Source organism: Mucilaginibacter sp. SG538B (genome assembly GCF_013376065.1).
Classification (GTDB): domain Bacteria; phylum Bacteroidota; class Bacteroidia; order Sphingobacteriales; family Sphingobacteriaceae; genus Mucilaginibacter; species Mucilaginibacter rubeus.
The window spans coordinates 1-57,671 of sequence record NZ_JABMJI010000009.1 but is presented as its reverse complement, the minus strand read 5'-3'; the positions used below and the strand labels follow the sequence as shown (position 1 = coordinate 57,671).

Below are 57,671 nucleotides of genomic sequence, written 5' to 3'. Positions count from 1 at the left end.
ACCGTTTGATGCACGCACCAGGCCGAATGTACGCTGGTTGCGCTGATGATAAATCTCGTTTGTATAACGCTGCATCATTAACCCATAGGTTTGGCGCATTTGCTCTGCAGCATGACCGGACGGGAAAACAGCTACATCGGGCCATAAGTAATTGTCGCCCCCGTCAACCTCATCCATTTTATACCCGCTGACGCCTATATCTATTTTTCCTTTTTCCAGTTCGCCGAAGAAGATTTTACGCGCTTCGGGCATACTGATGTCTGGTACGATGCCGTTCCAAACGGTATGTGAACCGCTATAGGGTAAAATACTTTTATAAAGGGGTGCTTGTGGCGACACATAGGGATTAGTCCACAAATTAAGCCTGATATTCTTTTTCAGCATATTCTGAACCAAAGCTTTTGGGTCAGGGAACCGGCTTTGATCCCATTCAAAAGTGCAAGGGTACGATTTACTTTGCCAACCAGGTTCAAGCCCTATAAAATCAAGCGGGTACCCCTTTTCTTCAAATGCCTTTGCTTCTTCTTCAACTCCGTGCGCGTCGGTTAAACGCTGCATGCGTTGAGTAAAGCCCAGCCCCCAACGCGGTAGCAAGCAGCCTCCGCCATTTAGTAAATTATAGCGCCTCACGGCATCCAGCATGGTTGGCCCGGCAAATACATAAATCTCGGTACCGGCAGCAGGTACCAGTATTTCAACCCCATCTGAATACGGGTGCGAGCTCCATGATTTATCCAGGTTACGGTCTTTCACTTCAGGCGGAGTTTTGCTGTCGCGATTCACAGCTGTGCCCGCGTATACGTTGAGATACCTTGCTGAATTAATAAACACGCCATAACCTTTTGATGATACGTAAAATGGCGTCGGCGCATGTGTACGACCATTATCCTTACCTGCATAATTATCAACATGAAGGGTAAGCACCTTTCCCCGTTGAAATACGGTTTGAAAATTTAAACCGAACCCGAACAGCTGTTCCTTCTTTTCGAGAGGAAACCTAAGGTAAGTTTTACCATCCTTTACCTGGCCGGTAATTTCCTCCTGCGGTAAGGGAAAACCGGCCGCAGGCATTTGCTGTAAGCCGGCATGATAAGGTGCTGCGCCTGAAGCTTTCAACAGGTCAAACTCCTCGGGCTTGCCGATTATACCTTCCCAAATGCCTGGTTCTATCTCCGTCCAACTTATTGATTGCGCATGGAGTGATGCAGCAAAACTTAAAAACAAAACAAACAGCAAACAGTATTTTAAATTTTTCATGGTATTACCGGGGAATAACAGTGTAGGTTTTGCCTTTTTCAGTGGCAAAATCAATTAAGTAGCCTTTATTAAATGTAATGTCAGGAAGTTGAGTATCATTCACTTTTTGATAAACCGGCATCGCTGGCGGAGTATTTAGTATATTACTATTTATACCAACAGCAGTCTTACTGCCTGTCTCCACAATTTTCACGGGAATAGGTGTACGCAGCCTGCAAATGCCTTCCATGTTTGATTTAATGGTTGCTTTGCTCAGTTTTCCCTTTTTCCAGTCGATAGTCACCTCAAAATTTCCGCGGGCTTTGATGCCTTTGATGCTGCCATCGGCCCAGGCATCGGGCAGGGCTGGTAACAATTCAATTTCACCATCCTGACTTTGCAGCAGCATTTCGGTCATGCCGGCTGTTCCGCCAAAATTTCCGTCAATCTGAAAAGGCGGGTGCGCGTCAAACAAATTGGGATAGGTACCCCCACCGCTCATTTGGGCTTTTTGCTGTAAAGGGTCCATATAATTAAATGCGGCGGCCAGTATTTTATAAGCATGATTACCATCGTGCATCCGGGCCCACCAGTTCACCTTCCAGGCCATCGACCAGCCTGTACTTACATCGCCTCGGTAAATCATGGATTGCTTTGCCGCCGCCGCTAACTCCGGCGTATTAAATACTGAGATCTGCCGTCCCGGAAACAAGCTGAACAAGTGTGAAATATGCCGGTGGGTATCCGCTGTATCATCCCAATCTTTAAACCATTCCTGTAATTGCCCGTGCCGGCCAATATGAAACGGATAAAGTTTATTATACGCCTCCTTTACCTCGGAGACAAACGCTTTATCAGTACTCAGGATTTGAGCACTGCCGATACAATCCTGAAATAATTCGCGGATGATTGACATATCCATGGTAGAGGCCACGCTTACAAGGTATTCTTTACCATTGATCTTAACTGTGTTTTCGGGTGATGTTGAAGGGTTTGTTACCAGATAGCCTGTGTTGGGATCAGTAACCAGCCAGTGCAGCATAAACTGCGCAGCACCTTTCATAACAGGATAAGCGGTTTTGCTTAAAAAAGCCTTATCACCGGTAAAAAGATAATGATCATACAAATGAAGGCTCATCCAGGCGCCCCCCATTGGCCATGCCGACCACCTTACCGAGCTTTTAGGATCCTGATCATAATTACCAACAGTTGATGTTTTAGCCCAAATATCGGTATTATGATGCTCAACCCAGCCTTCATTGATATTATAATTTACTTTAGCAGTGACTTTACCATTTACCCCAAGCTCTTTCAAAAAATCGAACAATGGCTGATGGCACTCAGAGAGATTGGTATTCTCGGCCAGCCAGTAATTCATTTCGGTATTAATATTGGTGGTATAATTGCTGCCCCAGGGTGGTATTACCTGGTCATTCCAGATCCCCTGTAAATTGGCAGGAGCACTTCCCGGCCTCGAACTGGCAATGAGCAAATAGCGCCCAAATTGATAATACAGCGTTTGCAACTGCTTATCGGGTTTCGCTATATTGAAGTTTTTAAGCCGTTCATCTATCGGCTGTTTTATCATTTCAGCATCAGCGCCTAAATTAAAATCTACACGTTTAAATAAATGCTGATAATCGGCAATATGCCTTTGCTTAAGCAGGTCATATGTTTTTTGTTCGGCAGCCGAAAGGCTCCTATCAGCCTCGATAGCAGGGGCTTTACCCTGTAATCCGGGCGATTTATCAAAGCCATTAAAGCTGGTAGCTTCAGTCAGATATAGGATAACCTCATTTGCACCGCTAACCTGCAGCGCATTGTTAACAGCACTTACTTTCCCCCCAATATTCTTTATTTTAAGGTTGATGCGGAAATTCATACCCTCGCCTTTGGGCTCGTCATAAATCACCTGCCTGGGTTCGTAATCACGGTTAGCAACATAAGTTGGCGCTTTGCCATTCAAAACCAATTTATTGCTACCGGCTGCCGAAACAGTAAAGCGTAGTTTACTTTGCAGGTTGGCCTTGAAATTTACTGCCCCCTTTTTATCGGCAGTAATACGCACTACCATCACCTTGTCGGGGTAACTTATGAAGGTTTCTCGCGAAAAATTAGCTCCATTAACCTTATACCTCACCGTAGATACGGCATTATTTAAATCCAGCTCGCGGCGATAATCACTACAGGTGCTATCAGTCAGGTTAAAATCAAGCAACAAATCGCCTAAAGGAAGATATCGGGCAGTGTAAGGTCCCTGCAGATATTTTTTCCATATTGCTGCTGCTTTGTCAAAATCCCCGGCAAAAACAGCGGCGCGCACTTCGGGCAGATGGGCAGGCCCCTGCGGATTGTTTCCCGGTTCAGGATAACCGGACCAAAGATTATGATCATTCAACTGAAAACGTTCATGATTAACACCGCCAAACACCATAGCTCCGGTAGTAGCATTACCCAGGGGCAGCGCCTCTTCCCAGGCAACCGCGGGTTTTGTATACCAAAGCTTTAAAGCCGCATTATTACTTTTGGTTTGCGCAACAGCAAGTTTGGCACTTATCAAACCCACAAAAACTAAATACTTTTTAAGCTGATGCATATTAAAGATTTATAAATACAGTTTGTAATCCCGGCGATTGCACGCCTACTACACTTTTATCGTTTTGGGTTTGTACTTTTATAGTAGCGCGACCATTATAAGCCTGCACTTTTCTTGATCCGCCTGATGTACCTAAATCATCCTGCAATATGCCATCCCCGCTTAGCGAAAAACTGAGCCAGTTTATAGCATCGAGGCACTGGATACCGTTTTTATCTAAAACTTTAACCTGTACTGTGGCAAAACCATTTTCTTCTGCTATTTTCTCAACTATCAGTTTAGCCGGCCTATCCCATTTATCTGTTTGATAAATCTGGTTAATCTCATCGGTTACGGTAGCTTTTCCCTTTTGAGCCACTACGCGGATATTGTTGCTGCCTTTCTTAAACGTTACCACCCAGCGCAAACCGGCAGCAGGAAAATCCTGGCTGTTCCGTTTTTTTATACCGCAGCTCTTTCCATTCAGAAATAACTCGGCGGTTTCACAGTTCGAATAAACTTTAATCACCTTCTGTTCTCCCTCGCTTCCCCATCTTACAGGCCAGGTATGCCCGTAAATATGTGCCATTGGTTTGGTTGTCCAATACGATTGAAAAACGTAATATGATTCCTTTTTGGTCATGTCCCGTTCCACCACACCCTTTTGGTTCATATAAGGGATCGGATTGTCCGGCCGTAACGGTGTCGAAAAATCTTTGAATACCCAAAAGGCCGATCCTGTTAACCAGGGCATTGTCTCCTGCTCTTTTAAATGCCAGTCGAAAAGATTGCAGATATAGCTTTCGCTCCAGTCGCCATCCTTTGAAACCCTTGCATCTCCGCCGGAGAGCGACGCGTCGCCGGCGCGTTCATCGGCGCCGCCTCCCTTCTTAATATTAACAAAGGCCTTATCAGGATCTTCAGAATGACGCAACGCATGGCTGTCCCCGCCCCATTCTGTATGAAAAAAGTGATTTACTTTATTAAACTCATCAAGGGTTGTTTGCTTATACTCGTTATAAGTGCCGCGATACCAACCAGCCCATATAGAGGGCGAATACACATCAACAATATCCTTGCAAAAGTCACAACGACGAATAGTGGTTTTTCGGGATGGATCAAGCCGGTGGGCAAGATCATTTTGCTCACTCATGAAGGCCCTAATCTTTGTCTTATCAAACTCCGGAAAATCTCCCTCCCAATCATTCTCATTTCCTAATCCCCACAAAATTATAGCGGGATGATTATAATGCTGCTCAATCATGTTGGTAAGCATTTGCCGGGCCTGGTTTTTATAAATCTTCCCTCCTAAACCACCGCGGCACCAGGGCTCTTCTTCCCAGGCCAAAATTCCCAGGCTATCGCACAGATTGAGTGCAATACGCGATTGCTGGTAATGGCCAAGGCGAATAAAGTTTACGCCCATATCTTTCATGAGCTGCATTTCCTGCCTGATCATACCTTCGGTCATGGCGGCTGCAACACCTGCCTCGTCCTCATGACGATGGGTACCCCTTAACAATAAACGTCTACCGTTAAGCATGAAAGGGCCATGATCCACAAATTCAAAATTCCGGAACCCTACCTTTTCCCTTTGGGTAAAAGTACTGCCATTGGCACGCGCACTAACCTCAACAGTATATAACACCGGATGATCTGGCGACCATAATTGCGGCTTTTTAACCGTAAATGAACCAACCGGTATTTCTCCCGCAGTAGAAGATAAATTATATTTTGATTGCTGGATAATTTTACCCTGCGGATCAATGATCTTAATATCACCCTCAACTGCATTTATTTTTTCAGGATCATAGACACGAAGACCAATATTTAACTTCCCTTGCTTACCATCTTTATCAACCTCTGCCTTGGCAAAAACCTTATCCAACGAAACAACAGGTACGTATACTAAAATGAGATACCGGTAAAGTCCGCCATACACTGTAAAGTCCGATAAACGTGACGGAATACTTTCAAGGTCGCGCGAGTTATCACACCTTATTTCGACAGGGATATTTCCTTTAAATTGAGTTTGGCAGATCTCTGTTTTCTTAAAGTCATTAACAGCCTTTGTTATATCTACCGTCCATTCATCGTAGCCGCCCAAATGCGAACCTACTTTGGTGTTATATACATAAACGTCAGTCTTTTGCCCGGCACCTTCAAAATGCAATAGTGTACGCCCTCTTTGATATGGGTTATTGATGCTTACCTGGGTACGGTACCATCCCGGCCCCTGGTAGTAGTTCACATCGGGATCTACCGCGTCACGTGCGTTAAAACAATGCGGAAGCACTACCTGCTGCCAGTGCGGAACATCATGCGGAATGCCTTTATCTTCCGGACGGATGGCTTCCCAAATCCCACCTAAATCTTGTTTTATAAACTGCCAGCCCGTATCTAAACGGGTACTTTGCTGCGCGAATAAAGACTTAGTACTCAAAACAAATATCAATATTAAATACAGTCCCAGATTTTTCAACTGCATATTAATGGGTAGTTAATTTATAAGCTACTACCTTTTTTTCAAAAAACGTTGGCACATACAAAATGTGATTAATGGTGTCGTAACCTAAATCGGCCGTATTCATCTTTTGTGCCTCCGAATCAAGCAGGGTTTCTATTTTACCATCGGCTGTTATGTAAAATATGTGCCCCGACCAGCAGGTAATCAAAAAGTCGCCATTACCTACCGGCTCTAAACCATCACCTCCACAGCTTAGCGTGGCAATTTGTGTTAAATTACCCTTGCTATCCGCCTTCATGAACTTCGGTCCGCCGAGGATATATAGATCATCGTTGATGGCTTTAAGCCCGTTTACACCATTTACGTTGGTTAAAAAAGTTGTTACCTGGCCCTTTTCAATCCGGTGGATCTTTTTGGTTTTACTGTCTGAAACGTAAACTATCCCTTTGCTATCTACGGTAATGTCATTTAACATTTTTGCGCTGTCGACAGGTATCTTATTGATCACTTTGCCTGTTTTAATATCAATGACTACCACTTCCGACAAATCGGCTGCATACAATTGATCCTCAACCCGCCCCAGGCCTTTAGGTGAATTTAATCCGGTTGTAAAGTTCAGGTCGATAATCTTTCCATCCAGTCCGATCTTTGCAACCCCACCTTTACCATCAACTGCGCTGGGATTTCCTTCAATTTCTGATACATATAAGATTTTCTTTTTAAAATCCGGTAAAACCGATTCGGGGATCCGTACTACTGTATCAGTTTCCCAAAGCTTTTCCAATTGGTGTGTTTGTGCAAAAGCGCCCTGTACTATAAATGCCATTAAAGCAGGCAATGTTGATTTTAATATCTTTTTCATAGCGGTTTGTTTTATATATCAAGATACAGTTTATAACACAACAGCCTGTGTACCACCGTCAGTTATTCTGTATTTAATTACTTTACTACCCTCAGTAATGGAGATAAGCAGTTTCCCTTTGTTTAGCCGTGAAACCTGAAGGTTAAAAACATGGCCGAATGCATGAATATTATTCAGGGCCATCTCATTCCATCCGTTTGGTAACCGGGGAGTACAATCAAAATTGCTGAAACCTGTTGGCCTGATGCCGAATAAGCCTTCGGTAAAAATCCGGCAGTAAAGCCCGCTTTCGGCCGACAAATGTCTTTGGTTACCTTCGGGATAAGCTTCCACCGGATAAGGCACGTGCTCCCCTAACAGCCTCCTTCGCGAATAATAGCGCAGATAATCCATTGCTTTTTCAGTTTTACCCGCCTGCAATACGCCGCGAAGCGCATACAGGGTTGAACGGTCCCAAAATGTTTCTTTGCCCGCCTGTGTTGCTAATCCATCAGCAGTCCATAAGCTTGGCGAAAACAGGGCATTGATTGTTCCTTCGCTCCTGTCTAAAATACCCATGGTAAGCGGCAGGCAAATCCAGGCACGCAATACATCATTAGTTTCATAGTATTTATAGGTTTCAAAACCCTCAAGAGTTGCCCCAAAGTATTTTTCGATATTGATTTTAAGCGCCGCGGCCTGCTTTAAATATTCGTCTGTTTGTGTTTTGGGCTGATGCAATTGTTTGCCAAGATATGCGTCGGAGATCAGGGCATCATAATAAAGGCTATTGGTTGAAAGGTTGGCTTTGCCCGATGGAAAGCGCCCTTCCAGTTCGTCATGATCAGATGTAACAACCCCCTGGTCGTTCAGTTTCCGATGACTATATTCAAGGCACCAGGTAATGAGCGGCCACAGTTTTTTGGCAGAGTCGGGTTTGCCATAAGCTAATGCATACCTTGACGCCCCGTAAGCGATCATCGCCTGATCTCCCCTGTCGCCAGCTCCTTTCCATACTGCATCGCCTTCAGCCACTATCGAGCTGGGAATTGGTTTATATTCCAGGTTCATATATTTTGCAAACAGCCTGTAACAGTTCATTGCCGACAGGTTACCGATACTATCTCCTGAAAAAGCGAAAAAGGGGCTGATATATTCGGCCTGATCATTAGCCCAGATAGCTGCATAATACGCAAGCCCACCGGGGCCGTGCAGGTAACCAACCTTGGTTTTGTAAATACTCTCCGTCCCCCTGATTTTGGCAAAGGCGAAGGCGGTATTTAATAAGGTATCGGGTGTTTTTAATTGCAGGGGCGATAAAATTGTATTTATACGATCTTCACGAGCCTTTTCTTCCGCATTAGCATCAATTTTAACAGTCTGGGTTGGAAAATCTGTAGCGAGGTAATAAACCGAAAAGGTAGTATTTGATCCCGGCTGAACTACCCTGCTGCCAGGATCAACAGCGCCATTGATAACCGAATGGGGCCTTACCTTACTTTTAGCACTATCCGTCCTAACCTCACACCGCAGATATTCCATAGCAATGGTAACTGGCTTATCGGTTATATTGGTAAACACAAACTTTTCAATTACCATTGGCTTATCTACCGATGGGAAGATGCTCCGATCGATTTTCACCAGCGCCGGATTACCTGCCGTAGCAGCTATCCTCATGATCCCTTTATGGCTGATACTGGTGATATTATATGAAAGATCGCCTGATTTTTTACCATTGGCCAGGTCTGTCTTTAGCTTACGGTTGTTGACAAAAAAGCGCGGCAATTCGCCGTCAACAAATGAATAATCGATGTGGGTCCGCGTGCCATCGGGCAACATCCTGAAAGTAGGAAAAACAACGGTTCTTGAAATAGACAAGTTACCGGCGCTATCTAAGCCATACTGTACCCATACAGATACTTTCTCGCCCGACATTTCGATATGATCGGTGTGGGGCAACCGGCCATTAATAGTCCATTTAATGCTTCCGTCAGGCTGAATCGCCCATCTATCTGTTTGCACGGGCGACACAACCTGCTGGGCATAAACCATATGCGGAAAAATAAAAGTAAGGACAACTAAAAATATTTTCTGTGGATATATCTTCATATGTTCTGTTTGATGGCTAAATAATGCTAATTTAAAATGGCAATGCCTGCTTTTAGACCGGCAGATAGTTCAACCTTTTTTGAGATTCCGGGAATGTTATTTTTCAGGATCTTGATATTACCGCTTGCGTCACCTTCAACACGTACAAATGCATCTGCAGAACCAGCAACCGTGGTATTCTTTATCAAAGCTTCGGCAACGCTTTCTAACCTGATCACTGCTTGGGCTCCTGCTGTTTCAGGAATTATGCAGGAATTAAGTTCAATGTTTTTCCCGTCCTCACAAATGAAAGCCGGTCTGAGGTCATTGCTACCTAATGTGAGTTTTATATTATCGAGTTTTAACCAGTCAACATGCCTGGCCCATATGCCATAAGCAGGAACAAGCGGACCAAATGTTTTTACTTCGGGATATTTATCGATGGCTTCCGGAACAACCTGCCGGGCGTTTTCTTCGCTGCCGCCACCGGCCAGATTTATCTCGATGTTTTTTAAAGTGAGCCCTTTAATATTATGCCCGGGAATCCCTGTTATCAGAATGCCTGACGGCGGCATGAGCTGTGCATTATCTGCTGCCTTTGCCTTAACATTTTGAATGGTTACATTTTCAAGTGTTCCTATTGGTTGCTGTGTATCCTGATCTTTGCGGAATACGCTTAACCTTGCCCCCAAACGGATCAGGATAGGCGTTTTCACTTCCACCATGGTAATATCAGCTATTTCAATATTCCTGATATTCGCCCCATCTACAGAAAGCAGCTTGATACCTCCGTTAGCCGTGTCATAAATATAACACTCTGAAATCCTGATATTTTCAAATGGCGCCATCGATTCTGTACCGATCTTGATGGCACCCTGCCCGCTTTTTAACCGCAAGCCCGAAATCACAATATTTTTACAGGCCATTTTGCTTGATGTTGTTTTGAAACACAAGGCATCATCGCCGCTTACCACATCGCAATTTTTGATAGTTACATCCTGGCAGCCGTCTATATCCATGCCGTCGTTATGGGCAACTCCCCTGCTTTCAATTTTTACGTTTTGAATATTTACCTGCCTGCATTGAAAGTAGTGGGAGGTCCAGGCAGCTGAGTAATTTAAAGTAACGCCACTTATTGAAACATTTTGACAGCGTACAACCCGCAATAAAAAAGGGCGTCGTCCCCAGCGTTGTGATTCGGCACGGGTATCGGTTAAGATCTGCTGTGCTTTTAGCTTTGCTCCCTGCCCATCAATAATTCCTTCGCCTTCAATGCTGATGTTCTTTTTGTCGACGGCTACAACCAGCGCCCAGCCTACGCTTATCCCAAGCCCTTCAACAAAGGGATCAAGGTTTTTATAATCATTAACATCGGTACTTCCTAATAAAACAGCCCCCTTATTCAAATGCAGGGTAATATTATCATTCAATGCAATTGTGCCGGTTAAAAAAACACCCGATGGAACAACCACCTTGCCGCCGCCACTTTTATGGCACGCATCAATGGCATTTTGAATTGCCATTGTATTTAGTGTAGTACCATTACCGGTAGCACCAAAAGCGGTAATATCCACCTCGGCAGCGAACAACCTAAAATCAGATATCAAAACGATAAAAGCTATACAAAACAACAACCTCATTACCCTGCACATATCTATTTTTTCTTTTCGGCTTTAATCATTTCAGTTCCGGCCAGTAATAACGCGCCTAAACCATGGGTATCGTTCAATTCGGTTGGGCGGGTATAATAAAATTTGATGTCAGTATCCATATTGGTGCCGATACAAACATCCTGTAGCTGGCCATCAGCAGTTATTTTTGAGGCTAAGCCTTTCCATCCTTCACGGGCAATGGCTATATATTTTTCATTTATCCAGCCCTGGTTTACTGCCCTTGCTACCGCATAAGTGTACATAGCGGTAACTGATGTTTCGAGGTATGAATCAGGCTTATCCAATAGCTGATGCCACAACCCGGTTTGATCCTGGTAACGGGCATAACCCACTATTTGCCTCAACAGCAATTTGATCAGTTCGGCACGTTTGGGATGGTTTGCAGGTAAATTGTTTAACAGCTCAACCTGTGCCATAGCTATCCATCCGTTACTGCGGCCCCAATGTCCTACCCCATTGGCTTGATCATCGCTGTAATAATTATGAAAAAACAAACCGGTGGCAGGATCATAAAGGTATTTGTTGAAATTCTCCACCTGTTTGATAGCATCATCAAAGTATTTATTATCGCCGGTAAGTTTGCCCATACGTGCCAAAAACGGAATGCTCATGAACATATCGTCGGCCCAAAGCGTGCCAAAGCGGGGCTGCGGGCGGGCAAGTGTACCATCGGGCAAGCGCATTTGTTTAGTTAGGATATAGGCAGCAGACCTTTCCAGATAGGCCTCATAATCCTTCCTTTGTGCAAGGGCATCCACATCAAACAAACCAGCCGACATTGCGCCACAAGCATCGAGATTAGTAATATTGAATACAGAACCGTATTCTACCTTACCTGCTTTTGCTTTGTAAAGCGTTTCGAAATAACTAAGGTTATCAAAAATAAACGCGAAATTATGCTGCGAATAGTCTGAGTATTTTTTGTCGCCCAGCACATCAGCAGTTTGCATCATGCCTATAGTTAAAACACCATTTACATATGCCCACTTGTTGTATTTATTATCAACCTTGATATCTATGGATGAAGCCAAGCCCTTGGTAGAATTATATTTTTCGTTTGTTTTAGCATTAACAAACTGAAAGGAAGTTTCCTTAATAACGTTATCGGCAACACGGCGCACAATGTTTTCCGTATTAACATCCTGCCCAAATGCTGCCGAAGCATAGGCAATAAGCAACAAGTATAAAAATGATTTCATTTTAGCTGTTTTTAGTTTAATTGTTATATGTTTTTTATAACCGCTTTCTTTTTATTTTTCTCACGGACCGCCCTAACCTGAGCTGCTGTAATTGCCCCACCTTTATTACCAAAACTTTTCCGCACATAAGTCAATACATCTGCAATTTCACGATCCTTTAAAAAGTCATGCGCGGGCATCACATTTGAATATGATTCTCCATCAATATCAATGTTCTCCGAAAACCCGTTAAGTACCACTTTAATTAATTGTGTATGATCACCTGTTACATAGGATGTTTTGATTAATGGCGGGTTCATATTTGGAACCCCTCCGCCATCGGCCTGGTGGCAGGTTAAGCAATGATTTATATAGATAGCTTTGCCATTTGCCATAGAAACGGTCAGGCCAGCAGTTGGCTTCGCTTTTGTTTTCGCCCTGGTTTTAACCTGTGCTATTAACTGGAAACAGCTAACAGCAAAAAAGAGGGTCAATAAATATTTAGTCATTGGTCTATTACTTTTTAAGATAGATAATGCGGTATATGGTACCTTTTGAATCATCCGTAACATATAATGAACCATCGGCGCCCTGGGCGAGTCCGCAGGGACGATGGTCTGCGCGCCCGGCCGCAGTTTTCTCTGGCGAGCCTGAAAAACCGTCAGCAAATACTTCCCAGGTGCCATCAGGCTTCCCGTTTTTAAATGGCTGAAAAACAACGAAGTACCCGGCCTGCGGTTCAGGTGCCCTGTTCCACGAACCGTGAAAAGCGATAAAAGCACCGTTTTTATATTTCTCAGGGAATTGGTTTCCGGTATAAAACAACAGACCATTAGGGGCCATGTGTCCTGGATAGGCGGCAGCCGGATCAAGAAACTTTGCATCAGCTTCTTTTTTGCCATCACCGCCATATTCAGGGGCCTGGATCTTTTTATGCTGGATCTGGTCATAATACATATATGGCCAGCCCGCATTATCGCCTTTTTTTAGGCCATATAAACATTCGGCAGGTAATTCGGCCGACTGCTTGGTGGTATACAATTCAGGCCATGAACTATTCAGGTTATCCCGGCCGTGCTGCATTACAAAAAGCTGGTTGTCCTGTTGGTTCCAATCCATACCGACCATATTCCTTAAACCTGTTGCATACCGTACACCATCGCCATAGGTTTGATTTAGCTTATCCGTTCTAAATTGCCATACGCCACCCATCGAATCCAGTATCGGGCATCCGGGTATCCCCGGTGAATGTAGGCCGCGGTCTTTTTCCTGGCAGGAGTTGAACCAGGCGCCTATGTTTACATAAATATTGCCGTCGTTATCCAGCGCAAATGATTTGGTTTCATGCTGACGGCCTGCCTTTAACCCGGTAATTATTTTTTCGGGCTGATCGGGGTTGATCACTTCGTTTTTATCATTCACCTTATACCTGAACACCTCGGTATTTGATGATGCATACAGGTACCCGTTCTTTAAATAAACCTCGGTGCCGCCATAAGTACCAAAGCCCGATTTAAGTTCGGCCTTACCATTGGGCGCTTCATGAAATACTAAAATCCCCTTCCCCTCTTTATTGGGTTTGGCCAGCTTTACATAAATATTGCCCTGCGGTGTAACTACTAAATGCCGGGCCTTTGCACCGGTTTCGGCAACTTTCAGGGCACCGAAACCTAAAGGTAATTTTAAGCCCGCGTTATCGGCGTCGGGCACCACTTCTGTTACTGGCTTCAGGGCATAAAGCATTAGGCTCACCGGCAGGATCGTAAGAATTGTTGCCCATTTAAAAAGTATACTTTTCATGCTGTTGATTTACTATAATTCTTTTTTATTTGCGTTGGCCAGTTTAGTATCCGCTACCGGGCGGCTGTTATAAATGTTAAAGTCCTTTACTTCATTTAAAACAAACGTCGCCGAGCTCGCTGTCTTTTGCGCTTTGATATGCTGAAAATCTGCACCGTTTACATGATCAAGAATAAACGCGGGGCGGAAATCATCTGCGATATAGCTAACTTCCACATCGTTCATTTTTAAATCTTTAACATTGCGGATAAAGAAGCCGTAAGAAGGCATAGTGCCAAAGCGATAGGGTTCTGGATATTCTTTTTCTAAACCGGGTACCTCACGCATGGATTGCTCTTTGGTGCCCCCGCCTTTATAATAGATCCTGATATTACTCAACCGCAGGTCTTCTATATCATGCCCTGGGATCCCGCTTATAATTGCCCCATGCTTATTATCGGCATTATAGCATACCACATTACTAATGATCACGCGCCTGAGCGCCCCTACAGGCGCACTTTCCGGCCCGCGCATGCGTGCACCAAGCCTTACAAAAATTGGCGCGTTAACAATATCACGCATGGTTATATTGGAGATGGTAACATCCTCTAAAAGTGCACCATCAACAGTTTCAAGAGCCAGGCCACGGCAGTAATCAAACACGCAGTTGGAGATGGTAACATTCTTAAAACCACCGTTTGATTCGGTACCTATTTTTATGCGGCCGGTGGGATTACCGTCAGAATATTTTTTTTCATTGCGGGTAAAAGTGCCGGCCAAAAATGAACCTTCATCGTAGCCGCTCACCTGGCAGTTGGTAATAGTAACATTTTCGGTAGCCCTGGCAAATCCAAGCCCATAGGTACTTTTAAGACAGATACCATCGTCATAAGGCGAGTTGATACTGCAGTTTGAGATACGTACGTTGCGGCAGCAGTCAATATCCATACCGTCGCGGTTAGTATCCATCTTAACATTATCAATAGTAAAATTGTCGATCCCCGTTGCGAGGATCCCAAACCAGCCGCCATGCAGAATCGAAATATCCCTGATAATTACGTTACGGCACAAATAAAGACTGATCGTTTTGTTCGGGCGCTTATCATCTTCACCCTTATTGCTCCGCACCAGGTCTTTACCCCAAATGGTACCGGGACCCAGTATTGAAATATCATGCAGGTTTTCGCCCCAGATCAGGCTGTTATGCCAGTGCCTGTGTCCAAAGTCCTGGTAGTTATTATCTATTTTAGCTTCTGGCTCATCATAACCTGAACCGGCTTCAATAGGCGCTGCAATTATGGTAGCCCCCTGATCGATATATAGGCTGATGCCACTTTTAAGATGCATAGAACCGCTTAAATAATTCCCTGCCGGAAAATAAACTGTTCCGCCGCCAGCCGCTGCTGCAGCCTCAATTGCTTTATTGATATTTTGAGTATCAATTGATTTACCGTCGCCCTTCGCCCCATATAACTTTACATTATATGGGGATGTTTCAGGCGATGTACTATCATTTGCCTGAGCTTGAATGAAGCAGAATGGCAAAAGAAAAATCAAAAGAATACGAAGTATAGTATAGTGGTTTTTCATAGTATTTTTTGTCGCTTTACGTTATGTACGCCTTACCTACTTCCGGTTTACCAACCCGGATTTTGCGGATATGGAGTACCTGTAATTGTTGCATCGATTTGTGTTTGCGGGATTGGGCGAAGCACATGAAATGGTTTAATATTAGCTTTACCATCCGTATTATGCAGTTTTACCCTTTCCAGCAGCTTCCCTGTCCTTGCAAGGTCAAGCCAGCGCACAAGTTCACCGCACAATTCTCTCGAACGCTCATCCAGAATGAAATCCAGCGAAAGCTTATCAACAGTGATATCCATTGCTGCTGCATTGCCTGAAGGATAAGCAGCCCTTTCACGAATGGCATTAATATATGGCACTGCGTCACCGGCACGGCCATCCATAAATAATGCTTCGGCAGCAATTAAATACGTTTCGGCCAGGCGATATATGATTATCGGCCTGCTTGAGGGCGAATTTTGATCGGGCCGTTTAGTATCAAAATACTTAATCATAGCTGGCGACAACGCAATGCTGTATTTGGCCGGCGGAATAACCTGGTAACGATAACCGGCAATCTGTGCCGAAGTCATAGCTTTACCAGGCATCCAGATAGCGGTGTCACCTACTGTAAATTTAGGTGCGCCGGGCTGAGCACCAACAGGCGCACCGGCTGGCAACGGATTAGACCACGTAGGTATTGAAGCTGCATTGTTGCATAACCAGGCTGTTTGAAACGTTTTATTATAACGCTGATCATTAACCCTTTCACTAAATACAGTATCAGTAAGCCAGTGCGTAGGCACTACGCGGATGTAAGGACGCCCGTAAAGGGTACTGCGCTGCATACCAGGCTGCACCTCATACTTAGGAACAAACAAATGGCACAGCAGGTTATCAGGACCGCTGTTATTTTGTGTGGCCGAGCCATTGTAAGCAAGTGTGGTGGTGTGCTGTACTGTCCACAATATTTCGCTGTTAGCTTCATTGCCTTCCGCAAATACTTTCCCGAAATCTTGCTGTAATTTTATTCCTCCGGCAGGTGCAACGTTTGTTATCAAATCAATTGCAGTAGCATAGGCGTTTTTATAGTCATCTGCCTGTTTAGCCGATGAGCCTGCCCTTGTTAAATATACTTTTGCAAGCATGTGCATTGCAGCGGCTTTTGTAGCCCTGCCGGGTTGTACACCATTGGTTAAAGGACTTGCAGGCAGAACCGAAATAGCATCTTTCAGGTCCTGAACAATGAAGTTATATATATCGGCCATTTTGTCCCTGTTAGCCGAAGTAGTAGGTACCGACTGAAATGTTTTATTTAAGGTAACGTCGCCCCAAAACTGAACTAATATAAAGTAATAATTTGCCCGTAAAAACTTGGCCTCACCAACCATGCTCGTTGCCGTTGTAGCGTCAATACCAGCAGGAACATTACCAATCAAGCCATTACAGGTATTGATATAGGTGTAGCAGTTTTTCCAGATGGTAGCAACGGTACCATCTGCAGTATTAAAGTTGCTGTTATATTTTACCAGGCCGTTGTTTCCATCGTTACCGGCAATAAATTCGTCGGTGCCGGGTACGGTTAATTCAAAATAGGTATCCGGCCCCCAAATGGTTCTGAAACCTGCATAGGCTGCAGTGAGACCTGCCTGAAAGCCCTGGCTTGTTGTAAAAAAAGCAGGGGTAAGCGTTGATTTCGGGGCTTCTATCAGTGTTTTTTTACAAGCTGTAGTTGTAAGACCTAAAAACAAACAGGTGTATAAATATATAGATATCCTTTTCATCTTATTTAAATTTAAAGTGTCATGTTAATACCGAATGTAAATGACTTTGTAGGAGGCGTATCAACGTTTAAGCTTCCGGCTGTTTCCGGGTCCAAACCATGATAAGTATTACGATACGGAGAAAAAAGAATAAATGGATTTTGCGCCGTAGCATATATTCTTAGCGACCGTGCACTGATACGCCTGGTTATCGATTCGGGCATATTATAGCCTAAGGCCAGGCTCCTGATTTTTAAAAAGGTACCGTCAAAATAACTTAAAGTGGATGAATAAGGCGTATTGGTTGAAGCAGAATTGGGTTTAGGATAGTAATTCTGATGATTGGTTGGTGTCCAGTAACCCTCATTCAGGTTATTATAATTACCCTGGAAGGTGTTAATGAAACTTCCGCTCTGGAACATTTTGGAAGTGACTAGTCCCCCCACCCTATAAGCGGCCACTACCGTAAAATCAAATCCTTTATACCCTATGCGGTTGGTAAAACCGCCGGTATAAGTTGGCTGATCTGACCCAAGTACAATCCTGTCGGCGGCGCTGATCTTTCCATCTTTATTTACATCCTCTACCCTGATAGTGCCAATCACAGAACCTGTACCGGTGGTTGTAAGACCTAAGCTTTTAGCCTGGGCAGTATCGGCAGCTGTATTTTGCCAGATGCCAATTTTTTTATAATCAAATATGGCATTGATGGGCTGCCCCACAAACAAACCGTTTGTGATATCCTGGGTAACCCCGCTCGCTAATTTGGTTACTTTACCCCTGTTAAATGCGATGTTAAAATTGGTGCTCCAGCTAACGCTGTTCCTGCCATTACCGGGTAAATTGATGGTGCTTATGCTTACTTCAATCCCTTTATTTTGCGTTTGGCCCACATTAGTTAAAATACTGTTTGGTATACCCGAGGTTGGCGGCAATGATAATGGTAACAGTAACGACCTGGTATACTGATGGTAGGCTTCAACCGTACCCGTAACCCGTCCCTGGAAAAGTCCGAAATCAACGCCCGCATTTAATGTAGAAGTATACTCCCATGTTAGATTTGGATTAGGAACATTGGTTGGATAAGCACCTGTAAGGTTGGTAGAACCAAAGTTATAGTTAACAGATGATAAAGCGCCCAAAGTTTGGTAAGGATTGATAGCTGTATTACCAACTGTACCATAGCTCGCTCTTAATTTAAGGTTTGACAGTACGTTTGAGTTCATCAAAAACGGCTCCTTGGTAACATTCCATGCAAGTGCTGCCGATGGGAATACATGATATTTATTACCCGGCGCCAGGCGCGATGACCCGTCTGAACGCATGGTTAAGGTAAGCAGGTATTTATTGGCATAACCATAGTTTACCCTAGCCATGTACGAGATGATATCCCACTTAGAATATGATCCGGAGCCGCTTAAATTTGCGCCGTACTGTGGGTTAAAATATTGGATACCATCCGATAGGATATTGTTGTAGCTAAATGAATTTGACTGCGACTGGCTTTCCTGTAAACTGTAAAGGCCTGTAAAATTCACATGGTGCTTTTGCGCAAATACTTTATCGTAAGTCAATATATTTTCAAGCGTATAATTATAGCTGTAAGTACTTTGGTTATTTGCTGTTGATGCGCCACCCAGGTTATTGGTAGTAGCGCTGGCGTAGTAGTTGCCGTAAATATCAGGCCTTATTTCGGCACCGCCATTAAACCTGTATTTTAAGCCGGGTGCAAGGTTAGCTTCGAGGTACGCTGTTGTAAAAGTCCCGAACCTTTTACGGGTTTCAACTGCGGCGCCCGGAACAAAATTTGCAAGCGGGTTCCATACCTGGTTGGCACTACCCGCTGTAAAACCTACTAATTTACCGGTAGCATCATCGTATGGTGTTGAAAGCGGGCTTGCCCTTAAAGCCTGACCAAGCGGGTTCGCGTTTTCACCGTTGGTATAGCTTAAGGTATTTAAGCTGCTTAAACCAACCTTTACATATTTACCCAATTGCTGATCAACACTCAGTTTAACAGAATAACGAACAAATGACTGGCCGAAATAGATGCCTGTTTCATTATAGTACCCACCGGATATGGCATACTGGGTAAGTTCGTTCCCACCTGCAACGCCCAACTGATGGTCTGTTACAAAGCCATTTTTATAGATCAGTTTTTGCCAGTCGGTACTGCGCCCGCTTTTTATAGAAGCCACCTCTTGCGGGGCAAACGAGCCATCGGTTAAAAACGCGGGATCATCAATGCCAGTATATTTACCGGGATTGCCGTTATATAGCCCCCATTTTTTGAGGTCTTCAAACTGAGGCCCGTTCATGATATTATACTGGCCCAGTGGTTTATTGAAACCGGCATAAGCACTATAGCTAACAGCAGCCGGACCACCCTTTTTCCCCCTGCGTGTAGAAACCAGCAAAACACCATTTGCACCTCTTGAACCATAAATAGCAGTGGAAGAAGCATCTTTTAATACCTCTAATGAAGTTATGTCATCAGGATTGATGTCATTCAAACTTCCGTTAAAGGGGATCCCATCAACTACGATAAGTGGTGAGTTTGAGGCATTTATAGATCTGTTTCCACGGATTAAAATAGAGGGGGACGCACCAGGGTGGCTGTTACCACCGCTTTTCTGGATATCCACACCAGCGGCCTGCCCTTGTAAAGCCTGGCCAAGGTTAGCGGCCGGAACATCACGCAACGATTGCTCACTAACTGAAACAATTGAACCTGTTACGTCGGACTTTTTCTGAACCCCATAGCCAACCACAATAACATCACTTAACGACTTCAGATCGCCCGTCATGGTTACGTTGATGCTTGTTTGATTGTTTACGGCAATCTTTTGTGTTTTGTATCCAACGGAAGAAAATATCAGCGTAGCATTGGCAGGCACCTTAATGGTATACTCACCCTTGGGGTCGGTGATCACCCCTCTTCCACCGCCTTCTATACTCACCGAAACACCCGGCAGGGCGTCATTTGAATCGGTTACTTTACCTGTTACTGTAATATCGGCAGCTTCAATATTTTGCTCATTGGTTTTGTTGGTTAGTACACTTGGTTTGGCGGAAGCTGATTTATCGTAAATTACAATTCCGGTATTTATCTCTTTAAATGACAAACGGGTTTTAGCGAATAAATAATTCAGGATTTTACCCAACGCTTCATCTTTGAATTTACGCGGTGCAATTTTGTAACCGCTTAGTTCAACCGGGTTATAAGAAAATTTAATATTGGTTTGCTTTTCGAGCTTATCAATTGAGCTTTGCAACGTTTCATTACCAAATACGATTTTCACGGGGGAATCCGAGATCTGGCTCGTTGCATGTTTGGCAAGCAAAACATGGCAAAATACCAGTGAGCTGACCATAACAATCGTCGATACCTTCATGAAAAAATTAAAAAATTTAGTTGATTTTTTTTTCATCTTTACGAGGTTTTTATTCTAAAAAACTATATGAATTATTGGATTAGCTTGGAACCTGCCAATAATTTATATCTGCACTCTCTGCCAATGCCCCTGCAGCCCGGCTTCGGGGGTACTGGCTTTTTGGGTTTAACTGTTTTCGTTTTTTGCCAGATAAACCTCCTTTCCTTTCAAAACATAATCTAAATGGTGGATGGTTTTAATGATGTCAAGAACATAGGATAATGTATTATTATTTGAAAAATGAATAGTTGTTATCAAATGATCATTCTCTTTATGACTATAGTTAATGTGAACACCATAAGTGTTTTCCAGCCGCATTACCAGTTCATTAAATGAAACACCGTACAAATTGACCTCGCTTGATTTCCAGGCTGCTACCTTTTCGGCATCAATTGTCCTGATTTGGTGGGTGGCCTTTTCCTGGTCGTAAACCATTTCTTTATCTGGTGTAAGCAAGCCAAAGGTTTCAGTTTTGTTACCGACAGCAACACGCCCCCTGGTAACTGTTAGCCTTACGTCACTGATGTTTTTGTAAAACTTTACATTGAATGCAGTACCTAATACCTGGGCGTATAAGCGGCCATAATGAACAATAAAAGGTGAAGTGCTATCATGCTTTACATCAAAGTAAGCTTCGCCGTTAATAAGCTGTACCTCTCTCGTTTTTCCAAAGCGTTCGGGGAATTTTATGGTTGAACCCGAGTTTAACCATACCGTTGATCCATCGGGAAGGGTTATTGTTTTGAGATTGCCTTTTTTTGCGGTTACGGCCATCATAGCTGCTTTATCTTTAACCGATAATTTAAAGTAAAAAAGCGCTGAACTACACATCAAAACCAATGAGGCGGCAATGGCATATTTGGCGGCCGATGTTTTTATAAAATGCCATTTCCCATAAATTTCTTTATGGATGTTATGAAGCATTTCCTTCTCTATAGCCCGCATAGCTTTTTCGTCCTGAAGATGATCATCTCCGGGCCCAAAACCTGGACCGGGCTTGCGCCATTTTATCATTATGAATGTTTTTTAAGTTTATCTCAACCGCTTATAGCAGTCTTTTTGGCTTTGTACCATATATACAAGGTCAGCTGGTTTTGGTACCAGATGTATTTTGCATTTTTTATTAAATGCTGCTATTCATGATCAATAGAAAACAACCATGTTATTAAAGGGCATTTCAAAAAATCCCCAGCTTTGTCCGTAATATTTTTAATGCGTTGGAGAGTTGATTCTTGACCGTACGAGGGGTAATATTAAGGGTTTCCGAAATTTCATTGACGGATAAGTTTTGCTGCCGCGATAAAATAAAAACCTCCTGCATTTTTTTGGGCAATTCCCTGATCCCTCCTTCAATCGTTGCTGAAAGTTCTTTTGCTATTAAGCTATCCTCGTGGTTATATTGATCTGTATCTTCCAGGTACAGCAAGCTATCCATGCCTCTTTTTCTGACCGAATCCTTTTTATGAAAATTGATGATGCTGTTTCTTAAACTTCTGAAAAGATAAGAGGCATTATACCTTTCTGGCTGCAGGCTATACCTGCAATTCCATAAACTAATAAAAACAGTTTGCACAAGGTCTTTTGCATCGTCCGATGAACCCGTTGAACGATAAGCACTATGATACAAAGCCCTCCAATTACGTTTATAAAACTCATCAAAGGCATTTATATCTCCGGCCTTAATTAACATGATTAATTCAATTTCTGAAAGCATTACTTAAAACTCAAAGTGACTTAAATTATTGATGTGTATAATCGGTTTAGGATTATAAAACCGGAATTCCGGATAAACTGGTTTCCTTTATTTCTTTGCCGGTATTTGATTTATCAGCCATTTGCTCAGATCATCGGCCGCTTTATCGTTATCAAAATCCATGGCTGCGGGTAGCCGTCCGTTGGTATATTCGTTATACAGCCAGGGATCGCCGACAGCAATTACTGTACCTGCCCCGTATTTGGCCATACCTATAATTACACGGGAGCTATCAGTTAATAATGGCGCCGCCGGGGGCGATAATTTTAGTGTGGAAATATCTTTGAGATAAATTTTTTTTGCCGTTTTAAATAAGGGATCATTTGCCGGAATTGTGATAGCGCCCATTTCAAACTGAGTACCAATAACGTGCTTGTACAAATCATCATTAAAGTGAATTCCAAATTTTTCGGCCAGCTTGTTGAGGTGTGGCAATTCGGCGTTTGCACTGTCATTCGCCATTAATACCAGTATCCCACCACGTTTAACCCAGTCGGTAATAGCTTTAATATGCCTGGCTTCAATATAATTAGGGTTAGCCGTTTCCTTTTTGGTATCAGGGTCAACTATTATATAAATATCTGTCCCAGTCAAATTTTGGGCGTCCGGTTTACTTTCAAGACTCTTAAGAAGGGCCCCATTCTTTTTAAAAACATCTCCCCAAATAGAGTAACCGCTGCTCCTCTGATCCTCCCAGGTATAATGATACCGTTCTAAAGTACCTGCGGAATTCTTACGGTATTCATTATTAAAAAAATAGTCTAAAGTAACGGTCTTAGTCTGCGCCATTATAGTAGGCCTTCCCAGTAAATTAAATACCAGTAGTATAATGTATCCTTTAATCCTTCTCATATAATTTTGTATCGGCTTTTATTGAATGCTATTATTTGTTAAACCTCGCCACATATCCGCCGCCCACACCTAAACTTAATGACAGTACATCGGTTGGCTTTGCAACGGAGCGCTCTGTTTTCAATGTTGCAGAACTCTCCGGATTATCATGAATATCGGTGCATTTAGCAGGCGAGCTGAGGAAGCTAAGCGGTATTTTTATGTTTCTGGGCTGAGTTCCGTTCATGACGGCCAAAAACCAGGTATTGCCTTTTCGCCGGGCAAAAACTGCCAGCTCACCAATGGCCGATGACGGCAATACAATCGTTTCGTCCCATGTTGAGGGGATATTTTTGATAATGTCGGCGCCGGGATTTGCCAGCAGATTTTTAGGATTGGCAGCATAGGTTAATAGAGGTGCACTTAAAATAACCGCGCTGGCTATCTGATTGGTCCAGGTAGTGTTTTTACGGCGGTCGCCAAAATGTACCGGTGTATATTCTGCCGGGCCTGCTAAAAAACGGGTAAATGGCAGCGTTGTGCTGTGTGTTGCCCTGTCTTCCAGCTTGCTTGATTCCATACCTTTAACAGCTTCCCGGGTAAGCTCATTGGGCCAGGTACGCGATTGCCCGGTAGGCTTATTTGATCCGTGAAAGTCGACCAGTAAATGCAGCTGTGCAGTCTCTGTTAAAATTGCCTGATATAAATCAACTGTCTCTTTTGCTTCATTATCAAAAAAGTCAATCTTTAAACCTGCTATTCCCAGATCATGGCAACGCTTAAAACGCGCGTGCCTGATGCTTGAATCGCGCAAATCCTTAGAGTGCATCCAAACCCAAATACTCACCCCCTTTTGCTGCGAATAATTAACGAGGTCCCTGATCTCGTCGTCACTCCATTTTTCCCAAAACCCTTCCAGTATATTGTGCTCAAAACCTAACCCGGCTGCCAGACTCGAATACTCTTTCATACCGGCCACCGATTTGTCGGCAGCGCCATCCAAATATTGCCATACTGCCCGTCCCGGCTTTACCCACGAAGTATTGACTCCTTCAGGAAAATATTTTTTATCGGGCGGAGGGCATAAATCGTGTACGGCATCACAATTAACCATTGCATTTAGATCAGCACCGATCATGATCACACGCCAGGGTGTGGTGATGGTTCCGCTAATTGCCGCAGGCTTTAAAACCCTATCAATATCTTCTTTACTATATCTTAGCTCATAAGGATGAGATATGGGATGATGATGAGCTAATTGCAATATCAATTGACTTTGCCCATTAGCCAGCAAGGCCATCCCGGAGTAGTTTTTAAGGTCGGCCTCGGTAATAGAAGCATATCCTGCGTTATCGGGTAACTTAATTGTGGCAGGCGGAGCTATCCATTGACCATTTTTTACAGAGTCAATTAGTTTATGGGTATGCACGCCTTCATAATGCCCGTTAAGGTCATGATACCAAATGGTGCTGCCGGCGGGAATATTAAACGCGGTAGCTTCATCTGGTACGTGGATAACACCTTTATCTCCTGGTATTGTAAAGCTAAAAGCAGCCGCGTCGTTAAATACCCTTACATCAAGTACAAAAGCGGTTTCGCCATGTAATAGTTTAATTTTTGCACCGTTAAAATGATTAACAGCTTTTGAATGCACGCCATACCATGGATAGGTTTCATTTATGCTGTAAGTTGTGCTTCCTGTAATAGTGGCCCGGTTGGTTAATGCCGTTTGATCAATACTGACCGACATGGCTGATGTATTGACAACCGGCTGGCTCTTATAAGTGACTGTATAAAATATGGTTCCCTGTTTGTTGAATACTTCCATTCGGACCTGCTTATCCGGGCTGTAAACAACTACATTAACGGCAGCAAACAAGCCTGATGAACAAGCCATCAAAGAGAGCGCTATACTTATAGCCACTCTCATTTTTTTAATAATTTTCATCGTTTACAGCTTGATTAATAGCCCGGTGTTTGTTTAAATGCGGTGTTGCCCACTGCTTTGGCAATATCAATTTCTGTTTGCGGAACCGGCCAGATAGTATCCCTCAGCGGAAACGTTCGCTGTGTTGCGTTCGGGTCTTTGATGGTTGGTATAATTACCCTATCCCAAGCCCATCTTTTTAAATCAAAATATCGTTGTCCTTCAAGTGCCAGCTCAATCCGCCTTTCATGGCGGATCCTTGTACGCATATCATCCTGCAAAAGTCCGGTGGGTATTGGCGGCATATTTACTCCGGGGCGGGTACGAACTGCGTTAATTGCAGCATACACGGTGGCATCAGGGCCGGAAACCTCGTTCTGTGCCTCGGCATACATCAGCAAAACATCTGCATAGCGTAAATAAACCCAGTCCTGATCGCTTTGTGTGCCTATAACTGTTGCACGGGTGGAATCAACTCCCTTTTTGTTAAGGAAACCGGCAGAAGCGCCAATAGCCGCCGGAACAAAAGGGATCCCTCCTTTATACAACACGCCGGGCGTTAATATTGTAGCCAATAACCTTGGATCGCGGTTAGCATATGGTGTTGCGGAATTATATAAAGGCGATGTACTGATTGGTTGCCCGTCGGTACATTCATAATCATTAACCAGGTAACTTAAAGGCTGGAAACTTGAACTATAGGTATATAAATAATCTGCCGGGCTAAAAGCCGTGGGAACCTGGTAACGCCCCGAGAACATGATCTCGGGGTTGCCGTTTTGTCCCGGTTTTAAAAATAAATTCCTATACCCACCTTTATAAATTTGAAACTTGCCATCTGTTATAATGGTATTAGCGGTAGCGGCAGCCTGCTGGTACTGATGCCTGGCCAGGTATACTTTTACCATATAGCCCATAGCAGTGCCCTTAACGGCGTGGCCGGAATAAGCAGTATTGGGTAAATTATTTGCGGCAAAGGTAAGGTCGTTTAAAATGGTATCAATCACCACAGATTTTGGTGTCCTTCCCATCTGGGTATTCGCCGGATCTATGGTGATCTGATGAAGCGATAAAACAACATCGCCATACAATTGGGTAAGCGTAAAATACCAGTAAGCCCTTACAAATCTTACCTCGGCCAAATATTGGTTTAAAGTTGCAGATGGCAGGTTGATTTTACGTACGTTATCCAAAAAAGTATTACATGCCTGGATAGCCCTGTAGGCAGTTGAATATGCATCTGTTTGCAGGCCGCCAACGGTTGGCGTTATGGCTCCCTGTGCTATATTTGAATAGGCACCGCTGTATGCGTTATCACTAAGGCTATCCCAATATGGCGTACCAGCGCCAACGCCCTGCCCGGTATTTCCGGACGCGGTATAATTAAAACCCTGGATAAAAAAGCTATAGATCCCCGCTAAAGCAAGGTCGGCATCATTTTGTGTTTTCCAGTAAACGGAGCTGGCAATATCTGCCGGAGGGTTCTGATTTAAAAGGTCTTTTTTACAGCTGCTCACCATTAAAACGGCTGTTAAAAAAAGCATCAAGTATTTTATCGTTGTTTTCATGATCGTTTCAAATAAATGTTAAAATGTAGCCCTTACCCCGAAAGAGTAAACCTGATTTTGGGGATGTGTAACATACCTTGTGTTGGATACTATCCTTTCGGGATCAAGACCGGGGAACTTGGTGAACGTTACCAGGTTATCTCCGGCAAAATAGATCCGCAGGCCCGACATAAATAGATGCTTAACCCAATCCTTAGGTAAATTATAGCCAAGCTGAACGTTTTTCAACCTTAAAAAAGAAGCATCTTTTAAATAATAGGTAGAAGCTGTATTGGCATTACTGCTGATGTTCCCCTGGCCCAAAACATAAACCATAGGCATGGTTGTGCTTGGGTTAGATGGTGTCCAGGCGTTTAACCACTCTTTGGGCGGAGGAGATCCCTGGTTAAATGGTTGTATCCCCCAACCGTTAACATATAATTTTTGCCCATACGAGCCGTAAAAGAACACCGTAAGATCAAAATTATTCCAGTTAACACTTGTGTTAAAAGCGTAATTAAATTTAGGATAGGCACCCGGCACTATTACTCGGTCGCTGTCATCAACCTTTCCATCGCCATTGGTATCCGCATACTTCATATAACCCGGCTGCGGATTATATTGCTGCGTTGGCGAGGCTGCTATTTCTGCTGCCGATTGAAAAATCCCCACATACTTAAGCATATAAAAGCTGCCATAAGGTTGTCCCTCCTGATTAATGGTATTTGTTCCTGTACTTATGGCCGGAGCCCCATAGGAAACTAAAGTGTTTTTATTGGCCTGAATGTTTCCGCCGAATGAAAATCCAACATTACCAAAGCGGTCGTTATATTCAAAAGACGCTTCGATACCGGTATTTTTCATTTTACCATAGTTTATAACGGGTGCATTAAGGCCAAAGTAAAGCGGCGTAAGTGTGGTGGCCGTTTCGAGAATGCCCGATGTTAATTTATCATACCAATCGAACGAGAAGCTGAGTTTGTTGTTCAACACCGTAATATCAGTACCGATATCAAATACCCTTGTAGTTTCCCATTTGATATTGGGGTTGGTTAATGAATTATTGATAACGCCACTTGTTACGGTGGAGCCTACAAATGGATAAGCATAGCTTGTTTTATTATTATAATAGCTTTTGAAATTATAGGTTTCCTGGTATGGATAGTTGCCGATATTCTGGTTCCCCAAATTACCTAATGACGCGCGTAGCTTTAAATTATTTAACCAGCTTACATTTTGCAGGAATTTTTCTTTGGTGGCGGCCCAACCTAACGATACCGATGGGAAAAATGCCCACCTGTTGTTTGCCGGAAAACGGGAAGATGCATCATACCGGGCATTGGCCTCCAACAGGTATTTCTCCTGGTAATCATAATTTAAACGCCCGTAGTACGAATGCAAGGAGTAAATATTGCTTGTGCCGTTGGTAAGCTGCGAAGCAATGGGCCCGGCATCAACCTCCTGTAATGTATTGGATGCAAATGGTAAATTACGGAGCCCTTCCAGGTTTTGCGACTTGTTATATTCAACCTGCGTGCCGGCCAGTAATTTAAAGTTATGATTGTTATTAATTGATCGTGAATAGGTAAACTGTGTATAAGCAACCGGGTAAAATGAATTATTATCGGTTACATCAATGCCTTGTCCATTTACATCCAGGGTACGTTCAGGTGCATCGCCGGGCTTTGCAAACCAGTTGTATTGATTAATTACCGGCTTAAAATCGATAGTTTTATTGTAATCGAAGTTAAAGCCGCCGTTAGTTCGCCATTCCAGGCCTTTTAACAAATGAATGTTTAAATAAAAACTGCTTTGTAAATAATAATCGTTTTGTTTGTTGATGGCGTTTTTGGCAATTGCAATTGGGTTTTTGTTGGGTGTTTGAACACTGGGGAATACTGAATTAGTATACCTGCCGCTGCCATCGGGTAATATGGGGCCATACATAGGCTGTTGTGACAGAGCAGATAAAAACTGATCCTGACTCCCCCTTGAGGTGTAACCTCTCTCGCTGCTGTTTAAAGTAATGGCTGAACCAAATGTTGCCCACTTGTTCAATTTTGAAGTGAGGTTGAGTTGAATATTGTATTTTTTATAGTAATATCCCAGCATAACATCAGGCTGATCAACATAGCCTAAACCAACGTTATAAGTGGTGCCATTGCTACCTCCGGTGATACCCAGATGATGAGTTTGCACCTTAACTGTATTAAAAATGGCATCTAACCAGTTATAATCGGGATATAATGTATGATCTGTTGGGTTAGTATAAAGTGCGATTTGCGCATCGCTATATTTATTGGGATAATTTGAATTGGTTGCGGCCTGGTTCCAGAGTGTCATGTACTGGGCCGAATTGTAGATCAGGTTGTTGGGCAATGCTGAAGCTCTTGTGATACCAAGATTATAATCATAAGAGAGCTGCATTTTGCCCTCCTTGCCTTGCTTGGTGGTTATTAATATAACTCCGTTTGCAGCACGCGTACCATATATTGATGCCGAAGCTGCATCTTTTAGTACAGTTACCGATTCAATATTTTGCGGATCGAGGGCTGTAATACTCCCCGGCAAACCATCAACAATGATGAACGGCGAATTGCCTGCGCTGCTGAAAGTACCCGTACCCCTTATGCGTAAAGAAGTTCCTTCGTTACCGGCTTCGCCCGAACCTTGTACAACGGATAAGCCGGGTAGTTTTCCCTGCAGTAATTGAGTGGGATCTGTAGCCACTCGTTTATTCAGTTCCGATCCCGTTACAGTAACAACGGCACCTGTCAAATCAACTTTCTTTTGGGTTCCATAACCTACAACTATCACTTCACTAAGCCTGGTTGAAGCTTCTTTCATCGTGATATTGATCGCCTTTTTTTCGCCAACTACTACTTCCTGTGTTTCAAAGCTCACATAGGAGAAAACTAATACCGCCTGCCCATCGGGCACTTTTATGGTATACTCACCTTGCGCGCCTGTAATGCTTCCTACCGTAGCCCCTTTTACCTTTACATTAACACCAGGCAGCGGCTGTCCTTTTTCGTCAATTACCTTACCATGAATGTCAATGCTTTCCTTTACTTCCGCTGCTAACTCTTCCTCCTTTTTTTTTATAATAATAGTTCCCTGAATAATGGTGTAAGTAATAGGTTTATTGCGAAAACACTCATTTAGTGTCTCTTCAACCGTTGCATGTTCAAGATTGATATTTATTGTCCCGGCAAGGGTTGTTTCGGGGTTCACATTTATCAGTATTACATGATAGCCGCTTTGTTTTTCAATATATTTGAGAATTTTTTTGACAGATACATTTTTTTCATGAAGTGTAACTGTTTGACTAAAGCTTTTGGCACTAACGCTGCTAAAAACAGTAATCATTATAATGGCAATCAGTTTCATAACCAATAAAACTTTAGTTATAGCAGGCCGCATGCCCGCTACAGACTTAGAAATGAATTTCATACTTTTGTACGGTTTGGGTTAGACGTTGAATTTCAATTATGCTTTCCAGGGATAATTGGTTTACCCAGATACTACCGGGCAGTGTTACGAGCACTCCCGGTTACTATCTTCGTTTTTCGTAAAATCGTATTTATAAACATCTGTGGCTATAAATACGAGCGGAGTGAATTCCTTTTAGGGAGAGATAAGTATTTGTTTTCTCATCATTTTTAATTTAGGTGAACAATTGGTTGTTGTGGTTATATATTAAGCGCTAATCTTCTCACACATTAGCCCTGTCGTTACTTTGCTACAATTACCGTTTTACCCTTAATAGTGAAGTTTAACCCGGCGTATTTTAATATATTGGTAAAGCCTGAAAAATCAACCTTGCGCGATAGCTGACCGGAGAACTGCAGGTCTGGCATCTTCCCTTCGTACACCACTTCAATATCATACCATCGGGATACCTGTTGCATAACGTCTTTGATATCGGCCTTAGTAAACATGAATAGTCCGTTTTTCCAAGCTACCTCTTCTTCAACATTAATGTCGCTCGTGATTTTTTGCTGGCCCTGACCATTAATTATTACCTGCTGCCCCGGTTTAATCTCATTTATCATAGCAGATGACTGTACGCTAACTGCTCCTTCTAAAAGCGTAGTTTTGTAAAGCTCTTCATCGTTATAAGCTTTCACATTAAAGTGAGTTCCAAGCACCTTTACTTCTGCTTTGTCAGTTTTCACTATGAAAGGCATTCTGGCATTTTTAGCTACTTCAAAATACGCCTCCCCACTTAAGTAAACTTTGCGTTCGCTGCCCGAAAATGAAGTTGGGTAACGTAATGAAGAAGAAGAGTTCATCCAGATCTTTGAACCATCGGCTAATACCAGTTGGTACTCACCTCCGCGTGGAACGACAATGGTGTTATATATTACCTGCTGTCCGGCATTTGCTTTTCCGGCATGTTTGTAAGCTAATATTTCGTTTTTGTTAGATACTGCAGTTCCATCATCCTCGTTGATAGATACCTGTGTATGATTTTTAAGCGCTACCTTTTGGCCATTGCCTAAAATTAAGATAGCTTTGTTACTGCCGGGTTTGATCATGGTGGCTTGAGCTATCTGCGATTTATCATTCCCTTTTACCCGGTTTTCATTCCGGAGATATAATAAAATTGAGATACTTAAGGTCAAGATGACTATGGCTGCATACTTCAATAACGATGTATAATTAAAACGGCGAACTGACTCTGATTCCGGTTCAGGTAATTTCCGCAGCAGCTCATTCCATGCTTTATCGTTATCAATGTTATCCCAGAAAGCCAGCTTTTTTTCAAGGAAGCCGGCATCTGTCAGCTTTTCAAATTGCACTTTGTTTTCGGCACTTTCATTAACCCATTCTTTTAACCATAGGTATTCTTCCTGCGAAATATCACCGTTTAAAAGTTTGCCGATTAGTTCAGCTACGTAAAAGTCCCGCTCGTTTTTTTCCATTTAATAACATACAAACAACTAAAGGAAGCAAACGGGTGACAATGGTATGATCTTTTTTATTTTTTTATGGGGGCAGAAAATGCCCGGGAATGGAGTTATAGAGAAGAAGGGACTTAAACTTTATGTATAAGTAATAACAAAGCGGTTGGAGAATGCTTTAAAATTTCGCGAAGGATACGCAGGCTCCGTACTTTTTGTGTTTTTACCGTATTGATAGAAATATTTAAATAATCGGCAGTCTCCTGGTTACTTAAGCCTTCAAAATAGCTAAGGTATATTACTTTACGATAGCTTTGTGGTAATTGCTGCACAGCCTGCTGAACTTCCTCTAATACTTCGGCTTCAATAAGGCGGTAAATTATGTTTGGTTCGTCAAGGCTTTCAGTTTGACGACTTTCAAATTTTCCAACAACCTTTTGGTGCTTATAACTGTTGATGCAGCTGTTTTTGGTAGTTAAGTATAAAAAGGCCTTTATTGAATTTAAACCATCAAAACTTAAACGACGTTCCCATAGCTTTACAAAGGCATCCTGCACAAGATCTTCAGCAGCATCTTCATTAACAATTCCTGCAGCAAAAAAACACACCCGCTTATAAAACATATTAAAAATATGATTGAAAGCTTCCTTATCCCCATTTTGAAATGCCACCATTGAAATTGCTTCAGGCATAAACATCAAACTTTAAGTTTACTAAAATTAAACACAGTAAATAACACTGTAACTACCTTTGTGTATCGAATACACTTTATAACAGACCGATTTATTGTTTTTAGACGTCTAACCTATCGAAAAAAAAACGAAGCCCAAACGTTATTTATCTTATTAATACCCTTATCAATGTCAAACTGTAACAACCATATTGTAAAAGTCACGATTACGCACTGTCGGGCTATAATTGGTAAAACTAAAGTAGAGATAAAATTTAATAGTAAAATGATAATTTACTACAAAGTACGCAAACGTTTGCGCTACTGTTATTACGGGTGTTGCATTAACTTGTACGTACCCTGTTTAACCAACAGGCAACAGCTTAGTGTTACGAAATGTTTCTAATTTGAGGCGTTTATTTCGATTATCATACTGCTTAAGGGTATTAATTTCCCGGGAGTTAAACTAAGCCCTACCTTCATCAGGTAGTCCCCGCTAAATGTACCGCCGTTTTCGGCAAGGTTTGATTTGACGCCAGGCATCAGGTTTATCTCTTCTACCCGGTATAATTTGTGGCTGTCCAACCCTTGCAAACGCACCCGGTTAAACACTTCTTTATAACGTGTGTTAAGGTTATAATTAAACACTACAGATTTTGATTTTTCATCATTTACATACATTGCCACCATACGGTTCTCCTCGTACGGCGAAATAAGGCGGTACAGATCGCCAAACCAAATGATATTGCTCAGGCGATTATAGTTTTTAACTGCCTGTTTGCTAAACTCCAGTTCGTCATCTGTCATTTTACTAACCTTAATGTCATAGCCCAACTTATCCATCATGGCAACATCTGTTTTAAATTTCATGGATTGTTTGCCCCATGAAGTAACATGGCTTGATATGGTTAAAGAAGGGAAAAAGTTACTATATCCCCATTGTATATAAACTCGCTCTAATGGGTCCGTATTGTCGCTAGGCCAAAACTCCGTGAAGTATTTTAAAGCCCCATAATCTGTGCGACCGCCGCCGCCGGCACACAACATAATTGGAAAATGCGGGTATTTTTGGCGCAAGCGGTCAAGGATTTTATACAAGCTTAAAGTATAATCAACATATAACGCAGATTGCTTGTCTTTTAAATATGGAGACCATGCATTGGTCATGTTGCGGTTGCAATCCCATTTAATATAAGCCAGACCTGGATTTTTGGTTAGCATATCATCCACAACATGGTAAACATAATCTGCCACTTTAGGATTGGTAAGATCGAGCACTAATTGATTCCGCTGATAATTTTCTTCGCGGTTTGGTAATTTCAAGATCCAGTCGGGATGCTGCTCATATAATTCGCTTTTGGGATTCACCATTTCGGGTTCAAGCCAGATCCCGAACTTCAGGTCTTTAGCTTCGGCTTGTTTTACGAGATAAGCGATGCCGTTGGGCAATTTTGATTTATCTTCCTGCCAATCGCCCAAGCCGGCTTTGTCATTATTTCGGGGATATTTGTTCCCGAACCATCCGTCATCCAATAAAAACAGGTCGACACCCAGCTTTTTGGCATCATCAAATAAATTAACCAGTTCTTTTTCATCAAAATTAACGTGTGTAGCTTCCCAATTATTGAGCAAAGTAAGGCGCGGTTTATTACCATCAAGTACACCATAATTGCGGACCCATCTATGTAAATTACGACTGGCCTGCCCCTTTCCGCTGGCCGAATAAGTAAAAATAAAGGCCGGAGTTGTAAAAGTTTCACGGTTCTTTAGTTCATATGCCGATGCATAAGTGTTAATGCCTGGTATAATCCTTAAAGCATTACGCTCGTCTATCTCAAAATGAAACTTAAAATTACCTGTCCAGGCCAGCGTTCCGGCTATCAGTTCGCCGGTTGTTTCATCTGCCGGTTTATTCATCGCAAGAAAAAACACGGGAGTTTGATACATATCGGCCCTTGTACCTAATTTACTGTCAATCTCCTTTATGCCACTGGTCAGTTTGCTTTCCTGCATTCTCATTTCAGATGCCCAATCGCCATGGAATTGAGTAAGCCAATAATCCTTAGCTTCCAGATGAAGCATACACGAGGCATAATCTTCAAGGGTTATTGTTCCTTTTTCATTGTTTTTGATTTCTGTCCATGCTTTTATAATATCTTCCCTGTTAAAGGCCTGGTAATGCAAAACTACATGTACAGGATATTTAGGGTCCTTTAACTGAATGGATGTTTCGCTGACGTTGTTGTCAATGCTTTTTGTAGTATGGCTAACGTACCTCAACTCAAACGAAGGATTACGATCATTATGGATTAAACGGATGGCAGGCTGCAGCAAATCTTCCATTCCGCCTGTAATATAGGCTTCATGTTTCCCGGCAGGAACCAGGGCGGTTTCTTCGTTATTTAAAAGCCGTTTACCAAGGTATGACTGATAGATCCTGTTATTTGCGCCTATTGTAAGCACCATGCTTACATTATTTGTACTTATCAATATTGCCTTACCAGTTTGCGCGTTTACAATTGCCGAACGGCAAAAAAGAACTAAAAAAAAAATCCGTATAAAATTATTCATATTATAAGTTTGACTTTAATCCTGGTATCAACTCTTTGATAATTTAAAAAGCCATACATGCATAAGCTTAAAGTGCTCTAAAAACTACGTGTTAAAAAACTATCAGTTTTGTTCCCCGATAAAAATGTCGGCAAACATTACATCTTCGTCCCTAATGTAAGCAGGGCTTTTCAAGCTCCGGTATACGCCCCATTTCGGCCTGCAAAATGAAGTCTCTTTTCGCCACAGGTCAATATTGGTATTGACATAGCTGAGCAGTACCTTATTATCTGCAATCCGTTTGATCTCAACATTGTAAGTTCCAACGCTATCATAATGAAGCGTCTCTGTCACTTCAACCCAGTTGCCTTTAAAATCGACCAGGTTAACGCCGGCTAAAACCCCTTGCGAAGTTCCTTTTGCCGAACCTGTATGAATTATTTCAAACTTATCAGGCTCACCAAACCGGGGTGTAAAAGTTATAATGGGAGCTCCGGCATCTCCATCACCCGCTTTTATCTGGTGGATATGGGTAAACGTTGGTTGTGCTTTAAAGCCGCTGTCTATTTTAAACTTCCATTTGTAAATAACCGTTTCACCCCGCTCTCCCTTTAATTTAGCTGCGGATGGGCCATATGTTTTGATTTCTACCCGCACCCTGTCGTAATTCCGGCAGCGATCATTATCTTCTTTAGCATGGCTGTGAAAAACAAAAACATATTCACCTAAATGCTTATCAAACGCTTCTGTAATATGTTTAACATGATGGGCACAATCAGGAACTTCACAGGCATCGCCACCCAATACACGAGATATTTGCTGATATGCATCGTCACTTCCGTCTGCTTTTAAAACAACCTGTGCTTTAAGCAGGTTGCTCGTAAATAGCAATCCGATAATCAAAGATTTTTTTAAAAACATAGTTGATCCTTGTTTCAATTGTTAATCAAGCGCACCTGTTTTCATTGTACCGGTTGGGTTAGCAGCCTGCCTGCTTATCTCCCCTTTTACTTCTACCTTTATTACGGTAGCAATGCTATCCCCGGCTTTATCGGGGACATTTATAATCAGGCCTTCACTTGATAGCGCAGCTTTTAATGCTGTATTCCCGGCCAGCATTTTAGCGCTTAAAACTTCATTTTTGAGACCGGGAATAACCAGCTTTCCGTCGGAAGGCCAGTTAAACACAGAGAAATACAAGGTGGTATTTTTGACGTTTGGTTTAAGGGTACATCTGCCCCAGCTTAAGGGCTGAAGTGGACTTGACTGGGTAGCGTATATTGCTTCGCTGTTTACCTTCATCCATTCACCCATCTTTCTCAAGGTGGTTATACTTTCCTGCGGAAATTCGCCTTCGGCATTGGGGCCAATATTTAACAGGTAATTACCCCCTTTTGATGCAATATCAATGAGGTTGTGAATTAACGTTTCAGGAGTTTTCCATTTATGATCATAGCTTTTATACCCCCAGGTACCATTCATAGTCATGCAGGTTTCCCAATCTTTTCCATCAACCTCGCTCAGGTTGGGTATTTTTTGCTCTGGTGTTTTGTAATCACCCGCGAAGTTTGGACGCTTAAGCCGGTCGTTAGTGATAATGTTGGGCTGTAATTTTAACAGGTCATGCAATTTTTGGGCAAACTCATCAGTCATGTTTGTAGGTGTATCCCACCAAAATACGGCGATATCACCATAATTGGTTAACAGCTCTTTTACCTGCGGAACAGCAACCCGATCAATATAATCAGCCATTGTTGCCGAAGTTTGAGCAGGATCCCAATGGCCATTATGTTCAAGGGTATAAGCATCAATCTTGGCTGAGTCGGGGTTCGGCCAACCTTCGCTGCTTAATTTACGCGCTGCCGCACCACCCGGGTTATTCCAGTCTTGTGCTTGCGAATAGTAAAACCCTAATTTAATGCCATACTTTTTGCACGCCGCCGCTAAGGGCTTTAAAACATCCTTACCATAAGAGGTGGCATCTGCAATATTCCATTTGCTGGCATTTGATTTAAACATGGCAAAGCCGTCGTGGTGTTTAGCTGTAATTACAATATACTTCATACCGGCTTCCTTGGCCAGTTTTACCCAGGCATCCGGGTTGTATTTTACGGGGTTAAATTTTTTTGCAAACTGCTGGTACTCGGCTATCGGAATCTTGCCCCTGTTCATGATCCATTCACCACCGTGCCCTATCTCGTATCCTTTATACATACCGGCCAGCCCGGCATAATCGCCCCAATGTATAAACATGCCGAAACGAGCCTCCCGCCACCATTTCATACGTTCATTGCGGGACAGCTCTTTTTGTGCAAAAACATTATGCGCAACAAAAATGAACAGCCAACAAGCTATAAAAAGTTTTTTCATAAGGATTTAATTTTAGCGGTTATAATCGCAATGATTTATAATAATGTTCGTATTAAAGCAATATGTATGCATAAGTAACTATATTGCTTTACGATATAATACAAGTACCATGAGGTTTGGTACCAGAACGCTACGTAATAATTTCAGGTTGATCTCATAATAGCATTTGTATCATGACCACTCACCGTTCAAAGCTGCCGCTTACAATTGTATTGTCAATTATATTGAACTGTAAGCCGGATTGGCCTGGCTTACGGTTTTTCAGTTTTCCTACAGAATTTATTAGTTAATTTACGCTCATGCTCAAAAGAATCGCGGCTTTTTGGACGATCGGGTATTTGCTCTTTGGCAGCATTGCTTTGCCATTGGGTGATTTCTCGCTGCTTAACGAATTGCCGCGTATGTATCAGGCTTATGAAAAGGTGGTCACACCGGACGAAAAAGGTGTGCTGGATTTCATCGGAGATTATCTGCTAAACGGTAAAGACCTGTTAAACCATAACCAGCATGATCAGCCATCAAAACCCGGTACGCTGCAATTCCAGGGCACGCCATCCTTTGCGGCCATTATTCAACCGGTTAGCCCGTTTTTGGCTGAACCTGTATCACTAGATTTCATCACCCCAGCTTCGTTACATCATAGCTCCGGTGCTTTGAGCTATTACCATCCTTCTTTATTTCGTCCGCCTTTAGCGTAAGAAAACCCTCATTTTCTTAATCATCAATTTTTACGTTTTAAGCTATTTCATGCGCTATTTACTTTTAGGCGCTGTGCTGCTGGCTTCAGTGGCCGCACGTGCACAGCATACTTTATCTATTTTGGTCAAAGATGACCAAACCAAACAGTCCATAGCCGGTGTTACGGCTTATATCAACGAATTAAAAAGAGGCGCTGCTGCGGATAGCAGCGGGCACATTCAGTTCAACCTGCCCACCGGCAAATACGAGATCAAATTCAGTATGGTGGGTTATCTGCCGCAGGAAAAAACTTTCGTGTTGCCACTCAAAAATATTGAGCCCGTTATAGAAGTTTACCTGGAGCCGATGGCAGGTGAATTGGCAGAGGTGGTGGTGCAAACCAACCGCACCAATCAGAACCGCAGTGATGTGCCCACCCGTATCGAAGCATTGCCTGCTGAGGAACTGGACGAAAAAAGCACCATGCGCCCCGGCGATATCAAAATGCTGCTAGGGGAGATCACGGGTGTACACGTACAAGCGGCTTCGGCGGTAAGCGGCACAGCGAGTTTCCGCATCCAGGGGCTGGATAGCCGTTATACGCAGTTATTACAGGACGGATTGCCAATATACGATGGTTTTTCGGGTGGGTTAAGCTTGGTGCAGGTTTCGCCGCTTAACCTGAAGCAGGCCGAGATTATTAAAGGTTCGGCATCGACACTTTATGGTGGTGGGGCTATTGCCGGTTTAGTTAACCTGATCACCAAAACGCCTGGGGCTAAGCCCGAATTGACCCTTCTGCTTAACCAGAATTCAGCCAAAGGCACCGATGCCAGCGGTTTTTACAGCCAGCAATGGACACACGCAGGAACAACAATTTTTAGTTCGTATAACTATAATGGTGCTTACGATCCGGGTAATACCGGGTTTTCGGCGGTGCCTAAAACCAATCGCTTCACGCTTGCGCCAAAAGTATTCTTAAAGCCAGGCAACCGCGACCAACTTTGGTTTGGTGTTAACCTCATGCACGAAGATCGTTTAGGTGGCGATATGCAGGTCATCAACGGCCATGCCGATAATCAGCACCAATATTTCGAGCGTAACCTAAGCGACCGTCTTTCCACGCAGTTTTCCTACACGCATAAGCTTGACTCGAACAACCAACTGAACTTTAAAAATACGATTGGCTACTTTTACAGGACAATCGGTGAGCCGCAGTTTCTATTTAAGGGCGATCAATTATCATCTTATACCGAAGCTAACTATGTCCGTAATGGCAAAATTGCAAGCTGGGTAGCCGGTGCGGATATTTGGACGGATCATTTGTCGCAACCAGACAGAAGTGTAGATCTGAGCTATAGCCGCAACACTTACGGAGTTTTTGCTCAAAATACCTTCAAACCCACAAAATGGTTAGCTGTAGAAAGTGGCATTCGGCTTGACGAAAACTCGCCGTCATCTGCAAGCTCAAACGGGTTATTCCTGTTGCCACGCGTTAACACGCTATTTACGCTCGATGAACATTGGAGCAGTCGCGTAGGCGGCGGCCTGGGCTATAAGATGCCGGATATTTTTAATGACGATGCCGAAGAACAGGGCTATCGGTATTTGCAGCCATTAAATATTGGCGCAACCAAAGCCGAACGTTCGGCCGGTGCCAACGCAGATGTAAATTATAAAGGCGCAGTAGGCGATGCTTTTTTGCAGGTTAATCACCTATTCTTCCTCACCAAAGTGAATGACCCATTGATATTACAAAACAATGCCTTTATAAACGCTCCGGGTTACCTGATCAGCAAAGGGGCCGAAACCAATATTAAGCTGCTGATGGATGAGTTAGGGATTTACCTTGGTTATACCTATACAGATGTACAACGCCATTTTAACGGGTTAAGCAGTGCTCAGACATTAACACCCAAACACCAGTTAAACGCAGACCTGACCTACGAAGTGGAAAACAGTTTCAGGGCAGGCGTTGAGGGATTTTATACAGGTTCACAAATATTGGACAGTGGTACAACAGGTCGTGATTATTGGACTTTTGGACTGCTTGTGCAAAAGATGTGGAAGCACTTTATTATTTTCATTAATGCCGAGAATCTTACTGATCAACGACAAAGTAAATGGGGAACGATTTATACTGGATCCGTTTCTAATCCCGTGTTCAAAAATATTTACGCGCCGTTGGACGGCAGAGTTATTAATGCCGGAGTTATAATAAAGCTGCTTAACAATAAATAAAAACCGCCTTACTTTCTAATGCGGCTTTATACCCCGTAATAGGGCCGCCCCCTTTTGATAAGGCTACCTAATAAACTTTATAACCGCATAAGAATTTGCAGTGAGAATAGAAATACCTTTGTATTTTTCCATTAGACGGGCTACCCGTTAAAGTTCGGATATATTTCGGGTAATTAAAACGACACGTAACCGCAATTACTTAACCGAAACGATGTGGAATTCAGATCCCCTTCCACTCATAGCTTTTACTTTCCAGCCCTATTAAATCAATAACCCGGTTTACTACTGTCATAGCCAGCTCTTCTATAGTTTGGGGCTTGCTGTAATATGATGGAATCGCCGGACATATGATCCCACCTGCTTCCGTAACAGTCGCCATGTTTCGTATATGGATCAGGTTGAGCGGCGTGTCACGGGCTACCAATACCAGTTTACGGCGCTCTTTAAGGATCACGTCGGCCGCACGGGTGATCAGGTCGTCAGAGATCCCTCCTGCTATCCTTCCAAGCGTCCCCATAGAGCATGGAACAATTATCATGGTATCAAACTTTGCCGAACCCGAAGCGAAGGGTGCCATGAAATCATTTTTAGCGTAAAATTTAAAAGGGAACCGGCTGTATTCTTCGTTGTCGAGTTCAAACTTCCAAACATCTTTGGCATTATCTGACATAACAACGCCCACTTCGGCAATTTGATCCTGTAATTGGGTTAGTTTTTTTAGCAGCAGACTGGCATATATTGAACCACTGGCGCCCGTAATAGCAACAACTATCTTTTTCTTCATAATTACTCCTTCAACAACCCAAACACACAAAAAGTTAGGGGCACAAAAAAGGGTCGAATAACTTGTACCCGACCCTACATCTACCTATGAAAAACATGCCCTTGAGAGGGCACTACAAATATAATAACACTTTTTAAATTATTAAACAATTTGTTAAAATAATTTTAACCTGTTTATTGAATATTTTTTTCTATTAAAGTTTGGATAATTCCATCAACCATACCTACCCTGGGTACATATATATTTTTGATGTTAGCATTTTTCATTACCGTAAGGTAAATTTCACAGGCTGGAATAATTACATCGGCCCTATCCTGGTTTAGGCCAAGCACGTTGATCCTGTCTTTTAATGAAAACGAGCTCAGGTAGGTATATAATGATCTTAGTTTAGCAAAAGTTAGCGGCATATCTTCTTTTTCTTCGGATAGCCTGAACAGTTTATTAATGTTGCCGCCGGTACCTATGCCTGATAATTGCTTAAAGTTACGGGTATTGTCGCGCACAAAATCCTTCATTTCGTTCCAGGTTTCTTCAGTGTCCTGATTATCCAGAATGCGGATGGTGCCAATGTTAAACGAACGCGAAACGATCAGCTCCCCTGCCGAAAACAGCGAAAGCTCTGTACTGCCGCCGCCTACATCAATATAAAGGTAGTTTTTGCTTTTATCAATATTTTGCTCGGCATGACTGGCATAAATGATACTGGCTTCTTTAGATCCATGTACAATTTCAATATCGATATTAGCCTCATCCTTAATCAGCTTCACAACATCTTCCCCGTTTTTAGCTTCGCGCATGGCCGAAGTTGCACAGGCTAAATAATCGGTAACCTTATATACATCCATCAGGTTACGAAAAGCAACCATTGATTTAACCAGCTCTGTCGTTTTTTTCTCAGATATATGCTGCTGTATAAAAGCATCGTCTCCCAAACGCAACGGAACACGGATCAGGGTATTTTTTTTGAACGACACCGATCCGGTGTTTTGAATTATGTCGGCAATTAACAGCCTCACGGCGTTTGAACCTATATCAATGGCGGCGTATCTCAATGTTATTTCGTTTTATTTTTTAAATAATTATATATTTCAATTTGCGCCCGGTGGCTTTCGGGCGAGTTTGTTTTGTGGTATTTGTTGGTGTTCTGGCTGTTGATCTCACGGGCTTTGGTGTTATCCTCAAGCTGGATATCAATAATATCCCTTATCTCCTGCTGCAGCTTTTCGTCATATATCGGGAAGCCAACTTCAACACGGTTATCAATATTTCGGGTCATGAAATCGGCCGATGTAAGATAGATCAGCTCCTTGCCGCCATTGCAATAAATGTGCACCCGCGCGTGCTCAAGATATTTATCTACAATACTAATCACCTCTATATTTTCGCTATAGCCTTTCACCCCGGCAATTAAGCAGCACATCCCCCTGATGATCATCTTAATTTTCACGCCCGCATTACTGGCCTGGTAAAGCTTGCTGATCATTTCCTCATCGGCCAGGCTGTTCATCTTCAGAATCATATATGCCTGTTTGCCGGCTCTGGCGTTTTTGATCTCGTTATCTATTAGCCTGTAAATGGCAGGCCGCGAGTCAATTGGCGACACGATGAGGCTTTTGAGCCCCTTAGGCAATAATCCCTTATTAATTGCTTTAAAAACATTTACCAGGTCATCGGTGATTTTTTTATTAGCTGTAAACAAGGTATGATCGGCATAGATCTGCGCTGTTTTTTCATTAAAATTACCGGTTGAAAGGCAGGCATAATAAGCCAGCTTACCTTTTTCGGTACGGCTAACCAAACATATTTTCGAATGCACCTTATAACCGGGTACACCGTACAATACTGTTACACCTTCCTCTTCAAGCCTGTTACTCCAGTGAATATTGTTTTGCTCATCAAAGCGGGCCCTTAACTCTACAAGGCAGTTTACCTTTTTGCCGTTTTTAGCGGCATTTATTAAAGCATGGACCACTCTTGAGTTTTCGGCCAAACGATATACAGCAATACTGATCTCTTTTACCTTAGGGTCTATAGCGGCCTCGCGCAAAAAATGGATCACGTAATCATACGATTGATAAGGTGTACTTACCAGGTAATCCTTTTTAGCAATGAGCCCTATAAGGCTTTTACCGAATGAAAGGTCGGCCACAGGCAGTGCTATATATTTGCTATACTCAAGCTCCGGGCCGCCAACGTTGGGGAACGCAATAAAATTTTTAAAATTATGGTACCTGTTACCCGGGATAAGGCTTTCGCCATGCAGGCCCATTTTGCCTACCAGGTATTTCAGCATATCCATAGGCATCTCTGAGTCATACAGCAAACGCATCGGCTTACCTTTTTTGCGCTTTTGAAGGCTCTTGGCCAGTGAGTCGACAAATTTTTCACTCACCTCTTTATCCAGGTCAAGTTCCGCGTCGCGGGTAAGCTGGATAGAGTAAGCCTCAATACTATCATGTTCAAAAATGAAAAAGATATCCTCCAAACTGTACCTGATAATATCATCAAGCAAAATAATGAACTTCAGGTTATTGGTATCGGGCAGTTTAACAAAACGCGAAAGGTTATCCGGGAACTCAATAAGGGCAAACCTCGTTTTTTTATTGGTGGTAAGCTTTACAAAAAAGTAAACGGCCCTGTCCCTAAGCTCAGGCAGCGGTAAGGTATCATTGAGCATGATCGGCACCAATGTAGCCAGCAGCTTTTCCCTGAAATAATTTTTAACGAAGGTACCACGGGTTACGTTAAGCTGTTTATCATTAAGGATAAAGATCTTTTCTTCGGCCAGTTGTTTAACAATGATGTTTTCGTACAGGTTATTGAATTTACGTTCCTGCCTTACTACAATATTCTTGATCTGGTTAAGGATCTTTTTAGGGTTATAACCAAGTATCTCTTTCGATTTTTCATTAAGTGCAGCTAAACGGCTTAGTGTGGCAACCCTCACCCTGTAAAACTCGTCGAGGTTAGATGAAAATATAGCTAAGAACCTAATCCGGTCTATCAGGGGAACGGTTGGGTCGGCCGCTTCCTGCAAAACCCTATCGTTAAAATATAGCCAGCTTATCTCTCTGTTAATTAAGGGAACCTGTTTATCCATAAAAATTTCTCGCTTTACAGCCAGATGTTACAAATCTGCTTATTTATTTGTTAACTTAATATTAACTCATGAGGAATTAACCTGTTTTCATTCATCATTATTTATTGCAGAAATTAAACAATTTGTTGCAATATTGCGCTGTATGTTAACAATACATTAGTTTTGCAAAACATTTATAACCAATACACTACTTATGCCAACATTTGATATAGTTAGTAAAATAGACGGGCAAACGCTTGATAACGCGATAAATACCGCCAAAAAAGAGATCCTGAACCGGTACGACTTTAACGATTCAAAAAGCACTATTGACCTTGATAAAAAAACAAACCAGGTTACCATAGTTACTGAAAACGATATGCGCCTTAAAGCCATACAAGACAGCATCATAAGCCGGATGGTTAAACAACATCTTGATCCAAAAGCGCTGGATTTTGGCAAAGAACAATATGCATCTGGCAACATGATCCGCAAGGAAATCAAGATCAGGGAAGGTATAGATAAAGAAGCTGCTAAAAAGATAGTAAAGAAAATTAAAGATAGCGGCCTTAAAGTGCAAGCCTCCATCATGGACGATCAAGTGCGGGTGCAAGGTAAAAAGATTGATGACCTGCAATCGGTTATCAGCCTTTGCCGTGCGGAGGATTTTGGCCAGCCATTACAATACATCAACATGAGAGACTGATAGAAATCTCTGATAAGAATTTAAGAGATTCTATTAAAACAAAAGGAGCCATGCATTTTGCTACGGCTCCTTTTGTTTTATCTGAAAGCGCTATTAGCCCGCAACTTCAACTTCTTCTTTATTAACTTCATTAGGCCGGCCATTTTTGAAAGCTTTACGCGGCGATAAACCAAGCAATTCAAACATAGCCATATCGGTATCAAATGATGGGTTTGGCGTGGTAAGCAGCTTTTCGCCGGCAAAAATTGAATTAGCTCCTGCCATAAAACAGAAAGCCTGTTCAACCGTACTCATCTCCGTACGACCGGCAGATAAACGCACTACGGTTTTAGGCATAATGATCCTTGTTGTGGCCACCATCCTAACCATATCCCAAACAGAAACACGGGGCTGATCGGCTAAAGGAGTTCCTGCTACCGGAACTAAAGCATTAATAGGCACTGATTCGGGGTGTTTGGGCAGGTTCGACAATGTTTTGAGCATGGATACCCTGTCCTCCACCGTTTCACCCAGGCCAATGATGCCGCCGCTGCATACAGTGATCTTCGCTTTGCGCACATGTTCAAGCGTTTTAAGACGCTCATCATAGGTACGGGTGGTGATGATCCGTTTGTAATCTTCTTCGGATGTATCAAGATTATGATTGTAGGCATATAAACCGGCATCGGCCAAACGTTGCGCCTGGCTTTCTGTAAGCATGCCAAGGGTACAGCACACTTCCATATCAAGGCTGTTCACCGCTTTAACCATATCAATTACCTTATCAAAATCGCGGTTATCACGAACCTCGCGCCAGGCCGCCCCCATACACAAACGTGATGCACCTCCGGCTTTTGCCTTTTCGGCAGCAGCAATTACTTCATCTTTCGGCATTATGGCATGTACATTTACACCCGTATTATAACGGGCAGCCTGCGGGCAGTAAGCACAATCTTCAGAACATCCGCCTGTTTTTATCGAGATCAAAGAACTGATTTGCACTTCTGCATAATCTTTATTCTCGCGGTGGATTGTAGCGGCCTTGTATACAAGATCAAGCAATGGTGTATGGTATATTTCGGCTATCTCTTCTTTAGTCCAGTTATGTCTAACTTCTGTCATCAGTTTCAGATTAAATTCGTCCCAACAATGTTATTAAGTTATTGTAAACACGCAAATATTCAAAGATTATTTATAAATATAACATTTTGACAGCCCTCAAAAAGAAACTTACTATATAACAAGGTTTTAAATATTTGGCAGCTTAGCCCTTCCGGGGTTCGTGTCCACGCTAACTGCTTATAAATTGCCGTGGGACAGGGACAACCAGCGGATATACTACTTCAATAAAAGCTTGGTAGCTAACCACAGCGGTAGTAAAAACCCTATACAATCGGTAAAAGTGGTGATGATGATGGATGATGCTACTGCGGGGTCAATCCCTACCCTTTTCAATATCAACGGGATGGAAGCGCCTGTTAAGCCTGCTATGATCAGGTTGCCTGTCATGGCTAAGAACAATACCAGGCCAAGCAGCGGATTGGCATCGTAAAAGAACGCTACTATAAACACGATGAGCCCATTGGCGGCACCGTTGATCAGGCCTACTAAAAACTCTTTTAATACGGTGTTATAGGCTTGTTTATCGGAAAGATCGCTTAACGAAATACGCCTTACAGTTACCGCCAATGCCTGTGTGGCGGCATTGCCACCCATACCTGCTATAATAGTCATATAAGCCGAGATAATGGAAAGCTTGGCAACTGTCGAATCAAATGTTCGGATAATGGATGCAGCAAGGAATGCTGTGCCCAGGTTGATCACCAGCCATGGCAAACGGCTTTTTACTGCCTCCAGCCAGTTACCGCTCAATTCTTCATCTTCAGATACACCGGAGATCTTCAAGATGTCCTCGGTGTTTTCCTCTTCCATTACGTCGATAATATCATCCACCGTAACGCGTCCGAGCAGTTTCATGTGATCATCAACAACCGGGATACTGGTGAGGTTATATTGCTTGATGAGGCGGGCTACCTCTTCCTGGTCAAGCTCGGCTTTTACATAAACAAAATCGGTAGTTACCAAATCGCTGATGCGGGCATCGGCGCGGGCTTTGATAACTGTTTTAATGGAGAGAATCCCTTTCAGTATGTCGTCATTATCAACTACGCAGATGGTATAAAACTCTTCCATCTCTTCCGATTGTCGGATGATCTCATCAAGCGCATCCTTTTTATCCAAGTTGATGTTTACCTTGATAATCTCGGAGTTCATCAAACCACCGGCAGTATCTTCGGCATAGGTCATCAATGCCCGGATGCTGCTGGCATCTTCATGATCGAGGTCTTCTAAGATCTCTTCCTGGTGTTCTTCATCCAACTGGGAAATGATGTCGGTAGCATCATCATAGTCAAGCTCTTCAACTATCTCCGTACGTTTTTCGGGATCGAGGTTTACAAGCAGTTCGGCAGGGCCATGCTCTTCGTCCATTTCGGATAAAACTTCCGAAGCAACGTCGGCCGGGAGGATATTGATGATCCTTTCTTTTTCTTCCTGCTGAAGTTTTTCAAATAGTATAGCAATCTCCGAGGCGTGATATTCCTTCAGAACATTCTCTAACTCAGCATCATCGGCTTCGAGCGCAGTTTTAATGCGGAGCAGGTCGGTTTTATCTAAATCAAAAGATTGCATACCCGACTAAATTAAGACAATTACGTCACAATTAAGGAATTAAATCGGCACAAAAACAGTGCCCGAAGCAGGTAAAGTAATGGAATAGTTAGATGCTGTGGTTGTATTTGGCCAGTGCACCGCTTACCTTGTTTAATTTAAAAAGTGCCTGCTCAACCTGCGTTTTACGAATAGAAAGCTGGATGCTGCAGTCGTTGTCAAATAGCTGATCAAGTATAATAAGGTTCTCTTCCTTAATAATACGCATCACATCATTCATTTGCAAATAATCAAATGAGATAGTGTATACGTCATTTACTGTTTTTGAAATGATAACCGATTGGTTTAAGGCATCTTCGGTAGCCGCTTTATAAGCATTAATCAAACCCGGAACCCCTAATAACGTGCCGCCGAAATATCGAACTACTACAACCAGGAGATTGGTAAGATCTTTTGACAGCAGTGTATTCAGGATTGGTCTGCCTGCAGTACCTGAAGGCTCACCGTCATCATTAACCCTGAACACCGAGCGGTCGATGGTTAAACGCATAGCCCAGCAATGGTGATTGGCTTTGGGATGTTCTGATTTTAACCGGGCAACTATTGCCTTGATGTCATTTTCAGAACTGATGGGATAAGCATAGGCCAGGAACTTGCTGCCGCGGTCGCGAAAAACACCTTCGGCAGGGTTTTCTATGGTTTTATAAGTATCGTCAAAAAGCATTCAAAAATATTACAGGTACAGGAAGCCCAATGTTTGCGGGAAATAAATAATGATAATAGCCAGCACCGCTATAGCTATGCCGATTTTATTAAGCAGGCTCAGCTTCTCTTTAAATACAAAGATGCCAACCAGCGTACCAACCACAATAACGCCAATATTTACCGACGAAAACACTGCCGAAGGGCTGTTCGCCAGCGCCTGGTGCGCCTTTAAGTAAAAAAGGATATTGCCAAAATTGGCTATCCCTAATACCCAGCCTATGAGGATATGCGGCAATGAAAATTTCATTTTTTTTGTGGATACCTGGTAAATCAAACCAGCAAGGGTTAATATAAACGCAATAATAAAGATGACAAAAATGGCTGTGGTAAAAGGTACATTATTGACCTTGGTAAGCTGTTTTAGCAATACATCAATTACGCCAAAACCGAGGAAAACAATTAACAGGTAAATCCATGAGCCCTTTTCAACTTTGTTACCTGCCGATTTTTGCCAGGGTATAGAGCAGATGATAGCAATGAAAGCCAGTATAATGCCGATGGCTTTTACCATACCGGTGGCTTCGCCAAATAAAACAAATGCTGCCAGTATGGGGATAAACAGGGATAAGCGTTGTGCCACGTCTGTACGAACGATACCGGCCTTGCGCACCGACGTTGCCATGATTACAAATATTGCCGGGAACAGAATCCCCAAAGCCACGTAATTATAAACAGGCCCGTTTTGAATAATACTCAGCTGTGGTTTAAAAAAGAACCAGGTAAGCAAAATAGCCATAGAGTAGTTCCAGGTAATGGCCTGGTAAACGTCCACATGGTAGCGTTTTGCCAGTTTCAGCAAAATGGAAACGATAACACTACAGCAAATACTTAAAAAAACGAACAGCATTTATATAACCGGCTTATTGTATAACAAATGGAGGCGATCGGCGCCTACAGGATATTCATCGGCAAGTATACTTGTTATTTGCGGTGCTTTTATACCTTTCCCTAAAACTTTATTACCGGTAAATACCCTGGCTTCGTCCCAAAGGCCGGCTTCAATAAATGATTCAAGTGTTTTAGCACCGCCTTCAATAATAACAGATTGGATATCCTGAAGGTATAATTGGTACAAAATGTATTGCGGCACAAAGCGTTCAAAATCTTCAAGTGCTATATACCTGTTTTTACCGTCAACATCAAACTTAACCTCGTTAAATATCAACGTTTCTGCAGATTGATCAAATATGTTCAACCCTTTATTCAATTCCAGCCGGCGGTCAATCACCACACGCTTAGGCGACGGGCCATCCCAGTAACGGGTGTTTAATTGTGGGTTGTCACTTAATACCGTGTTTTTGCCAACCAGTATAGCATCTTCTTCACTGCGCCATTTGTGTACCAGTTTGCGCGATTCGGGCCCCGTGATCCAAAACTGCCTGCCATCTGCCGGAGCAAAAAAGCCATCCTGGGTTTGTGCCCATTTTAATATAATATATGGCCTGTGCTTTTGTACTTTGGTAAAAAAACGGCGGTTAAGCCATTGACATTCTTGCTCAAGTACACCGGTTATTACATCAATCCCTGCCACCTGCAGCTTTTCGATGCCTTTTCCGTCAACCTGGGCGAAAGGGTCGCGGCAGCCTACTACTACTTCAGGGATCTGATGTTTGATGATGAGATCGGCACAAGGTGGTGTTTTGCCATAGTGTGCACAGGGCTCTAATGAAACATATATCACCGAAGCTTTGAGTAACTCGGCATGGTTATTAAACTTAGCAGTAACCTGCGCAATAGCATTAACCTCGGCATGGGCCTGGCCATATTTCTGGTGATAGCCCTCTCCTATTATTTCGCCATCGTGAACTACTACCGCGCCAACCATAGGGTTCGGGCTAACGTATCCTGCACCCAATTGAGCAAGCTCCAAACAACGGCGCATATATTTTTCATGTTCAAGCATGCTGCAAAAGTAGCTTTTATGTTACTTTGTTGCATGATTACAATTAAGGATGTTTTTGAAGATTACAGGCAGCAGATAAATGGCATTTATGATGCTGTTGAAACCGAAGCTATTACGCTGTTTGTTATTGCCGAAGTTACCGGTTTATCAAGGGCATCTGTTAAGGCATTCCCCGAAAGAGCGTTAACTGCTGAACAGTCGGAACGGGCGAAAAACATCCTTGCCGAACTAAAAACAGGCAAACCTATTCAATACATCTTTGGTGTCACCGAGTTTTTTGGCTTGCGATTTAAAGTAAACCCATATGTGCTGATCCCACGCCCGGAAACTGAGGAACTGGTGGAATGGATTTTAGAAGGCGAAAGGTTAAAGGCAAAAGGTGAAAGGTTTTCTGTGCTGGATATAGGTACCGGTAGTGGGTGTATCGCCATCAGCCTGAAAAAGAATTTGGCAAATGCGGATGTTTCTGCGATAGATATATCCGAAGGAGCTTTGGAAACCGCCAAGGAAAATGCTTTGTTAAATGAAGTTGAGGTTAATTTTATTCTGGCTGATATTTTAAATATTGAGCATAATAAAGAAGAGGCTCAATATAATATCATTGTAAGCAACCCTCCTTATGTTACGCTTGATGATAAAAAGCAGATGCATAGTAATGTTACAGATTTTGAGCCACATACTGCTTTGTTTGTACCAGAACATGATCCGCTGATATTTTACCGGGCCATAGCCGATTTTTCACTTTGTAATTTGATTGCCGGCGGCTTGCTTTTCTTCGAGATCAATGAAAATTTAGGCAATGAAACTGTTGAGCTATTAACTGGTAAGGGATTTAAAAACATTGAGTTAAGAAAAGACATGAGCGGTAGGGACAGGATGGTGAAAGCGCAGCTTTAAAAGGTTACAACTTATCGCTTATCACGCCCTCAAACTTGTAATAGTTACTGTAAAACAGCCAGTAAGCAATACCAAAGTTTAAAGGAACCAACACCCAAAGCAGCTTGAACATAATGATCCAGAACAATACAATAAATAACCCCAGGATCCATTGCAGGTACTTATCCATATTAAGGCCAAACCAGTAAAGCAGGCAATGAAACAGCATCGCGGTGCTTAAGCCAACAAGCAGCAGTTCAACAGCCATCAACGGGCTAAACCTGCTGAACAGCCAGATACTTTCGGGGATGAGCAAAAGAAAATAAACGCCTATAAAATTCAGAAACAGCTGCGGCTTGCTATAGGGCAAATTGCGGGAAAAGCCAAGGCCGTTCTCTTCAAATTTCCTTTCCTCAAATATCAATACAATATGTGCCGTTATAACAGCAAGGATTGCTATACCAGCAACACGGACATCAGTTTTAACATCAGCAAACACGTAAAACACCCCGGTGATGATAAGCCAGGAAAGCGCCTTGGTAATGAGGTATGGAACCTTACGCTTATCAAACAGGTGGTAAACGTAAAGGCTGAAATAAGGTTTACGCCATTTGCTGCTTAGTTTTAATAATATAGATTGATCATTGCCATCAACAAGTCCGTTAATTTGCTTTGTATAAATAACTGCACTTAAATAAGTTAAGGCGATTAAATACAGTAAAATGCAAACCGGAAATAAATAATACTTATTGGAAAAACCCACCCCCACAGCGATGAGTGCGTACAATATTACCGGCGATAATATAGCAGCCTGTACCCAAAACCAGCTTATTATTTGTTTCCCTTTGTTCAGGGCATTGCTGCTATAAAATAAAAAATGTTGACTGGGGGCAAAGATTTGCCCGGATACGTAATGCCAGCTTTTAACGGCATAAATAAACCAGCTTATAAACACCAGGATCATTACAACCGAACTGCTGTCCATAGCCAGCATCAGTGCTTTGTGATAGCCTATTAAGTATTGAGGTGGTACAATACCAACCATCGCTAAAAACACAAACAACAGGATTCCCGCATGTACCCGGAAAAAACCGCGGGCAAATATTTTTAACAATACGTTAGTTAGCGGCTTCATCAGCTGATAACCTTTAAGGTTTGATCTTCTACTAAAAGCTCGCCCGATACAGGTAGTGAGCCATTCTCCAATATTTGGTGCGACGATAATAAAAAACTGGTTCCCTGTTGCTCCTGCCGCTCCCTTATCCAGGTATTTAATATTGCCAACGAGACCGTATCAATAGTGATCAAAGGTTCGTCGAGCAGGATCAGTTTGGGATTACCTAAAAAAGCCAACAGCAACGAGAGTTTTTTCATCATACCGCTACTATAAGTACCTACGGGGCGGTCTACAAAACTTTGCATGCCCATGCTTTTAATATAACCTTCCTCCTGTCTGGCCGGTGCGTCTTTAGCATCAGCAAACAGCCTTATCATTTCAAACCCTGTTAAAAAATCCGGAAACACAGGCTCGGCTTCGGCAAAATTTACGAGCTTGCGGTAAGCTACCGGTTGTTTTTTTATACTGATGTTTTCATCAAGCAAGATGTCTCCATCAAATGCCAATATACCGGCAATGGATTTTAGGAAGGTACTTTTACCCGACCCGTTTACTCCTTTTATCCAGTAAATGCCGCTTTCAAGCTTGAGGCTGTCAATTTTTAAAGCAGGGTAACTACCGTATAATTTTTTGAAGTTTTGAAATTGCAGCATCGTTAATTTGATAACAAAATGAATCTGTTGTTACACAAAAAGAGACGCCTGTAAAGCGTCTCTAAAAGTAATTATCTAAATAAATCCGAAATTGAAAATCCCAATTCCAAAATCCTATAAAGAAGCTCCTTCAATCAGCGCACTGTAAAACTCGCCAACGTCCATACCGGCTGCCCTTACCTGTTGCGGAATCAAACTGGCGGCCGACTGACCGGGTGTGGTGTTGATCTCAATAAAATAAAAATCATTACTGCCTTCAAGCAAAATAAAGTCGATCCTGGCCATGCCGCGGCAGTTGAGGCGGGTATACACCTCGGTAACTATGCCGGCAATTTCTTTAACCTTTTCAGCCGAAAGGTCGGCGGGAGTTATTTCTTGTGTTACACCAGAAGTATATTTCGCCTCGTAATCAAAAAAATCTTTTGAGGTTATAATTTCTGTAGCAGGCAATACCTTTATTTTACCGTGCAGGCGTGCTATACCAATGCTGAACTCGCGGCCTTTAATAAATTCTTCTACTAACACCTGGGCATCTTCCTGAAATGCCCTGTTCAATGCTTCCGGCAGGCCGGCTATGTTTTGAACCTTGCTCATACCCACGCTGCTGCCACCATTATTAGGTTTAACAAACAACGGAAATTTCAAATTAGCTGCTATTGTGGCAACGTCATGCACATCGCGCTCAAATAAACGCATGGAATGTGCGGTATGCAAGCCATGGATCCCGTGCACGATAGCTTTGGTATAAGCCTTGTTCATGGTAATGGCCGATGTTGTAGCGTCGCAGGTATTATAAGGGATGCCAAGCATATCAAAATAGCCCTGCAGCTTTCCATCCTCGCCGGGGCTGCCATGAATGGTGATGAAGGCAAAGTCGAACTTTATTTTTTCCTGGTTAAGGGTGATGGTAAAATCATTCTTGTCAACATCGACTGTCGCGTCATCTGCTTCAAAAAACCACCTGTCGCGGGTAATTAATATAGTATAAACTTTATAGTTGCTGTTTGACGCCAGGTTAGCTGCGATATTTTTTGCGCTGTTAAGGGATACTTCATATTCGCCGGTAAAACCTCCGGCCAAAAGGGCAATATTTTTCATAATTGAGTCTGAAAGTCCGTAAGTCGGAAGCTGCCTCAAATTTAGTAATTAGATGATGTGGTCATAATTTTTTCTTGAGATCTTGCCAATAAAACAAGTCAGAAATTAACTTCCCGACTTACGGACTTTCCCGACTTACGGACAACTTAAAACTTTACGACTAACAAAATAATTCCTATGTTTGATACTTAATTAAAAGGTTTACCCTTACATATACTGATGAGCAAATTTGGGGCTTACTTAAAATCAAAATCATTTCGGAATAACTTATTGATGGCTATTGTGACCGTGGTAGCCGTTGTTTTAATAGCATTTTTCAGTCTTGGTTATTACACCCGTCATGGATCGGGCATACCTGTACCAAAACTTAAAGGCCTTACTATTGATAAGGCCATGGATATTTTAAAGGAGCAGGGATTTGGCTATAAAATAGACTCTGTGTACGTACAGGATGTAGCACCAGGCACCATTGTTGAGCAGGATCCCGATCCGGGAACCAACGTTAAGGAAAACCGGGTTATTTACCTTACTATGGTAACTTTGCAGGCACCACCTGTAAGCCTGCCCGATCTTGAACAAAGCAACTACCGCGAAGCCATTGCTACCATATTAAATTACGGTTTAAAAGTGGGTGACACCACCTATCGTTCAGACATTGCCCGCGACAGGATCCTGGAAGTACGCTTTGGCGGACAGGTCATAAAACCGGGAACTAAGCTACCTAAAGGATCAAAAATAGATTTGGTGTTAGGCGATGGCGAAGGCGCGAGTGAGGTAGAGATACCTGAACTGGTGAACCTTGACCTTGATGCCGCCCGTTTTGCTATCAAAGGTGCGGGGCTGACTGTAGGCACCATTACCTATCAGGGTACTATTGCCGACTCGACCAACGTGGTTGTTGTTTCGCAATACCCAATGAAAACCGATTCGTTAAGCAAAACAAGTATTGGTACGCGTATTAACCTAACTGTTTCACAAGGCACAAAAACAGATGCAGCTCCACCGGCAAATTAAAGCTACCGAGCTGTTTGAACGTTTAAATAAAGGTGAAAGCCTTAATTTGATTGACGTGCGCGAGGTTATTGAATATCATACCTACAATATAGGAGGCGAAAATATTCCGCTGTCAAATTTAGAGAATACACTTAACCGTTTAAGCTACAACAAAACAGATGAGATAATCGTTATGTGCAAAGTTGGTTTAAGGAGCGAAACTGCACAAAATATATTGGAGCGGCATGGCTATAACAACGTGCGTAATTTAAGCGGCGGATTAGTTGCCGTTCAAAAATTAAAATAAATACAACAAACACCATCTATTCAATATCATGACCGCGGAAAAACAAGGATCAGGCATGCTGAAAAAAATTATTATAGCGCTGGTAATCATTATCATTGTGCTTTTAGGCTTTACAGGTTTCAATTATTACCTCAAATACTTTGGACCTAACGTTACGGATAAACAGGAGTACTTATACATTCACACCGGCGCAACATTTGGCGATGTTTTTAAAACAATACAAGATGAGGGCATTGTGAAAGATACTGCTTCATTTGGCTGGGCTGCCCGTAATATGAATTATATTACCCGTGTAAAACCAGGTAAATATCGCCTGCATGAAGGCATGGGGAACCGCAAGCTCATCAATATGCTGGCCTCAGGTACACAAGAGCCTGTTAAAGTTGAATTTCACGGATTGCGACTTAAAGAACAGTTTGCGGGATTTATCTCGAAAAAGATTGAACCGGATTCAATGGCGATTATTCGGCTGCTTGATTCGGCGAGTTTTGTAAGTAAATATGGTTTTACTACCGATAACGTTTATACCGTGATCATGCCCGACTCATACCAGATGTACTGGAATACGAGCCCGGAAAAGTTCTTTAAACGAATGTACGACCACTATCAGGCTTTTTGGACACCTGAACGTAAACAACTGGCTGCTGCAATAAACTTAACCCCTCAGGAAGTATCTGTCCTGGCATCAATAGTTGATGCTGAAGCGCTGCATGATGATGAAATGCCCGCCGTAGCAGGTTTATACCTTAATCGTCTTAAAAAAGGAATGAAACTGGAGGCCGACCCTACCGTGATCTTCGCGCTGAACGATTTTACTATAAAACGTGTGCTTACCCGCTACCTTTCATATAACTCGCCATATAATACTTACCTGCATACAGGTTTACCTCCGGGGCCTATCATGATGCCATCGGTTAATGCGGTGAAAGCAGTGTTAAACTATCAAAAGAGCGACTATATTTATATGTGCGCCAAAGCTGATTTTTCCGGCTACCATGCCTTTGCCACCAACGTGGCGGACCATTTGGTTAATGCGCATAAATTTCAGCAAGCCCTTAATGATCGTAACATCCGAAGGTAATGTTTGAGCACACTACTAAAATACGGGTGCGCTATGGCGAAACCGACCAGATGGGCTATATGTATTACGGTAACTACGCCGAATTTTATGAAGTAGGCCGCGTGGAGATGCTTCGCAGTCTTGGCCTTACTTATAAAGGCATGGAAGAATCGGGCATTATGATGCCTGTGCTCGAGCTTCATTGCAAATACCTGAAGCCGGCTTTATATGACGAGGAAATCAGCATCAGGGTGATCATGGATAAGCTGCCAGGCATCCGCATCCATTTCAGGTACGAACTTACAAACCCAAAAGGTGAACTTATTAATACCGGCGAAACGCTGCTCGTATTCATTAACATGAAAAACAGTCGCCCATGCCTGCCACCGCAGGATTTTACCGATAGATTAATGCCCTTTTTTAAGTAAATTTGGTGTAAATGAAATGGCTGCACCGCTTTTTAATCCGGTTTACGTTTTACAGGTACATCATCGAGTGGACGAAGTCTGTCATTATTCCGGGTTTCAGGCCATTGCCTCTTTATACAGTTATAGACTTTTTTGTAAAAGAGATCACCAATAACTCGCTTATTAACCGGGCATATGCTTTAGCCTATAGCTTTATGCTCGCCGTTTTTCCGGCTACTATTTTTTTGTTCACGCTTATCCCCTACGTGCCCATAAAACATTTTAAAGGCAACCTTATGATGGTGCTGGCCTCTGTAATGCCTACAAATGCCTATATGGCGTTCAGAGAAACCCTTTTCGATATCGTAAGTAATCAAAACGGCAAGCTCCTTTCCTTCGGTTTCCTGACAACCTTGTATTTTGCTACGAATGGCGTTATCAATCTCATGAAAGCCTTTAATAAATCCTCATTAATTGAGGATAAACGGAGCTGGCTTAAAAGGCGCCTGGTAGCCACAGGAATTACCGTAGCTATAAGTTTCGCGTTATTACTGGCCATTTCCATACTCATCCTGGGTCAATCCATTATCAGGTTCATTCAATCGCATGTGGCGTCTGAAAATCATTTTTGGGTTTACCCTGTGATGCTGTTCAGATGGGTGATTATTGTGGTGATCATTTTTGTAACCATAGGGTGCTTATACCGTTACGCTCCTGCACATAAAAAGAAATGGAATTTTATTAATCCTGGCTCCATACTGGCTACGGCACTGGCAGTTTTAACCTCACTGGGCTTTTCCTATTATATCAACAATTTCTCGTCGTACAATAAAGTTTACGGCTCGATAGGTACGCTCATCGTTGTGATGATCTGGATGTATATAAACTCATTAATTTTGATAATCGGGTTCGAATTAAACGCGTCCGTAGAGCTTTCCAAGCGCACAATCCGTATTGTAAAACCCAGATTTAACACTTTTCGGGCAAAAAAAACCGACCAGTCAAAAAATTAACTTATTATTAATCAATAGTTTATATAGATTATTTAATTAAATAAAAAAAAGTGAAATTCAAATTTGGCAATTCGCCCCGGATTTGTACTTTTGTCCCCGGAGAGTTGGCAGAGTGGTCGATTGCGGCAGTCTTGAAAACTGTTGAACTGTGAAAGGTTCCTGGGGTTCGAATCCCTAACTCTCCGCTGAT

The 57,671-nt window shown here is 42.7% G+C and carries 43 protein-coding genes and 1 tRNA gene (1 of these 44 running past the window's edge); 10 read left to right on the top strand and 34 right to left on the bottom strand.

The genetic code is table 11. The features are described 5' to 3' along the window. The 23 genes from FHW88_RS29050 to FHW88_RS28940 form a co-directional block, all read right to left on the bottom strand. Positions 1 to 1,257, bottom strand: the 5' portion of a protein-coding gene (locus FHW88_RS29050; protein WP_176628987.1) for a TIM-barrel domain-containing protein. 891 nt of this gene lie to the left of the window's left edge; only the first 1,257 of its 2,148 coding nucleotides appear in the window; its start codon is at positions 1,255 to 1,257; the stop codon falls past the left edge of the window. Between the two features lie 4 nt (positions 1,258 to 1,261). Next, positions 1,262 to 3,832 (bottom strand): glycosyl hydrolase family 95 catalytic domain-containing protein, encoded by a 2,571-nt coding sequence (locus FHW88_RS29045; protein ID WP_176628986.1) that lies wholly within the window; start codon positions 3,830 to 3,832, stop codon positions 1,262 to 1,264. Position 3,833: 1 nt separating this feature from the next. Next, positions 3,834 to 6,299 carry a glycoside hydrolase family 2 TIM barrel-domain containing protein gene (locus FHW88_RS29040; protein WP_176628985.1) on the bottom strand — a complete coding sequence of 822 codons (2,466 nt, stop codon included), beginning with the start codon at positions 6,297 to 6,299 and terminating at the stop codon, positions 3,834 to 3,836. A gap of 1 nt (position 6,300) precedes the next feature. Next, entirely contained in the window at positions 6,301 to 7,140 is an 840-nt protein-coding gene (locus FHW88_RS29035; RefSeq protein ID WP_255485484.1) for an SMP-30/gluconolactonase/LRE family protein, read from the bottom strand. Positions 7,141 to 7,170: 30 nt separating this feature from the next. Continuing rightward, positions 7,171 to 9,228, bottom strand: coding sequence for a hypothetical protein (locus FHW88_RS29030; RefSeq protein ID WP_176628984.1), 2,058 nt, complete (start codon positions 9,226 to 9,228; stop codon positions 7,171 to 7,173). 26 nt (positions 9,229 to 9,254) lie between these two features. After that, on the bottom strand, positions 9,255 to 10,859 hold the full coding sequence (locus tag FHW88_RS29025; protein WP_176628983.1) for a glycoside hydrolase family 28 protein: 1,605 nt from the start codon (positions 10,857 to 10,859) through the stop codon (positions 9,255 to 9,257). Between the two features lie 2 nt (positions 10,860 to 10,861). Then, on the bottom strand, positions 10,862 to 12,079 hold the full coding sequence (locus FHW88_RS29020) for a glycoside hydrolase family 105 protein (protein WP_176628982.1): 1,218 nt from the start codon (positions 12,077 to 12,079) through the stop codon (positions 10,862 to 10,864). 23 nt (positions 12,080 to 12,102) lie between these two features. Next, positions 12,103 to 12,567, bottom strand: coding sequence for a c-type cytochrome (locus FHW88_RS29015; protein ID WP_176628981.1), 465 nt, complete (start codon positions 12,565 to 12,567; stop codon positions 12,103 to 12,105). A 7-nt stretch (positions 12,568 to 12,574) separates the two neighbouring features. Beyond that, positions 12,575 to 13,858: a PQQ-dependent sugar dehydrogenase gene (locus FHW88_RS29010; protein WP_176628980.1), complete on the bottom strand. Its 1,284-nt coding sequence runs from the start codon at positions 13,856 to 13,858 to the stop codon at positions 12,575 to 12,577. Positions 13,859 to 13,870: 12 nt separating this feature from the next. Next, complete coding sequence (locus FHW88_RS29005) at positions 13,871 to 15,427, bottom strand: glycoside hydrolase family 28 protein (protein ID WP_176628979.1); 1,557 nt, start codon at positions 15,425 to 15,427, stop codon at positions 13,871 to 13,873. A gap of 47 nt (positions 15,428 to 15,474) precedes the next feature. Continuing rightward, entirely contained in the window at positions 15,475 to 17,184 is a 1,710-nt protein-coding gene (locus FHW88_RS29000) for a RagB/SusD family nutrient uptake outer membrane protein (RefSeq protein WP_176628978.1), read from the bottom strand. Positions 17,185 to 17,195: 11 nt separating this feature from the next. Beyond that, on the bottom strand, positions 17,196 to 20,594 hold the full coding sequence (locus FHW88_RS28995) for a SusC/RagA family TonB-linked outer membrane protein (RefSeq protein WP_255485483.1): 3,399 nt from the start codon (positions 20,592 to 20,594) through the stop codon (positions 17,196 to 17,198). A 129-nt stretch (positions 20,595 to 20,723) separates the two neighbouring features. Continuing rightward, entirely contained in the window at positions 20,724 to 21,611 is an 888-nt protein-coding gene (locus FHW88_RS28990) for a FecR family protein (protein WP_176628977.1), read from the bottom strand. A 163-nt stretch (positions 21,612 to 21,774) separates the two neighbouring features. Continuing rightward, a complete protein-coding gene (locus FHW88_RS28985; RefSeq protein ID WP_175489949.1) occupies positions 21,775 to 22,287 on the bottom strand; it encodes an RNA polymerase sigma factor in 513 nt (170 codons plus the stop codon). Positions 22,288 to 22,398: 111 nt separating this feature from the next. Then, the gene (locus FHW88_RS28980; RefSeq protein WP_255485482.1) at positions 22,399 to 23,202 is read right to left on the bottom strand and encodes a DUF4350 domain-containing protein; all 804 of its coding nucleotides are present in this window, start codon (positions 23,200 to 23,202) and stop codon (positions 22,399 to 22,401) included. A 31-nt stretch (positions 23,203 to 23,233) separates the two neighbouring features. Further along, on the bottom strand, positions 23,234 to 25,129 hold the full coding sequence (locus FHW88_RS28975; protein WP_255485481.1) for a glycoside hydrolase family 97 protein: 1,896 nt from the start codon (positions 25,127 to 25,129) through the stop codon (positions 23,234 to 23,236). Positions 25,130 to 25,143: 14 nt separating this feature from the next. Then, entirely contained in the window at positions 25,144 to 26,676 is a 1,533-nt protein-coding gene (locus FHW88_RS28970) for a RagB/SusD family nutrient uptake outer membrane protein (protein WP_176628976.1), read from the bottom strand. An 18-nt stretch (positions 26,677 to 26,694) separates the two neighbouring features. After that, positions 26,695 to 30,108 carry a TonB-dependent receptor gene (locus FHW88_RS28965; RefSeq protein ID WP_218117331.1) on the bottom strand — a complete coding sequence of 1,138 codons (3,414 nt, stop codon included), beginning with the start codon at positions 30,106 to 30,108 and terminating at the stop codon, positions 26,695 to 26,697. Positions 30,109 to 30,389: 281 nt separating this feature from the next. Next, a complete protein-coding gene (locus tag FHW88_RS28960) occupies positions 30,390 to 31,583 on the bottom strand; it encodes a FecR family protein (protein WP_176628975.1) in 1,194 nt (397 codons plus the stop codon). Positions 31,584 to 31,696: 113 nt separating this feature from the next. Continuing rightward, the gene (locus FHW88_RS28955) at positions 31,697 to 32,254 is read right to left on the bottom strand and encodes an RNA polymerase sigma-70 factor (RefSeq protein ID WP_176628974.1); all 558 of its coding nucleotides are present in this window, start codon (positions 32,252 to 32,254) and stop codon (positions 31,697 to 31,699) included. A gap of 380 nt (positions 32,255 to 32,634) precedes the next feature. Then, positions 32,635 to 34,698: an alpha-galactosidase gene (locus FHW88_RS28950; protein WP_255485480.1), complete on the bottom strand. Its 2,064-nt coding sequence runs from the start codon at positions 34,696 to 34,698 to the stop codon at positions 32,635 to 32,637. Between the two features lie 207 nt (positions 34,699 to 34,905). Continuing rightward, entirely contained in the window at positions 34,906 to 35,703 is a 798-nt protein-coding gene (locus FHW88_RS28945) for a hypothetical protein (protein WP_176628972.1), read from the bottom strand. Positions 35,704 to 35,724: 21 nt separating this feature from the next. After that, positions 35,725 to 37,152, bottom strand: coding sequence for an alpha-L-fucosidase (locus FHW88_RS28940; protein WP_176628971.1), 1,428 nt, complete (start codon positions 37,150 to 37,152; stop codon positions 35,725 to 35,727). A gap of 299 nt (positions 37,153 to 37,451) precedes the next feature. Here FHW88_RS28940 and FHW88_RS28935 point away from each other — a divergent pair, with 299 nt between their 5' ends. Together FHW88_RS28935 and FHW88_RS28930 are read left to right on the top strand one after the other, a co-directional pair. Next, positions 37,452 to 37,850 carry a hypothetical protein gene (locus FHW88_RS28935; protein ID WP_176628970.1) on the top strand — a complete coding sequence of 133 codons (399 nt, stop codon included), beginning with the start codon at positions 37,452 to 37,454 and terminating at the stop codon, positions 37,848 to 37,850. A gap of 49 nt (positions 37,851 to 37,899) precedes the next feature. After that, a complete protein-coding gene (locus FHW88_RS28930) occupies positions 37,900 to 40,071 on the top strand; it encodes a TonB-dependent receptor (RefSeq protein ID WP_176628969.1) in 2,172 nt (723 codons plus the stop codon). Between the two features lie 220 nt (positions 40,072 to 40,291). On the opposite strand, the gene FHW88_RS28925 is transcribed toward FHW88_RS28930, so the two are convergent. From FHW88_RS28925 to ppk1, 3 genes are all read right to left on the bottom strand, one after another. Next, positions 40,292 to 40,855, bottom strand: coding sequence for a UbiX family flavin prenyltransferase (locus FHW88_RS28925; protein WP_176628968.1), 564 nt, complete (start codon positions 40,853 to 40,855; stop codon positions 40,292 to 40,294). Between the two features lie 173 nt (positions 40,856 to 41,028). Continuing rightward, positions 41,029 to 41,907 (bottom strand): ethanolamine ammonia-lyase reactivating factor EutA, encoded by an 879-nt coding sequence (locus tag FHW88_RS28920; protein ID WP_090525907.1) that lies wholly within the window; start codon positions 41,905 to 41,907, stop codon positions 41,029 to 41,031. 2 nt (positions 41,908 to 41,909) lie between these two features. Then, on the bottom strand, positions 41,910 to 43,955 hold the full coding sequence (gene ppk1, locus FHW88_RS28915; protein WP_176628967.1) for a polyphosphate kinase 1: 2,046 nt from the start codon (positions 43,953 to 43,955) through the stop codon (positions 41,910 to 41,912). Between the two features lie 193 nt (positions 43,956 to 44,148). On the opposite strand from ppk1, the gene FHW88_RS28910 reads away from it, so the two are divergent. Next, the gene (locus FHW88_RS28910; protein ID WP_090525909.1) at positions 44,149 to 44,640 is read left to right on the top strand and encodes a YajQ family cyclic di-GMP-binding protein; all 492 of its coding nucleotides are present in this window, start codon (positions 44,149 to 44,151) and stop codon (positions 44,638 to 44,640) included. Between the two features lie 93 nt (positions 44,641 to 44,733). Here the strand turns inward: FHW88_RS28910 and bioB are convergent, their stop codons facing one another. The 5 genes from bioB to ribD all read right to left on the bottom strand — a co-directional run bounded on the left by bioB (position 44,734) and on the right by ribD (position 49,957). Continuing rightward, a complete protein-coding gene (bioB, locus tag FHW88_RS28905) occupies positions 44,734 to 45,741 on the bottom strand; it encodes a biotin synthase BioB (protein WP_090525910.1) in 1,008 nt (335 codons plus the stop codon). Between the two features lie 216 nt (positions 45,742 to 45,957). Next, positions 45,958 to 47,310, bottom strand: coding sequence for a magnesium transporter (gene mgtE, locus FHW88_RS28900; protein WP_176628966.1), 1,353 nt, complete (start codon positions 47,308 to 47,310; stop codon positions 45,958 to 45,960). 88 nt (positions 47,311 to 47,398) lie between these two features. Next, a complete protein-coding gene (locus FHW88_RS28895; RefSeq protein ID WP_176628965.1) occupies positions 47,399 to 48,013 on the bottom strand; it encodes an IMPACT family protein in 615 nt (204 codons plus the stop codon). Between the two features lie 9 nt (positions 48,014 to 48,022). Continuing rightward, positions 48,023 to 48,901: an EamA family transporter gene (locus tag FHW88_RS28890; RefSeq protein WP_176628964.1), complete on the bottom strand. Its 879-nt coding sequence runs from the start codon at positions 48,899 to 48,901 to the stop codon at positions 48,023 to 48,025. Next, the gene (ribD, locus tag FHW88_RS28885) at positions 48,902 to 49,957 is read right to left on the bottom strand and encodes a bifunctional diaminohydroxyphosphoribosylaminopyrimidine deaminase/5-amino-6-(5-phosphoribosylamino)uracil reductase RibD (protein WP_176628963.1); all 1,056 of its coding nucleotides are present in this window, start codon (positions 49,955 to 49,957) and stop codon (positions 48,902 to 48,904) included. 33 nt (positions 49,958 to 49,990) lie between these two features. Here ribD and prmC point away from each other — a divergent pair, with 33 nt between their 5' ends. Then, a complete protein-coding gene (gene prmC / locus FHW88_RS28880; RefSeq protein WP_218117330.1) occupies positions 49,991 to 50,854 on the top strand; it encodes a peptide chain release factor N(5)-glutamine methyltransferase in 864 nt (287 codons plus the stop codon). A 4-nt stretch (positions 50,855 to 50,858) separates the two neighbouring features. Here the strand turns inward: prmC and FHW88_RS28875 are convergent, their stop codons facing one another. The 3 genes from FHW88_RS28875 to FHW88_RS28865 form a co-directional block, all read right to left on the bottom strand. Further along, a complete protein-coding gene (locus FHW88_RS28875) occupies positions 50,859 to 51,968 on the bottom strand; it encodes a hypothetical protein (protein ID WP_176628962.1) in 1,110 nt (369 codons plus the stop codon). Then, complete coding sequence (locus tag FHW88_RS28870; RefSeq protein WP_176628961.1) at positions 51,968 to 52,603, bottom strand: ABC transporter ATP-binding protein; 636 nt, start codon at positions 52,601 to 52,603, stop codon at positions 51,968 to 51,970. The genes FHW88_RS28875 and FHW88_RS28870 overlap by 1 nt, the downstream gene beginning before the upstream one ends. Positions 52,604 to 52,717: 114 nt before the next feature. Further along, positions 52,718 to 53,701 carry a D-alanine--D-alanine ligase gene (locus FHW88_RS28865; protein ID WP_176628960.1) on the bottom strand — a complete coding sequence of 328 codons (984 nt, stop codon included), beginning with the start codon at positions 53,699 to 53,701 and terminating at the stop codon, positions 52,718 to 52,720. Positions 53,702 to 53,920: 219 nt separating this feature from the next. Between FHW88_RS28865 and FHW88_RS28860 the strand changes: the two genes are divergently transcribed. The 6 genes from FHW88_RS28860 to FHW88_RS28835 all read left to right on the top strand — a co-directional run bounded on the left by FHW88_RS28860 (position 53,921) and on the right by FHW88_RS28835 (position 57,666). Beyond that, complete coding sequence (locus FHW88_RS28860; RefSeq protein WP_176628959.1) at positions 53,921 to 54,715, top strand: PASTA domain-containing protein; 795 nt, start codon at positions 53,921 to 53,923, stop codon at positions 54,713 to 54,715. Next, on the top strand, positions 54,693 to 55,001 hold the full coding sequence (locus FHW88_RS28855; RefSeq protein WP_176628958.1) for a rhodanese-like domain-containing protein: 309 nt from the start codon (positions 54,693 to 54,695) through the stop codon (positions 54,999 to 55,001). Before FHW88_RS28860 ends, FHW88_RS28855 begins: the two co-directional genes overlap by 23 nt. A gap of 28 nt (positions 55,002 to 55,029) precedes the next feature. Further along, positions 55,030 to 56,082 (top strand): endolytic transglycosylase MltG, encoded by a 1,053-nt coding sequence (gene mltG / locus FHW88_RS28850; RefSeq protein WP_176628957.1) that lies wholly within the window; start codon positions 55,030 to 55,032, stop codon positions 56,080 to 56,082. Further along, positions 56,082 to 56,489 (top strand): acyl-CoA thioesterase, encoded by a 408-nt coding sequence (locus tag FHW88_RS28845; protein WP_090525922.1) that lies wholly within the window; start codon positions 56,082 to 56,084, stop codon positions 56,487 to 56,489. The genes mltG and FHW88_RS28845 overlap by 1 nt, the downstream gene beginning before the upstream one ends. 11 nt (positions 56,490 to 56,500) lie before the next feature. Next, positions 56,501 to 57,481 (top strand): YihY/virulence factor BrkB family protein, encoded by a 981-nt coding sequence (locus tag FHW88_RS28840; RefSeq protein ID WP_090525923.1) that lies wholly within the window; start codon positions 56,501 to 56,503, stop codon positions 57,479 to 57,481. Positions 57,482 to 57,579: 98 nt separating this feature from the next. After that, positions 57,580 to 57,666 (top strand) — tRNA-Ser (locus FHW88_RS28835). The last annotated feature ends 5 nt before the right edge of the window (positions 57,667 to 57,671 follow it).

What these genes read in the sequence shown, in the direction of transcription:
- mgtE (WP_176628966.1), bottom strand. Translation starts at nt 47,310, where the DNA reads ATGCAATCTTTTGATTTAGATAAAACCGACCTGCTCCGCATTAAAACT.
- FHW88_RS28840 (WP_090525923.1), top strand. Translation starts at nt 56,501, where the DNA reads ATGAAATGGCTGCACCGCTTTTTAATCCGGTTTACGTTTTACAGGTAC.
- FHW88_RS29030 (WP_176628984.1), bottom strand. Translation starts at nt 9,228, where the DNA reads ATGAAGATATATCCACAGAAAATATTTTTAGTTGTCCTTACTTTTATT.
- FHW88_RS28860 (WP_176628959.1), top strand. Translation starts at nt 53,921, where the DNA reads ATGAGCAAATTTGGGGCTTACTTAAAATCAAAATCATTTCGGAATAAC.
- FHW88_RS28960 (WP_176628975.1), bottom strand. Translation starts at nt 31,583, where the DNA reads ATGGAAAAAAACGAGCGGGACTTTTACGTAGCTGAACTAATCGGCAAA.
- FHW88_RS29025 (WP_176628983.1), bottom strand. Translation starts at nt 10,859, where the DNA reads ATGTGCAGGGTAATGAGGTTGTTGTTTTGTATAGCTTTTATCGTTTTG.
- FHW88_RS29015 (WP_176628981.1), bottom strand. Translation starts at nt 12,567, where the DNA reads ATGACTAAATATTTATTGACCCTCTTTTTTGCTGTTAGCTGTTTCCAG.
- FHW88_RS28985 (WP_175489949.1), bottom strand. Translation starts at nt 22,287, where the DNA reads ATGTTAATTAAGGCCGGAGATATAAATGCCTTTGATGAGTTTTATAAA.
- FHW88_RS28855 (WP_176628958.1), top strand. Translation starts at nt 54,693, where the DNA reads ATGCAGCTCCACCGGCAAATTAAAGCTACCGAGCTGTTTGAACGTTTA.
- FHW88_RS28950 (WP_255485480.1), bottom strand. Translation starts at nt 34,698, where the DNA reads ATGGTGCTTACAATAGGCGCAAATAACAGGATCTATCAGTCATACCTT.
- FHW88_RS28940 (WP_176628971.1), bottom strand. Translation starts at nt 37,152, where the DNA reads ATGAAAAAACTTTTTATAGCTTGTTGGCTGTTCATTTTTGTTGCGCAT.
- FHW88_RS28870 (WP_176628961.1), bottom strand. Translation starts at nt 52,603, where the DNA reads ATGCTGCAATTTCAAAACTTCAAAAAATTATACGGTAGTTACCCTGCT.
- FHW88_RS28970 (WP_176628976.1), bottom strand. Translation starts at nt 26,676, where the DNA reads ATGAAAACAACGATAAAATACTTGATGCTTTTTTTAACAGCCGTTTTA.
- FHW88_RS29010 (WP_176628980.1), bottom strand. Translation starts at nt 13,858, where the DNA reads ATGAAAAGTATACTTTTTAAATGGGCAACAATTCTTACGATCCTGCCG.
- FHW88_RS29020 (WP_176628982.1), bottom strand. Translation starts at nt 12,079, where the DNA reads ATGAAATCATTTTTATACTTGTTGCTTATTGCCTATGCTTCGGCAGCA.
- FHW88_RS28930 (WP_176628969.1), top strand. Translation starts at nt 37,900, where the DNA reads ATGCGCTATTTACTTTTAGGCGCTGTGCTGCTGGCTTCAGTGGCCGCA.
- FHW88_RS28935 (WP_176628970.1), top strand. Translation starts at nt 37,452, where the DNA reads ATGCTCAAAAGAATCGCGGCTTTTTGGACGATCGGGTATTTGCTCTTT.
- FHW88_RS28995 (WP_255485483.1), bottom strand. Translation starts at nt 20,594, where the DNA reads ATGAAAAAAAAATCAACTAAATTTTTTAATTTTTTCATGAAGGTATCG.
- FHW88_RS28910 (WP_090525909.1), top strand. Translation starts at nt 44,149, where the DNA reads ATGCCAACATTTGATATAGTTAGTAAAATAGACGGGCAAACGCTTGAT.
- FHW88_RS28845 (WP_090525922.1), top strand. Translation starts at nt 56,082, where the DNA reads ATGTTTGAGCACACTACTAAAATACGGGTGCGCTATGGCGAAACCGAC.
- FHW88_RS28925 (WP_176628968.1), bottom strand. Translation starts at nt 40,855, where the DNA reads ATGAAGAAAAAGATAGTTGTTGCTATTACGGGCGCCAGTGGTTCAATA.
- FHW88_RS29000 (WP_176628978.1), bottom strand. Translation starts at nt 17,184, where the DNA reads ATGAAAAGGATATCTATATATTTATACACCTGTTTGTTTTTAGGTCTT.
- FHW88_RS28895 (WP_176628965.1), bottom strand. Translation starts at nt 48,013, where the DNA reads ATGCTTTTTGACGATACTTATAAAACCATAGAAAACCCTGCCGAAGGT.
- FHW88_RS28980 (WP_255485482.1), bottom strand. Translation starts at nt 23,202, where the DNA reads ATGAGAAGGATTAAAGGATACATTATACTACTGGTATTTAATTTACTG.
- FHW88_RS29040 (WP_176628985.1), bottom strand. Translation starts at nt 6,299, where the DNA reads ATGCAGTTGAAAAATCTGGGACTGTATTTAATATTGATATTTGTTTTG.
- mltG (WP_176628957.1), top strand. Translation starts at nt 55,030, where the DNA reads ATGACCGCGGAAAAACAAGGATCAGGCATGCTGAAAAAAATTATTATA.
- prmC (WP_218117330.1), top strand. Translation starts at nt 49,991, where the DNA reads ATGATTACAATTAAGGATGTTTTTGAAGATTACAGGCAGCAGATAAAT.
- FHW88_RS29045 (WP_176628986.1), bottom strand. Translation starts at nt 3,832, where the DNA reads ATGCATCAGCTTAAAAAGTATTTAGTTTTTGTGGGTTTGATAAGTGCC.
- ribD (WP_176628963.1), bottom strand. Translation starts at nt 49,957, where the DNA reads ATGCTTGAACATGAAAAATATATGCGCCGTTGTTTGGAGCTTGCTCAA.
- FHW88_RS28875 (WP_176628962.1), bottom strand. Translation starts at nt 51,968, where the DNA reads ATGAAGCCGCTAACTAACGTATTGTTAAAAATATTTGCCCGCGGTTTT.
- FHW88_RS29035 (WP_255485484.1), bottom strand. Translation starts at nt 7,140, where the DNA reads ATGAAAAAGATATTAAAATCAACATTGCCTGCTTTAATGGCATTTATA.
- FHW88_RS28865 (WP_176628960.1), bottom strand. Translation starts at nt 53,701, where the DNA reads ATGAAAAATATTGCCCTTTTGGCCGGAGGTTTTACCGGCGAATATGAA.
- bioB (WP_090525910.1), bottom strand. Translation starts at nt 45,741, where the DNA reads ATGACAGAAGTTAGACATAACTGGACTAAAGAAGAGATAGCCGAAATA.
- FHW88_RS28955 (WP_176628974.1), bottom strand. Translation starts at nt 32,254, where the DNA reads ATGCCTGAAGCAATTTCAATGGTGGCATTTCAAAATGGGGATAAGGAA.
- FHW88_RS28945 (WP_176628972.1), bottom strand. Translation starts at nt 35,703, where the DNA reads ATGTTTTTAAAAAAATCTTTGATTATCGGATTGCTATTTACGAGCAAC.
- FHW88_RS28990 (WP_176628977.1), bottom strand. Translation starts at nt 21,611, where the DNA reads ATGATAAAATGGCGCAAGCCCGGTCCAGGTTTTGGGCCCGGAGATGAT.
- FHW88_RS28890 (WP_176628964.1), bottom strand. Translation starts at nt 48,901, where the DNA reads ATGCTGTTCGTTTTTTTAAGTATTTGCTGTAGTGTTATCGTTTCCATT.
- FHW88_RS28965 (WP_218117331.1), bottom strand. Translation starts at nt 30,108, where the DNA reads ATGAAATTCATTTCTAAGTCTGTAGCGGGCATGCGGCCTGCTATAACT.
- FHW88_RS29005 (WP_176628979.1), bottom strand. Translation starts at nt 15,427, where the DNA reads ATGAAAAACCACTATACTATACTTCGTATTCTTTTGATTTTTCTTTTG.
- ppk1 (WP_176628967.1), bottom strand. Translation starts at nt 43,955, where the DNA reads ATGGATAAACAGGTTCCCTTAATTAACAGAGAGATAAGCTGGCTATAT.
- FHW88_RS28975 (WP_255485481.1), bottom strand. Translation starts at nt 25,129, where the DNA reads ATGAAAATTATTAAAAAAATGAGAGTGGCTATAAGTATAGCGCTCTCT.